Source organism: Oscillospiraceae bacterium, assembly GCA_022483045.1.
In the GTDB taxonomy this organism is placed as follows: Bacteria; Bacillota; Clostridia; order Oscillospirales; family Acutalibacteraceae; genus Caproicibacterium.
On the sequence record JAKVOA010000001.1, the window covers coordinates 370,739 to 428,193 of the forward strand.

The window sequence follows — 57,455 nt, forward strand, 5'->3', positions numbered from 1 at the left end:
TTACCGTCAGTCTTTTGAAAAGAGCACTTTGTGCCGTGCCATGGCAAATGCACTGTACCACAACGGCGTAAAAGATCTTGCCTACTGCGGCGATGCCCTGCAGGGTACGCAGTTTCAGTATTCGGTAGAGATCCCTACCATGGAAGTAACCGACCAGATGCGCAGCGGCCGCTGCTGGATTTTTTCCGCACTCAATCTGCTGCGTGAGCAGGTTGCGAAAAAATGCAATCTTGAAAAATTTGAGCTTTCTCAGAATTACATTTCTTTCTGGGACAAATTTGAAAAAATCAATTACTATCTGGAAAGCGTTATTTCTCTTGCGGACCGCTCGGTCGAAGACCGCCTGCTGACCTTTGTGCTGCAGACCGGTGTAGCGGACGGCGGCCAGTGGGACATGCTAGTGAATCTGGTCGAGAAGTACGGCGTTGTGCCAAAGTCGGCCATGGGCGAAACCTACCAGAGCAGCAATACTGCCGATATGAATAAGCTGCTGAATACCAAGCTGCGCCAGTACACCGCAAAACTGCGAGCTGCCGCTGCGGCTGGCAAAGACCCGCATGCCCTGAAGCCCGAAATGCTGGCTGAAATGTATCGTTTCCTGTGCATGTGCTTTGGCGAGCCGCCAAAGACCTTTGATTTTGAGTATGCCGATAAAGACAAACAGTATCACATGGTGCACAGCCTTACACCAAAGCAGTTTTACAGCACCTATGTTGGCCTTGACCTGCGTGGCGATTACGTCAGCATTATCAATTCACCTACAAAAGACAAGCCTTTTTACCGTACCTATACCGTAGATTACCTGGGAAATGTCGCCGACGGCAGCCCAGTGCATTACCTAAATCTTCCCATGGACGAAATGGAAGAGCTGATTGTGCGCCAGCTGAAAGATGGCCAGCTGGTGTGGTTTGGCAGCGATGTTGGCCACCGCGGCGACCGCGAGCGCGGCCTGTGGAACACTGCCTACATAGACCTCAACAACACGTTTGGCATGGACTTCTCTATGAGCAAGGCCGATCGCCTGGATTACCGTGAGAGTGCTATGAACCACGCCATGCTGATTACCGGTGTCAGCCTGGATGAAAACGGCAAAGCATCAAAGTGGAAGATTGAAAACAGCTGGAGCGACAAACACGGCGACAAGGGCTATTACCAGATGAGTGCTGATTGGTTTGATAATTTTGTCTACCAGGCAGTCATTGAGAAAAAGTATCTTTCGGAAAAGCAGCAGCAGGCTTTGACAGCCGAGCCGATTCATCTGCAGCCGTGGGACCCGATGGGTACGTTGGCAGACTGATTGCGAGGTATCAGAATGAATTTACAAGAAGATATGAAAAAATATGCCCACCTCATTGTTTGCGCGGGCTGTAACTTAAAGCCAGGGCAGGAGCTGTTTATTAGTGCGTCCCTGCAGGCGGCGCCGTTGGTGCGGCTGGTCGCAAAAGAGGCCTACCGCGCGGGTGCTAAAGAAGTGACTGTTGAGTGGAGCGACGATCAGCTGACTCGTCTGCGCTATGAAAATTCGCCGATGGAGTGCTTTGAAAACTTTCCAAAGTGGCGTGCGGAGCTGCAAAATGGGATGGCCGAGCGCGGCGCGGCAATTCTCTCTATTTTAAGCTCTGACCCGCAGGCCCTTTCCGGTGTGGATTCTAAAAAATTGCTTGCTTACAGCAAGGCGGCCCATTTGGGCGCAAAGGCATTTTACGACGGAATGGATTTTGGCCGCAATGTTTGGTGCATTGTTGGTTCGGCTTCTCCTGCTTGGGCCAAGCGCGTTTTCCCGGATTGCTCTACAGTTATGGCGATGGATAAACTGTGGAAAGCTATTTTTCATGCGGTGCGGGTTGATACCCCCGACCCGGTCGCTGCATGGCAGGAGCATCGCAGAAGCTTTGAGAAGCGCTGCGCATTTTTGAATGAAAAGCAGTTTGATAAATTAGAGTACCATAATGAAAGTGGTACAAATATTACTCTGGGTCTGCCCAAAAACCATGTTTGGCAGGGCGGCGGATCAGAAACGCTCAGCGGTGTTTTCTATTTTCCCAATATGCCGACAGAAGAAATCTTCTGCAGCCCCGATCGTACCCGTACAAACGGCACTGTGCACAGTGCGCTGCCGCTCAGCTACCAGGGTGTGCTGATTGAAGATTTCAGCCTGACCTATGAAAATGGCCGTGTGGTAAGCTGCTCTGCAGCAAAAGGGGAAGAGACACTCAAAGAAATTGTCGCGGCAGACGACGGCGCAAAGATGCTGGGTGAGTGCGCGCTTATCCCCAAGCAGTCTCCGATTTCCGAAATGGGTATTTTATTTTACAACACTTTGTTTGATGAGAATGCTTCCTGCCACTTTGCCATGGGCATGGGTTTCCCCGAGTGCGTAAAAGACGGCCTCTCTATTTCCAAGGAGGAGCTTTTAAAGCGGGGCATCAATGACTCCAGTGTGCATGTCGATTTCATGCTGGGCACACCAGACCTTTCTATTACCGGTATTACGGCAGATGGCGAAGAAGTGCCGATTTTCCGCGATGGCGGCTGGGCATTTTAATCTTATCCCAATTATAAAATTTATAGTAGTTGTCTCTGCTTTTCGGTTGGCAGAGCAAAAATAAGCGGCAGCAGCAAAGGAGCACTCTGTGGGGATTCCCATGAAGTGCTTCTTTATTATTGTAAAAAAGGTTTGTTTTACTGGATACAAAAGCTCAGCAAAGCGGCAAAAAGCGGTGCGCAAAAATGCGCACCGCTTAAAAAGTCTAGCGATAGGGGCGGTATTTTTTTGGCTTTGCCCGGCGCCTGCCGCGATGTTTTACATTGGCGTAGCGGTTGCGGCGGTTCCATCTGCTTTGACTGTAGCGGCTCGGGCCGCCGCGGTGGCGGCTGCGCAACGTACGGATCAGCAAAAGAATGAGCAGCACGACAATGGCGGCTGCGACGGCAATCAGCACAATTTTAAACCAGAGCTGCCGGTAAAACGGAATGTGCAGCGGAACTTCTTCCGAAGCTACCAGGTCAATGGTTGTCAGCGCGTTGCTGCCGTAATATACGGTTGCAGTGCCGATCTTCTGCCCAGCTTTTACGGGGGCAGTTATACTCTTTGGCAGCGAAAGTTTGGTGGTTACTTTGGCGCTGTCTGTGGGTAGCATTGCACTGTAATCTTTTATCGGGAGTACGGCAAGCTGCTGATTCTTGCTCTTTGCCTGCAGAACTGTAACATTGGCAACAGACTTTGTCTTTGACAGTACACTCTGTTTTTTCAGGCTCGTAAACGCCCAGTTGTAGAGCTGCCGCGAATCATCAAAAGCGCCGTTAGAGATCACTTTCTTGCCGTCTTTTACACAGGGCGCACCCATGGCAATGCACAGGTAATTGGTGCCATCTTTTGATGCAGTCGAGGCAAGACAGTAGCCCGCCTGGTCAGAGGTGCCTGTCTTGCCGCCGGTACAGGCGGCATAGTAGTAGCTGTCGCCCTTTACCAGCAGTTTATTTGAGGGCACCAGCTTGCGCGCTGCGGTATAGTTGGTCGCCGGCACTGTGTACGAGGTACAGGATGTAATTTTACGGAAAAGCGGCAGCGAATAAGCGTACCGATAAATCTTTTCCATATCCTTTACCGTTGTGTAGTGGTCTTTGTCGTAGTTACCAAAAACATTCGTGTAGTTTGTATTTGTACAGCCAAGTGCTTTTGCTTTTTTATTCATCAGCTGTACAAACTGCGTGGTGTTGCCGCTGGCGGTTTCTGCCAGTGCAATAGCCGCATCGTTTCCCGAGGGAATCAGCATACAGTACATCAGATTCAGTGCAGAAATTTTTTCGCCCACTGCCAGCTGCACAGTGACAAACGAGCGGTCGGGAATCTGCTTCTGTACATCTGCAGAAATAACCGTATTGGTATTCTGCGGGTCGCGAATCAATTCTGATGCGACAATGAACGTCATGATCTTTGTGGTAGATGCTTGATAAATTTTTGTATCTGCGTTTTTGGCATATATGGTGTCGCCAGAGTCCAGGCTGACCAGTTCCAGAGCATTGCTCTGCGGAATAAAGCCGGGGTCCAGGGCAGCAGCCTGTCCGGGAACAATGGCAGAGGTTACGACCAGCAGCGCTGCGAAAGCGGCACAAGCCCATCGCTTCAGTTTCTTTTTCATCTCGTTACTCCTTCCAGCATAAACACATAATACTATACCACGGAATGAGAAAAAGGTAAAGTTGCCGGCAGAAAAGAAAATGCTGCCGAAATCTGTGGCAGCACCCTGCGGCGAAGCAAAATCTAAAATACAATGTCCGCCGCTTCACGAATATGAAAAGCAGAAAAGTAGCGCTCTTCCAGCGGAATCCAGCGGGAGGCAAAGACTTTGGCGCTTTCTGCGCCGTTTCGTCTGCAGATACGCTGCAACTGCTTTTGGGGGTCAATATCGGAAAAAGCCCGCAAGTCGGCGTATTTGCCGAAGGCCGGGTGGCAGCTGTAGGCGCCTTCCACAATTTGCCAGTGGCTTTTTGGCACTTGACGCATGCCGGAAAGTGCCATCTTTCCGCAGTCAAAAATTTGGTACGAGAAAGCGCTGTCCTTGCCTAGGTGCGGCAGCACTTCCTGGCAGAAGCGTTCGTAGTGCACGTTTCCACCAGGCTCTGCAAAACGCTTTTCGGTGCGCAGGGAGGGCGGCAGGAAAAAGTCATCCATGTGAATTGCAGCAGCACAAATGACACTTTCCAGCTGAGCCGCGGCGGTTGTTTTGCCAGAGGCAGAGCGCCCGTCCAGCGTAATAACTTGCGCCCCCGTTTTCGGCGGCAGAGCAGCTATCTTTTCGAGCAGCGGGAACAGCCGCACAAAGGGCCTGCCTGCCACGCGGTAGGCAGGATGCTCTGCCTGACGGTAAATCTCACTGTGGTGAATCGGGCGGCAGGGCCCCGCAGCCCGGTACTGTTTTAGGTATTGTTCAAAATCCGCTGGGGAAAAGGGTAGATTTCCCGCGGCGGCAAGTGCTTTGGCAGCGGAAAGATTCTGCTCAAAAAGGGTCTCTGCTTTTGGATGGGATACAGAAGAACAGCGGAAAATTTGAAAAAGCCATTCCGGCGGCAGAGCATGCGCTTTCCACGCGGCAAGATTTATTCGGCAGACATCTGCAGAGAGCGGCTCGAAAAGCACTTCTTTGCTTTTGGGCACCACCGAAAATTCCTGTCTGAAATAGGTCTCTGCTGCGGGTAAGTCTTTTAGCAGATGTTCCCCGCCAAAGGCGGCTTGGTAGCAAAGCTTTACGGTATCCTGCGGCTGCAGAGCGGGGTGCAGCGCTGCTTGCTGCAGCAGGCAGGTCTCAAATTCTGTAATTTTCAATTTCGTGCACCTTCTTTATTTTGCAGTTGTGCCGGAAACAATATAGGTCTTTTCATTGGAAATGACCGTATCCACAGTTATCGCCGGCGCGAAGAGCTTTGCCAGTCCTTGGGCAGGCGGCAGTTCATGGGAAATCAGCTCGGCGTTGATGGCGCGGTGGCGGTGATTGATTGCATCACGGCTTGCGCCGTGGGCTACGGTCAGCCGGCCGCCGGGTTTGAGCTGCAGGCTCAGGTGCTCTATCAAGCGCTTTGGGTCCGGAAAATGCGGCAGAGCATTATAGATGACGCAGCAGTCAAAGGCCCCGGGGAAATGGAGCGTTTCGGCATCTGCCAGCAAAAGGGTGATACGTGGATCGGAAAATTTTGCTTTTGCTGCGGCAACCATAGCCGGTGAAATGTCGACCCCAGTGACGGACTTGACGCCGCGTGCCAGGTAATCGGGAAACAGTACACCGGTGCCGCAGCCGATATCTAGTACGCGCGTACCGGTTATTATGCCGGCGTGGTCCAGAATCTTGCCGATGACGCTGTCGTCGTGTATGGTATGCGTGTCCCATTGCGGAGCCATTTTATTAAAAAATTGTATGACAGTTTGCTTATCCATAAAATTCTCTTTCCTTTTTAAAATAAAACGCAAGAATGCCGCCCCTGCATAAAATGCACGAGCGGCAGAAATACGAATTAGTTAGAAGCCTTTGCCGGCACTGATGCAGCTTTCGGGTAGCGGGCAGGAATCAGCCGCGCTTTTTCCAGGGCAAAAACAATGGTCGGAATCAGCGCAAGCTGAATGACAATGCCGGGCATGGCAGTGGCAAAATAGCCGCTGGCCCACGCTGCTATGGAGTATTTGCCGGCAGCAAAAATTAGCGCTTTGGTAATGCCGGCGATGATACGGCCGCCGAGCATGGCGGTGACAAGGCTGATGTAGAGATCAGCGTAAACCTTTTTCGTATGTACCGTGCGCATCATCAGCCCGGCAATCAGGCCATAGCAGGCAAGCTCAACAATCATGCTGGGCAGGTAGGGGACAGGCGGCATGCCGGTAAGCAGGCTCGAAAGCACAGGCCCCGCAATGCCGCACAGCACACCGAAAGGCGCGCCGCAGATTAGCCCGCACAGCAGCACCGGAATATGCATGGGGCAGAAGATACTGCCGCCGTTTTGGATGGAGTGAAAAGCCATTGGCAGCACGACACACAGTGCAATGCACACCGCCGTAATCATGGAACGCTTGACATTAGACATTTTTACCATTATAAAAATCCTCTCTCTGTTCTGTAATGTAATACTATAACAATTTAATTAAAATATAAATATAAACATAAACGATTGAATTTATCCAAGAATACAGAATTGCAGAAAACAGACGGCTCCGCTTGCTGCCAGTGCAGCAAAGTCTGGGCGGTGCAGCGGGTGGGTTTCCTTTTTCGTGCGGTAGCGCGCACTGCGGTAGCCGCGCGCCTCCATGGCGAGGGAAAGCTCATCTGCCCGGCGAAACGCTGAAAGGAAAATCGGAATCACCAGTGGCAGTATACTGGCAGCTTTTTCTGTCAGCTTTTTGCTTTCAAAGCGGGCACCGCGCGCAGTCTGTGCTTTGCGAATCTGCTCGGTTTCTTCTGCAAGGGTGGGGATAAACTGGATTGCCGCACTGATAATCATGGCAATTTCCTCTACTGGAACGCGCAGAAGCTGTAAGGGCTTCATCAGGCTTTCCAGTGCGCTGGTAATATCCATTGGCGCCGTGGTGCAGGTGAGCGCATTGCTTAGAAGCAGCACCAGAGCTACCCGCAGGGCAACACTGGCGCCCTGCACCATTCCCTCAGCAGACGGCCGAAAAATCCACCACGACCACAGCGGATGCGCCGCGTCAAAAAACAGGGCATTCATGCAGAAGATGACAATAAAGAAAGCCCACAGCTGTCGCACGGAAGTGAGGGAAATAGACACCGGCAGCCACGCCAGCAGCAAAATAGCTGCAATGACGCAGAAAATACACACATATCCCCATACCTGTGAAGTAGCTACAACAGCGGCCAATAGGGCGAAAAAGCACAGCAGCTTTGCCCGGGCGTCCAGCCGGTGAATGATGGAGCTGCCGGGTATAAATTGTCCGGCAGGCATACACTTCATGATTCAGCGCCTCCCTTTAACTGCGCTGTCAGCGCAGAAATCAGTTCATCATACTTTACAATATCCTGTGAGAGCGGCATGTCCTTTGCGGCGAGCATTCCTGCCAGCAGGCGAGGCGTGCTGACCTCTAAGCGCATTTTCTGCAGCCGCGGAATATCGGAAAAAACTTCTTTGGTGCTGCCGTCTAAAACGACTCTGCCGCTGTCCAGTACCAGCATGCGCCGGGCATATTCGCCAAAGTCATCAGCCGTGTGCGAAATCATTAGAATCGTTATGCCTTTTTGGTTCAGCTTTTGGGTCAGGCGCAAAAACGCTGCGCGGCCAAGTGGGTCCAGCCCAGCGGTTGGTTCGTCAAAAATAAGAATCTTCGGCTGCATTGCCAGCACGCCGGCGATAGCAACCCGCCGCTTTTCGCCGCCCGAAAGAGCCAGCGGAGACTGTGAACGGATGGCCTCGAAAGAGAACCCCATGGTTTCCAGTGCATTCTGTACGCGCTGTTGTCGTTCTGTGCGGCTCAAACCAGCGTGTTTTAGACCGAAAGCGACGTCTTTTTCCACAGTGGTTTCAAACAGCTGATATTCGGGGTACTGAAACACCACCCCGACGCTGCGCCGCAAAATCTTGCGGTCGTAGTGCTTTGAGTTGATATCTTTTCCGTCCAGAAAGATCTGACCGCCCGTTGGGACCAGCAGCCCCGCTGCCAGCTGAATCAGAGTGGTCTTACCGCAGCCGGTGCGTCCCATAATGCCGATATATTCGCCGTCTGCAATGTTTAGGCTGATATCCTGCAGCGCCGCCACATGCTGCGGCGTACCGGGCAGATATTCATAGGAAACGTGGTTTAGCGCAATCGGCATATTTCTTTCACCAGCTCTTCATTTGTCAGCGGGCAGTGCGAAAGGCGAATGCCGCGTTTGTGCAAATCGTAATACAGCCGTACCGGAACTGGTGGAACCAGTCCGGCGGCAGCCATCTGCTTTTGGTCGGTTAAAATTTCTCGCGGTGTGCCGCTTGCCAAGATATGCCCGTGCTTCATCAAAAACACCCGGTCTGCAAATATGGCTTCTTCAATATAATGGGAAATCATCAAAATGGTTTTGTGTGCTTTTTCATGCAGGCGCTGCACGGTTTCCAGTACCTCACGGCGGCCCTGCGGGTCAAGCATGGCGGTCGCCTCGTCTAAAATCAAGATATCCGGGTCCAGCGCCAGCACACCCGCCAGCGCAATGCGCTGTTTTTGTCCGCCCGAAAGTGCATGCGGCGCGCGCTCTTCAAACCCCTCCATGCCGACCATCTGCAGGGCTGTGCGCACTTTTTCGGGAATCTCCCTGCGCGGGACCTCGTAATTTTCCAGCCCAAAGGCAATATCTTCTTTTACTACGGAAGAAACGAACTGGTTGTCGGGGTTTTGAAAGACCATGCCGCACCGCCGCCGCAGCTGCCAAATTCTGCTTTCCTCGCGCACATCAATGCCCGCCACGGTCAGTGTACCCTGCTGCAGCGGCAGCAGGGCGTTGAGCAGCTTAACCAGCGTGGATTTTCCGCTGCCGTTTGCGCCGAGAATGGCTGCCAGCTCGCCCTGCTGTATGGCAAGGGAAACTTCGCTTAAGGCCTGCTGTACGGTGCTTTCGCTTTCATAAGTGAAGCTGATGTCTTTTCCACTGACTGCTGCCATGTTTTCTGATACGCCCCGTCAAAAAAATGCCATGAAGATGCGGTCCCTTTCAGGGGACCAATCACCTGCATGGCAATTTCATTTTCTTTAATTTATTATTTATTATTTTCTTAATTTATTTTCAAAAAAGATGTAATGATTTGTGTACATCGGGCAGTCCTGTGTCTGCGGTGTCTGCAGCGTTCGGCTTTCTGCAGAAAGCCCGGGCTTCTTCCTGAAGCACCGCACATATTGTACGATAATGAGACAAAAAAGTCAAGATAACTTATGCAAGTTTTTCAATTTCATGTACAGCTTCTTGTACAAGGCGGGTGATGGAAAGATCGCCAATGCCGGCAATCAGGTTGTCACAGTGATTTACCGGAATCAGCACACGCACCGCCGTGCTTTGGCCGACTGCCTTTGCCATTTTCGGTGTAATTTCGCCGCAGAGCGCGTCCGCAATCACAATACCGATGGGGCCGGCAATCACGTCGGCTTTTCGGCAGGCGACCCGCACCGCATTTTCGCCGGTCGCGGTGCTGTCAGCGCCGGCTTTGCGCATGGCAGCGGTTGCGGCGCTGTTGGTGCCTACTGCACGCACAGCAGCCTGTGGCAGCGCATTTTTTAGAGCAGTGACCAGCTGACGGCCAATGCCGCCGCCCTGGCCGTCGATAATCAAAATATTCATGTCGTTTCATAGCCCTTTCCTACAGCTCATACTTGCTGAATATTATAGCATACAGCAAGATGTGCGGCAACTGCAGCGCGGCGCGAAAGTTGCAATTTTCAGTGCTGCAGCGTAAAATAGGAATAGAATGCAAGCGGGGCCGTTTGTGGCAGAAAACTGCGGCTGCGGGCGCCCGCACAGGAGGGAAATTTGTGGATACACCATTTTCATTAAAGGGGGTCCTGCTCGGCTGCTCTACTTCGGCAACACAAATCGAGGGCAGCCCTACCAGAAACAGCTGGTACGACTGGGCAGATATGCCCGGCCGCATGAAAGACCACTCCAGCCCGAAAAACGCGAATCAGCACTGGCAGCGCTGGCGCGAAGACAACCAGCTGATTCAAAAGCTGGGTCTGCAGGTCTACCGCATGGGGCTGGAGTGGAGCCGCATAGAGCCAGCCCCGGGCTATTTCTGCCATAAGGCTATGCAGCATTACCGCGACGAAATTTTAGACCTGCGGAAAAAGGGCGTCAAGGTACTGGTTACACTGCACCATTTTTCAAACCCAAGCTGGTTTGAAAAAGAGGGCGGCTTTGTGCGCAAAGACAGTCCCCAAATCTTTCTGCGGTATGTCACCTATGTTGTGGAGTCAATCGGTGACTTAGTCAGCGACTATGTTACTTTAAATGAACCAAATGTCTATGTGACGCTCAGTTACTTTTTGGCACTGTGGCCACCGGCGAAGCACAACCCGGCCACTTCTATTCGTGTAATGCGCAACCTGGTCTACTGCCACTTGGCCGCATACCGCCGGATTCACCGCATTCGTGAAGAACGCCATTTTCCGGGGCGCACAATGGTCAGCTTTACCGAGCATCTGCGGGTCTTTACGCCGGCCCACCCGCAGGACCATCCGCTGGCAAACGGTATGGAGTACCTTTTCCAGGGCCTGACTATGGCTATGTACACCGGCCGGCTGCTTTCCCCGCTGGGTGGGGGCGCGCCCTTTGGTGACAGCCGCTTTTATGATTATATCGGCATCAACTACTATACGCGCCTGTGGATAGACGGCAAACACATCGGCGTCTGCCCAGGCAAGCCGGTCAATGACCTTGGGTGGGAAATCTACCCAGAGGGGCTTGGCTTTTTAATGCGTAAGCGGTACCGCCGGCTGTGTGCGCCGATTTGGATTACCGAAAACGGAATTGCCGACCGCGAAGACAAACAGCGCTGCCGCTTCCTGTATGATCATCTGCGGCAGGTGGCCGACAGCGGCCTGCCGGTAGAGCGCTATTACTACTGGTCGCTGATGGATAACTTTGAGTGGGCAGAGGGCGAAACCGCTGCCTTTGGCCTGATTGACTGCGACTTTAAAACACAAAAGCGCACTGTGCGGCGCAGCGCCTATTTTTACCGTGATATTATCCGAAACGGCGGCGTGACACAGCAGATGATAGATACCTATCTAAAAGAGTAAAAATTCTTTTCGTATGAATTTTATACAAAAATGTATGCAAACCCTGCTCGCTGTGCTTTTACAGAGTCTGCAGCAGAAATTACAAAATAAAGAGAAAAAAATAAGCCGAAAAACAGAAGATGCTGCGGAATTTTGCCGCCGGGGGTTTATCTTTTCCTTTAGGTCTGATATAATAGGTATATATAGAAGAAATGTAATAATTTTCAATAGAAATATCTATATTACCTGTTCAAACGCGGTCCACGCGGCCTAAAGAAGAGAAAAAACACCCGGCGCATTCTGTTCCTGTGAAAAGAGCAGCAGCCGTGCCACGCTTGGTTTGACATGGCAAACTGCATTTGTACAAGCCTTGGAATGCAACAGATGCTTTTAATACACATTAAACAAGGTGAAAAAATTGAAAGGAATTTTTAAAAAGTGGAACAGCATTAATCTGATTGCAAGGATTCTTGGGGGGCTCGCCGTCGGTTTCGTTTTGGCGCTGGCATTTCCAAAAGCCGGCTGGATTACGACTTTTGGCACAGTCTTTGTTGATGCGCTCAAGGCCATTGCGCCTATTTTGGTTTTTGTGCTGGTGACAGGCTCCATTGCACAGGCGCAGGGAAAGTTTGGCCATAAATTTGCAATGGTCATCTTTTTGTATCTGCTGAGCACACTGGTGTCTGCGACCGTGGCAGTTCTCGCAAGTTTTTCGTTTCCCATTACCCTGACGTTTACAAAGGCAAAAGCCGCAAGCGCGGCGCCCAGCGGCATAGGGGAGGTCTTCTCCACGCTGCTGCAGAACATTTTCGCCAACCCTGTCGGTTCTTTGGCAAAGGGTAACTATATTGGCATTCTCATGTGGGCGCTGCTCTTTGGTTTGGCGCTGCGCGGTGCTTCACAGGGAACAAAGGCCGCTTTGGCAGATCTTTCAGATGCGGTTTCCAAAGTTGTGCAGTGGATTATCAGCTTTGCGCCATTTGGAATTATGGGTCTTATCTATCATTCGGTTTCAACAAGCGGGCTCAGTATCTTTGTTACATACGGAAAACTGATTGCGGTTTTGGTGGGCTGCATGGTTGTAGTAGCGCTCGGCACCAATCCGTTGATTGTCACCATCTGCCTGAAGCGTAATCCATATCCGCTGGTTTTTCAGTGCCTAAAAGAGAGCGGCATTCCCGCTTTCTTTACGCGTAGCTCTGCGGCAAATATTCCAATCAATATGGCGCTGTGTGAAAAACTAGGGCTTGACAAAGATATGTATTCCGTTTCCATTCCGCTGGGCGCCACCATCAATATGAATGGTGCGGCAGTTACAATTACGGTTATGTCACTGGCAGCGGTGCATACCCTGGGCATTCCCGTCAATATCCCTATGGCGCTGGTGCTGTGTGCGCTGTCTACCTTAGCGGCCTGCGGGGCCTCTGGGGTTGCCGGCGGGTCTTTGATGATGATTCCGCTGGCGTGCTCGATCTTTGGCATTTCCAACGATATTGCCATGCAGGTAGTCGGTGTTGGGTTTATTGTCGGTGTCATTCAAGATGCCTGCGAGACAGCACTTAATTCTTCCAGTGACGTTCTTTTTGCGGCGGTTGCGGAGTACCGCGAGCGCATGCTGCAGGAAAAAGAGGGAAAGAACCACTGCCGCCTTGAGGCCGGCAAGTCCTGAGTCATGCCATACTGGTATCTTAAAAATATAAATGCTGCTTAGTCTGCAGGACGCTCTGCCCAATGAAAAAAAAGGCATGAGCGCCTTTTTGCTTTTCTTTATTAAGCGAAACACCATTCTGACAGCTGTATCTGCACATACAGCTTCTTTTTTACAAGTTTAAGAAAAATTAGGTATGCTAAAAAAAGTGAGTGGGCCGAAAAACAAAATCTATTTCGGAATACGCCAGCAGGGGTTTACCTTCCTTTAAGGGTCTGTTATGATAGGCACATACAAAAAAGAAATGGAAGAATTTTGAAGGAGGTACCCGCGATGTTTGTAACCAGACCAGACCGCCCAGACCGGCTTAAAGTAGGAGAAAATAAGGATACACAGCGCATTCATATTGTGCCCAGTGAAACACGACAGCCGCGCCACAAGTTGGTTGGCGGTGCAGACCGTGTCGACCGTGTAGAGCCGGTGCCGGAGGAAGCGCGTTTTTCCTAAAAGCGGCAGTTTGTGTGCTTGTCTGCAAATAAAAAAATAAATAGGCGGGCGCTGTCAGGTAAGCTGGCAGTGCCCGCCTTTTGCTGTTCCGTTTTCCAACAACACAGTGGCGGAAGATTTCTTTTGAACTGTGCGGCCAAAATGAAAATAGGATACAGACCGCAAAAAGGCGCAGGTTTGTATACCTGCGCCTTTTTACTAAGAGAGAGGAGAAATCTTTATGAAAACAAACTGAATGTTCCGGAACACCCTGCGGCTGGCAAGTCCGCAGTTCGGCTTGTGTCCCTTGAACAAATTTAGTATACGGGTAGGTTGTGACTTATGATTGAATGAGTTATGAATGGTTTGTAACACTTTTTTGCATAAATTAAGAACACGTGGCACTTCTTGCATCCAGCAGTGAAATCTTCTATACTGAAACACAGCAGAGGCGGCAGTGCCTGGTCCTGCCGCCGTAAAAACGGACCATACAGGAGGAAAACATGCAGGATAAAATCCGTGCCGCCGCAGCGGCAGTCAGAGCAAAAACAGATATTGTGCCCACGGTGGGTGTTGTTTTGGGTTCCGGCCTGGGCGGCCTTGCCGACAGTGTCGAAAAGCCGTGTGTACTGCCTTATTGTCAGCTGCCGGGCTTTGTGCCTTCCACTGCGCCGGGACATGCCGGCCAGCTGCTTTTGGGCAAGATCGGCGCTGTGCCAGTGGTGTGTATGCAAGGGCGCCTTCACTACTACGAGGGCTACACCATGGAGAACATTGTCTTTCCAGTGCGTGTAATGAAAGCACTGGGAATAAAAACGCTGATTTTGACAAACGCTTCCGGTGGCGTCAATTTAAATTTTCAGGCAGGCGACCTGATGCTGCTGACCGATCACATCAATTTTTTGGGGACCAACCCACTGATTGGACCAAACGATGAAAAAATCGGCCCGCGCTTTCCGGATATGAGCCATATCTATACGCCGGCACTGCAGAAGCTGGCACTGAAAGCTGCCGATGTCTGCGGTATTCCGCTGAAACAGGGCGTTTATCTAGCAACGACCGGCCCAAGCTATGAAACGCCGGCGGAAATTCGCATGTTCCGCACATTGGGCGCAGACGCCGTAGGTATGTCCACTGTGCCGGAAGCGATTGCTGCCGCACACTGCGGGCTGCAGGTACTCGGTTTTTCGATGATTACAAATATGGCTGCAGGCGTTCTGGACCAGCCCCTGAGCAGCGATGAAGTTATTTGCACTGCCAATGCACGCGGCCACGACCTGCAGCGTCTGATTGCTGCTTTGCTGCCAATGCTGCCGTAAAGTATCTTTTGGTTTCTGTAAAATATTTTTTGTCTCCTGCCAAAATCAAGGAAAGCTTTGCTTTCGGGTGACCGTTCTCCGCGGATATTTCTATGTGTCTGCACATAGAAATGAAAAAACAGGAGAAACGGAAGTGTGTACAGTGAAGCGAAAGAGCCAGAGCTTTCTGAAAGGGGCGGCGGTGCTGGTAGGCGCCGTGGCGGTTGTAAAGGTGCTGGGTGCGCTGTTTAAGATTCCGCTGAGCTGGATCTTAACGCCGGTAGGCAGCGCTTATTTTGGCAGTGCGTATTCGCTGTATTTTCCCATATACAGTTTGGCGGCGGCGGGTTTTCCGACCGCTGTGGCACGCATGGTGAGTGCACGCTGCGCGCAGGGCAGGTACCGGGATATTCGCCTGCTGCAAAAAGTTTCGATGCAGCTGTTTGCGGTGATTGGTCTGTGTGCATTTGCCCTGATGATGGCGCTCTCTCTGCCGTATGCGCGCCTTGCTGTGCGCACCGGGCCGCAAACGGTGCTGCCTGCGGTGTGGGCATTGGCGCCCTGCGCCTTTTTCTGCAGCTTGATTTCGGTTTACCGCGGCCTGTACGAGGGCCTGCGCAATATGATACCGACGGCGGTTTCACAGATGATAGAGGCAGCCGGTCGGCTGGTCTTTGGTCTGGGCTTTTGTGCCGGTACAGCAGCTGCTGCAGCACGCGAGTACGCAAAGAATGGAACGGTCTGGGGAACTGTGCAGCCGTCGCAGGAATATGCGCGGCTGGCGGCGCTGCCGGCCTGTGCGGCGGGAGCCGTTTTTGGCGTGACGATTGGCAGCGTGCTGGCGTTTTTCTTCCTGTACTTTTATCATCGAAAAAATGGAGACGGACTGAGTGAAAAAGAGCTCTGCCGGGCACCGCTGCCTCCTCGGGCAGGGGTACTGCGGCGGGAGCTGCTGCGTACAGCGGTGCCCATTGCTCTGGGTTCGCTGGCGGTGAACCTTTCCACCTTGGTCGACGCAATGCTGCTGAACCGCCGCCTGGATGATCTAATGCAGCAGGCACCGGCGGCCCTTTTAGGCATATACGGTTCGCTGCTGCCGCCGGAGGTTATCCGTATGCAGAGCGTGCCGTCTTTTCTGTACGGCTGTTATACCAATGCGAATACGCTGTTTATGCTGGTACCGACAGTTACACAGGCTTTTGCCATGAGCGCCCTGCCAAGTGTGACTGCCGCATGGGCAGGCGGATCACGGGAAAGGCTGCAGAGATGTGTGCATACTGTCCTGCGGCTTTCGGCCGTAGTGACGTTCCCCATGGGCCTCGGCCTTTCGGTACTAGGAGAGCCGCTTTGCAGGCTGCTGTTTGGTGCGCGCAACGCACCCCAGATTACCGGTCATATTCTGTCTGTGCTGGGTATTGCGGCAATCTTTTCTGCACTCTGTACGCCGGTGCAGAGCATGCTGCAGGCGGTTGGCCGAGTGGACTTGCCGGTTAAATTTCTGTTTGCGGGTCTGGCAGTCAAAAGCATTCTCAATTACTTTCTGGTAGGCGACCCGCGCTTTCAGGTAATGGGTGCAGCTTTTGGCACATTGGTGTGCTACTTTTTGATTTTGGCCGCATCCCTGGCTGCGCTGCACCGTGTTGTAAAAATCAAACTGCACGTCTTCTCGTATTTGGGCAGAGCCCTGCTGACAGGCGGGCTCTGCGCTGCTGCGGCAAAGCTCTGCTGGCGGCTGTTGTCGGGGAGGCTGCCGCTTTGGGCGGGTGTTCTGTGTGCAGTGGCAGCGGCGGTTTTTGTGTATATTGCAAGCGCTTTTCCCGCTGGTCTGCTTACGCGGGAAGACCTTTCAGCACTGCGGCAGGAGAAGTTTGCCAAAAGCCTTGAAAAAAAAGCACATATCGTGTAGAATAACAAATGTCCTGACCAAGTCGGACGAAAAGGGGGCCTCAGGGTGGATTTTCAGCCGAAAGAACGGTATACTTTAGAAGACCTGCGCCATATTTTGCAGATTCTGCGTGCACCGGGCGGCTGCCCGTGGGACCGTGCCCAGAACCACCATTCTATCCGCAATAATTTTATTGAGGAAACGTATGAGGCGGTCGAGGCCATCGATACCGAAAACAGTACGCTGCTGTGTGAGGAGCTGGGCGACGTTTTGTTTCAGGTGCTGTTTCATTGTCAGTTAGAGCAAGAGGCCGGGCGCTTTTCGTTTGAAGATATTGTAGACGGTACTGCAAAAAAAATGATAGAGCGCCACCCGCACGTTTTTGGCACTGTGCAGGTGAAAGATATGTCAGAGCTTTTGCAGAACTGGGACGCCATTAAAAAAGAGACCAAACACCAGCAGAGCAAGACCGATGTTTTGCGCAGTGTTTCACCGGCGCTGCCCGCTCTGATGCGCGCGGCAAAGGTGCAGAAAAAGGCACAGCAGGCGGGTTACCCGCCCGAGCAGAATCCACAGCCAGCCGACCCGCAAAAGGGCGGGGAGCTGCTGCTGCAGGCCGTGCGCGCGGTGCGCGCTGCCGGGCTGGAACCAGAACAGGCGCTGCAGCAGGCGACGGAATCCTATATTGAGGAATTTGCAGAATGGGAGTCTTCTCATACGGCCCCAGATGCAGTGCCTGCAGCAAACAAGGAAACCACAAACGGAGGAAAAAACAGCGATGAATAAAACTGAACTCATCAACATGGCTGCCGAAAAGGCTGCCGTATCCAAAAAAGATACTGAAAATGTCGTAAATGCCGTAATTAACGCAATTGTAGAGGCTGTTGCAAGTGAAGAAAAGGTGCAGCTGGTAGGTTTCGGTACTTTTGAGTGCCGCAGCCGCAGTGCCCGCCAGGGCCGCGACCCGCGCACCAACAGCACAATCGAAATTCCTGCTTCCAAGGCGCCGGCTTTTAAAGCAGGCAAGGCCTTTAAGGACGCTGTGAATAAATAAGCAAAACAAAGCGGATGCGGCAGCTTACCGGTAGTAACGGCAAAGCTGCCTTTTTATTTTCGGCGGTGCTGGGCATTCGCATTATGAAAACAGCAGAGAGAAAAACACAGTCCCGGTTGGTAGTCCGGGCGCGGCAGACAGCCGTCAGTAACCTGCCTCCTTGGTTGTCCGCTCTCTGCAGGGTTAGCATTAAGGAGGACTGTTCCATGGAAAAAATCGTTTCGCGTTTGACCGTGTTTTTTGAGGCCCCTTTTTGGGTGGGTGTCTGTGAGCGCAACAGCAGTTCAGGTTATGCTGTCTGCAAGGTCACTTTTGGTACAGAGCCAAAGGACTTTCAGGTATATCAAAAAGTGGTATGCCAAAATAACCGCCTGCAGTACAGCGCAGTTTTACCTGCTGAAAATTTTGCCGAAAAGAGGCAGAATCCAAAACGAATGCAGCGGGAGGCGGCCGGTCAGCTGCAGCAGCACGGTGTCGGCACCAAAGCACAGCAGGCGCTCAAGCTGCAGCAGCAACAGGGGAAAGAAGCCCGAAAAGAGAAAACGCGCGCACAGAAAGAGGCCGAAAAACAGCGCCGTTTTTCTTTGCACAGACAAAAACAGCTGAAAAAACATAAAGGGCACTGAAAATTCCTACAGGAAAGGAAATGCAGATATATGAGACTGGATAAATTTTTAAAGGTTTCCCGTATTATTAAGCGGCGCACTGTAGCAAACGAAGCCTGCGACGCTGGGCGGGTGCTGGCAAACGGCCGCCCGGCACGTGCTTCTTATGATGTCAAAGAGGGCGATATCCTGGAAATTACGCTGGGCAGCCGAACGATGAAAGCCAAAGTAATCAGCGTAAATGAGTATGCCACAAAAGACAGCGCGGCCGATATGTACCGCGTGCTGGAAGAATAGCCGTGCCCCGCTTTGCATATACCTTGCTGTATAAGCGGGAGGTGTATGCACCATGTACGAGGAAAAGCGGGACCCAAAGGCCGCTGCTGCAAAAGCGCCGCATGTTCTTACACTGGACAATCGGCACCAGCTGCGTGCGACGGGTGTTTCAAATGTAGATAGCTTTGATGAGCAGACCGTGGTGGTTTACACATCGCTGGGGCAGCTGGTGGTGCGCGGCGAGGGGCTGCAGATAGAGAAACTGAATGTAGAAACAGGCGAACTGACCCTGGTCGGCGCGGTCGCTTCCATGGCCTATGTGGGCGATGAAAAGCGCGGCGGTGCTCTGTCGCGCCTGTTTCGGTAATGGATGCTTCCAGCGGCCAGAATGCACTTGCGTTTTTTGTCTTTGCTGTGCTGGGTGCTGCACTGGCCGTGGTATGGTGCTTTTTGCGGGCTGTGCGTGCGCAGATGCGTGAAAAAGGCGCCTTCAGCATTGTTTTAGAGGCCGCTTTCGGCATTTTGTGTGCGGTAAGCATCAAACTGGCGGCATTAGGCGTTTACTGGGGTGAAGTGCGCGCTTTTCTGCTGTTTGGCGCGGCCCTTGGCTTTTGGGCCGTTTATGAAACGGCCGGCCGCCTGCTTTCTTTTGTCGCCGGTATCATTCTGCACGCCGTGGTGCGCTGGATCCTGCGGCCGCTGGGACGTTTTGTCTGCCGTTTGGGGCGCCTGGCGCAAAAAGGCCTGCTGGCTGCGGCGAATATTGTTAGAAAAGTAACACTTTGGGTAAAATATGCCTTGAAATCCGCCGGCAGATTCGTGTATAATAAAAAAAATGCAAAAAAAGCCGCAAGGCGCAGAACTTTTGCAGGACACGGGGTGGTGAAGCCGCATGCGCAAAACAAGCACACAAAAAAAGCCGCACAAAAAGCACAGTCTGCTGCTGGGGGTGGCACTGGCAATGTTTTGTGTGTATATGCTCGTGGCCGTTGTCAGTCAGCAGATGCAGATACGCAGCCAGAAAGCCAAGCTGCAGAGCATTCAGTCGGAAATTCAGGTACAGGAAATCAAAAACAGCGACGTTCGCCACGAGTTGGCCGACCAGGGCGCCAGCAGTGAGTATATTGCCCGTGTTGCCCGCGAAAGTCTGAACATGGCCAAAGCAGGAGAGAGGATTTTCATCTGCCCGGGCGGAGATTGACCGCGGGGCAGTCAAATCATTAAGGAGGAACAAAGAGTTTTATGCAGCTTGAGGTAGGTACTGTTGTGGAAGGTAAAGTAACCGGCATCACCAGCTTTGGTGCATTTGTCGAGCTTCCTACCGGCCAAACCGGTATGGTCCATATTTCTGAGGTCGCGCCCACATTTGTGCGCGAGATTAAGGACTTTGTTACGGTGGGTCAGACGGTTAAAGTGAAGATTCTGAATATCGGTGAGAATAATAAGATCAGCCTTTCTATGAAGCAGGTAGAGGGGCAGAATCTAGGTCAGGGCCAGGCAAACGGCCGCCGCCCACAGCAGGGCGGGCGGCCGCAGCAGCACCGCCCACAGCACCGCCGCCCGCCCGAGCCGCAGCAGCACCGCCCCGGAAACTTTGAGTGGCAGCCGCGCCGCAATGACTCTGCGGATTTTGAAGATATGATGTCCCACTTCAAACAGACCAGTGACGAAAAAATGTCTGATTTGAAAAAGACGCTGGAAAGCAAACACGGCGGCTATTCCCGCCGCGGCAACAGCAGCAGCAACCATTAAGTCAACGCAAAGGCCGCATTCGCACAGGCGGGGCTTTTCCCGCTTGCCGCGCGGCCTTTTTTGCTGCATAAATATCAATGTACAAAAGGAGTAACAAAATGCTGTTTGTAAATGCAAACATACATACCATGGAGGGACCGCAGATTTCAAACGGCTGGCTGCTGACCTGCGGCAGCACCATTCAAGCTTTGGGAAATGCGGCTGACACCCCCGCGGCGGAAAAAAAGTATGACTGTCACGGTGCGGATTTGTACCCTGGCTTTGTAGATGCACACACCCACCTGGGCATGATGGAAGATGGCCTGACTTTTGAGGGGGACGATGTAAACGAAGACACCGACCCCACCACGCCGCAGATGCGTGCCATTGATGCACTCAATCCGCTGGACCGCGACTTTTTTGAGGCCGCTGCGGCCGGAGTGACCACGGTGGTTACCGGCCCAGGCAGCGCCAACCCCATTGGTGGGCAAATGGCTGCCATAAAGACCTACTGCCCGAGCGGCTGCATTGACGACAGCATCGTCAAAGCACCGGTCGCCATTAAAATGGCCATGGGCGAAAATCCGAAAAATGTCTATCGCGACAAGGACAGCGGCCCGGTTACACGCATGGCTACAGCGGCCTGTATTCGTGAAGAGCTGCTGAAAGCGCAGCACTATCAAAAAGCTCTGCAGAAAAGTGAAGAGGACGAGGATACTGACCCGCCGGAATTCGATATCAAGTCCGAGGCACTGCTGCCGGCGCTGCGCGGAGAGATTGAGGTCCACTTCCATGCGCACCGCGCCGACGATATCTTTACCGCAATTCGCATTGGCAAAGAATTTCATTTAGATTATGTCATTGTGCATGGTACAGAAGGCCACTTGATTGCGCCGCGCCTTGCCAAAGAACATGTCCGTGTGCTGAGTGGGCCGTTTCTGGCGGACCGCAGCAAACCGGAACTGCGAAACCAAACGCCCGCGTGCCCCGGTATCCTTGCAAAAGCCGGCGTGCAGACCGCAATTATTACCGACCATTCGGTTATTCCCATTCAGTATCTTCCTTTGTGTGCGGGAGTTGCCGTGCGTGAGGGAATGGATAGGGAAGCTGCCCTGCGTGCCATTACCATAGAGCCGGCGTGCATCTGCCACATAGAGGACCGCGTCGGTTCATTGAAGCCCGGCAAAGACGCAGATTTTTCCCTGTTTGACAGCGACCCGCTTTCCAGTTACACAAAACCGCTGCTGGTGGTGGAAAACGGCGAGATTGTCTATCAGCGCACCTGAAAACGGAGGTACAGCATGAGAGAATTGGAAGCGCAGCGCATTACGGATACAGTAGCAGGGCTTTGCATCAAGGCCAATCGCAGCCTGCCGGAAGATTTGGAAACCTGCATTCGCTGTAAAAAAGGCGAGGAGTCCAGCCCGATTGGACAGGCTGTTTTTCAGGACCTGTGCGATAACATGGACGCCGCCCGCCGGCTTTCCATTCCAGTGTGTCAGGATACCGGAATGGCGGTTGTCTTTGCCGAGGTTGGGCAGGAAGTACACATTGCCGGCGATTTTGAGGCGGCAGTGAACTGCGGCGTAGCAAAAGGCTATACCGAGGGCCTGCTGCGCAAGTCGGTTGCGGCGGATCCCATTCGGCGCGGCAACACCGGCGACAACACGCCGGCCATTCTGCACACGCGGCTGGTACCCGGGGACAAAGTGCATTTGACGGTTGCGCCAAAGGGCTTTGGCAGCGAAAACATGAGCCGACTGAAAATGCTGACCCCGGCCGCAGGCGAAGAGGACATCATTGGCTTTGTTGTGGAGACTGCTCGCCTTGCAGGCAGCAATCCCTGCCCGCCCATGGTGCTGGGCGTGGGTATTGGCGGCGACTTTGAAAAATGCGCAGAACTTGCTAAAGAGGCATTGTGCCGCCCGGTTTCTGAAAAGAACCCGGACCCTTATTATGCCGGATTGGAAGAAAAAATGCTGCGGGCGGTCAATGCACTGGGAATTGGGCCGCAGGGTTTTGGCGGCGACGTGACCTGCCTGTCGCTTGCCATCTGCCAGTTTCCGACGCATATTGCCGGTTTGCCGGTGGCGGTCAATGTTGGCTGTCATGTTACGCGCCACGCCAGCGCTGTGCTGTAAAGGGTCCTTTCTGCGCGAAAATGTAGATATTTTGTAAATTTCATTATAATTTTTTGTTGTTCTCTTCCATTCTTTTGGGGAATGTGCTATAGTAAATGCAGAAAAATAGACACAAGTATTTTTCTGTATTCTAGTTCCGCAAAGGAGATGTCTGTATATGAATGTTACAATCACCGGCCGAAAAGTAAATCTGCGCGATAACTTCAAAGAGCTTGCCCGCAAAAAACTTTCCCGTTTTGACCGCATCTTTGATGAAAACGCCACCGCGAAAGTTGTTGTCACTGTTGAGCGCAATCGCCAGACAGTTGAAATTACAATTCGCAGCAACGGCATGTTCTTCCGCGCGGAAGCTACGGACTATGAAATGAATAATGCACTGGACCAGGTTATCAGTGCACTAGGGCGCCAAATTCGCAAAAATAAGGCGAAGCTGGACAAACAAATTCATTCTACCGCACTCGACCAGTATATAGAGAAGTATGTAAATGGAACAGAAGAGCCGGAAGAGAATTACCGTGTCGTACGCACCAAGCATTTTGTGGTGAAACCGATGAGCATTGAAGAAGCTATTCTGCAGATGAATATGCTGGAGCATCAATTCTATATGTTCCGCAATCAAGACACAGAGCAAATCAATGTGGTTTATCGCCGCAAGGCCGGTGACTATGGCCTGCTGGAGCCGGAAAATCCGGCAGATGACGAATAAATCACCGCATTTTAAAGCACAATAAAAAGTGGCGGGGCCGGGTAAACACCGGCCTCTCTTGCTGTTTACAGGAGGATATATGCAAGATTTTCAATTAGTTGCCCCGTGTCTGCTGGGAGTCGAGGGCTTGGTAAGCCGTGAGCTGCGCGACATGGGTGCGCAGAATGTACAGGCACAAAACGGTCGTGTTGTCTTTGCGGGCACGCCGCAGATGCTGGTGCGCGCAAACCTGAATTCTCGTTTTTCAGAGCGCATTCAGGTATTGATGGGTACCTTTCCCGCGCGCACGTTTGACCAGCTGTTTGAGGGGGTGCGCGCTCTGCCGTGGGAGCGCTGGATCGGTAAAGACGACGCTTTTCCGGTAAAGGGGCACTGCCTTTCTTCTGCACTGCACAGTGTGCCGGACTGCCAGAAAATCATTAAAAAAGCTATTGTCGAGCGGCTGAAACAGAAATACCATGTTTCTTGGTTTCAGGAAAACGGCAGTGTGTACCAGGTGCAGTTCCTGCTGATGAAAGACCAGGTCAGCGTGATGCTGGATACTTCCGGAATCGGGTTGCACAAGCGCGGCTACCGTAAAATTGCCGCACAGGCACCGATCAAAGAAACGCTGGCGGCAGCTTTGGTGGCGCTGTCGCGTGTGCGCACCGACGCAAATCTGTATGACCCATGCTGCGGCTCCGGCACTATTCTGATTGAGTCTGCGCTGTATGCTATGCACATTGCGCCCGGGCTGCAGCGGCACTTTACCGCACAGCATTGGCAGCAGGTGCCCGCAGGTCTGTGGCAGCAAGAGCGTGAGCGCGCACTTGACCTTGTTCTGCGCGACGCGGCCTTTACCGCGTATGGCAGTGATATTGATGACGAGGCAGTGCAGCTGACAATGGACAACGCCCGCAAAGCGGGGGTCATTTCACATATTCACGCACAGAAAGCGGAACTTGCCGACTTTGCCCCCACCACCGAGCACGGCTGTGTCATCTGCAACCCACCCTATGGTGAGCGTATGCTGGACCTGAAGCAGGCAGAGGATTTGTACCACACTATGGGACAGGTTTTCCCGGCACGCCGAGGCTGGAATTACACCATCATCTGCGCAGATGAGATCTTTGAGCAGTATTTTGGCCGCAAAGCAGACAAAAGCCGCAAACTTTACAACGGCATGATTCGCTGCCGCGCATATATGTACTATAAGCATCCATAATTGCAAATTAAATACTTTTATTTTGGCACTCCAGTAAAAGGAGTGCCATTATTATTCTATATACGAATTATAAGGCGTTAAAATGTAAATAATTTATGAAATTCAGATTTTTTTTGAAAAAGGACTTGATTTTTCGGAAAAATCAGGTACAATATGTTTAGCACTCAAGGTAAAAGAGTGCTAAACAAACAAGCAAATAGTTTTCAGTTATCTACTATGTTAAGGAGGATGTATTTCTATGACAATCAAACCTTTGTCCGACAGAATCCTGATTAAAATGGAAGCTGCAGAAGAGACCACAAAAAGCGGCATTATCCTGACCGGCTCTGCTAAAGAGAAACCGCAGATCGCCGACGTTATCGCAGTTGGCCCCGGCGGAGTAGTGGACGGCAAGGAAGTTAAAATGACCCTGAAGGCCGGCGACCGCGTGCTGACCAGCAAATACGCTGGCACCGAGGTCAAGGTCGACGGCGAGGACTACACCATTGTGCGGCAGTCCGATGTTCTTGCAGTTGTTGAATAATTGAAACGAGGCGCTTTTGGCGCTCACGAATAAATGGAGGTAGTAGAGAATGTCTAAACAGATTATTTACGGCGAAGACGCACGCAAGTCTCTGATGAATGGCGTCGACAAGCTTTCTGATACTGTAAAAATTACCCTTGGCCCGAAGGGCCGCAACGTTGTGCTTGACAAAAAGTATGGCGCACCGCTTATCACAAACGATGGCGTGACCATCGCTAAGGAAATCGAGCTGGACGATCCCTATGAGAACATGGGCGCACAGCTGGTAAAGGAAGTTGCAACAAAGACAAACGATGTCGCAGGCGACGGCACCACAACTGCAACTGTACTGGCACAGGCTCTTATCCATGAGGGCATGAAGAATGTTACCGCCGGCGCAAATCCGATGGAAATCCGCAGCGGCATGCAGGAAGCTGTCGATACAGCAGTTGAGGCTATTAAAAAGAACAGCCAGGCTGTAAAGGGCAAAGACGATATCGCCCGTGTTGCAACCGTTTCTTCTTCCAGCCCATTTGTTGGCAACCTGATTGCTGACGCAATGGAAAAGGTCACCAACGACGGCGTCATCACCATTGAAGAATCCAAGACTGCTGATACCTACAGCGAAGTCGTGGAAGGCATGATGTTTGACCGCGGCTATGTTTCTCCTTATCTGGTAACAGATACAGACAAAATGATCTGCGAGCTGGATGATCCTTATATCATCATCACCGATAAAAAGGTTTCGGCATTCCAGGAAATCCTGCCTCTGCTCGAAAAGATTGTTAACACCGGCAAGAAGTTCCTGATTATTGCCGACGATGTTGAGGGCGATGCACTGACCAACCTGCTGCTCAACAAACTGCGCGGCACACTTAACTTCTGTGCAGTAAAGGCGCCGGGCTTTGGCGACCGCCGCAAGGAAATGCTACAGGATATCGCTACTCTGACCGGCGGCCAGGTTATCAGCTCTGACTTGGGCGTTGAGTTCAAGGACGTTGAGCTCAACATGCTGGGCCGCGCACGTCAGGTTAAGATCGACAAAGAAAACACTATCATTGTCGACGGCAGCGGCGACAAGCAGGCTATTAAGGACCGCGTTGAGCAGATCCGCGCTCAGATTTCCGAGACAACTTCTGAGTTCGACCGCGAAAAGCTGCAGGAGCGCCTGGCAAAACTGGCCGGCGGCGTAGCAGTTATCAAGGTCGGTGCTGCAACCGAAGTAGAAATGAAAGAAAAGAAGCTGCGCATTGAAGATGCTCTTAACTCCACAAAGGCTGCTGTTGAAGAGGGCATTGTCGCTGGCGGCGGCACTGCACTGGTTAACGCAATCCCGGCAGTTAAGAAGCTGCTTACAGCAAAGACAGGCGACGAGAAGACAGGTGTATCCATTGTGCTGAAAGCACTGGAAGAGCCGGTACGTCAGATTGCTGCAAACGCCGGTGTCGAGGGTTCTGTAATCCTTGAAAACATCAAGAAGGCAAACAAGGTTGGCTATGGCTACAACGCAGCCAATGACCAGTATGGCGATATGCTGGAGTTTGGCGTTGTTGACCCAACCAAGGTTACCCGCTCTGCTCTGCAGAACGCTGCTTCTGTTGCAGAAATCGTTCTGACCACTGAATCTCTGGTAACTGACAAGCCGGAACCGAAGGCCCCTGCTGCGCCGGCTGCTGACCCGAGCATGGGCGGCGGAATGTACTAATTCTGTAAATAAAAATTTTGTAAAATCAAATTTTTTAATCAAAACCGTTGCGATGCACTGCAAAAAGTGCGCCGCAGCGGCTTTTTTTAGCCCCAAAGTCCTAAAAACACGAAAATGAATGTCCCTGCGCGGCCTATGAAAGGAAAAACTAGGTTAACATAATTTCAGAAAAACCGTTGCAATCAAAATACTTTTGTTTTATAATAAAAACAACAGTGGTGAAAGGTGGTGGAAAGTGGTGCGGCTTTTTGCAAAAGTGGCGCACTTTTCACAAGGTGATGCGTTATGCTGATCGGTGAGTATCAACATAATATTGACGCCAAGGGGCGCATAATTGTGCCTTCCAAATTCCGTGAGGATTTGGGAGAGCATTTTTATGTTGCTAAGGGCTTAGACCACTGTCTGTTTGTCTTTTCCCCACAGGAATGGGACAGGCTGCAGCAAAAGGTGAGCGCTATGCCAATCAGCAAGGCGCGCGGCCTGCAGCGTTTCTTCTTTTCCGGTGCGGCGGAAGTAACCCCCGACAAGCAGGGACGTATTTTAATTCCACAGCCGCTGCGCGACCACGCAAACCTGACAAAAGACGTTACCTTTATCGGCGCCTCCAGTCGAGCAGAAATATGGAATACCGATGCGTGGAATGCTTTTAATGAAAATTTGACAGAAGAAAACATTGCACAGGCTATGGACGAGCTGGACTTGTAACAAAGATAGGCGGAGGGCAGTATGGAGTTTACGCATATCCCCGTTTTGTACCGCGAAACGATTGAAAGTCTTGCGGTACAGCCGGACGGGCGCTATATTGACGGAACAGCGGGCGGCGGCGGTCACAGCAGCGCCATCCTTGCCAAGCTGACCGGCACTGGCCGTCTGCTTTCCATTGACCGTGACCCTGACGCGATTGCCGCCTGCAAAGAACGTTTTGCAGGTAACTCGCACAGTGTGCTTCGGCAGGGCAATTTTTCTGAAATGCTGCAGCTTGCAAAAGATGCGGACATGCTTCCTGTAAACGGGGTGTTGCTTGACCTCGGTGTTTCTTCTCACCAGTTAGACGATGCTGAGCGCGGCTTTTCCTATCATCAGGATGCATCGCTGGATATGCGCATGAGTCAGTCCGGCCCAAGTGCCAAGGATTTGGTAAACACCCTTTCATGGCAGGAGCTGGCTGAGATTTTCACCAAATACGGCGAAGAGCGCTTTTCAGCACGCATTGCACAGCACATTGTACATGAGCGCAGCAAAAAGCCGATTGAAACGACCTGCCAGCTTGCGGAAATTGTAAAGGAAAGCATTCCTGCGGCAGCTAGGCGCCACGGTGGACATCATCCGGCACGCAAAACTTTTCAGGCACTGCGCATTGCAGTGAATGGGGAGCTGGACGCTTTGCAGGACGGCCTGACTGCTGCATTTGAGGCACTTGCCCCGGGCGGGCGGCTATGTGTCATCACGTTTCAGTCGCTGGAGGATCGCATTGTCAAGCACCAGATGGCCGAGTGGTGCCGCGGCTGTACCTGCCCGCCGGATTTTCCGGTTTGCGTATGCGGCAAAACACCGCGCGCAGAGCTTGTGTATCACAAAGGGCTGGTGCCAAGCGAAGAGGAACAGACCAAGAATCCACGCAGCCGCAGTGCCCGCCTGCGAGTTTGTACAAAATTGTAATCAAAATGACAAATGAGTTACATTATTAACACGTAGTTCATAAAAACTACACTTTCCGTGGTAAAATGATAAATATAGAGGATTATAAGAGGGTGACCACTATATGCGCAATGTAGAAGCATACGATTTTTCTGTTTTTGAGCGGCGTATGGCTGTTCCAAAAGAAGAGAAAAAAGCAAAGACACCAGACAATCTCATCAGTCTGCCGTCGAAAGGACAAAAGAAGACAGCAACTAAGACCCGCCTGCACCGCAGTCCTCTGCGCACAGCGGCTGCCTGTGCGGCCCTTTTGTTTGCAGTGGGCGTCATGGGTTCTTTTGTTTACGGTCAGGTACAGCTTTCTAATTTAGCGGTACAGATCAGCGCAGCGGACAAATCTTTGAGTGAGCAGCAAAGCCTTTATACGCAGCTGCAAATGAAGAGCGATGCGCAGCAGTCCCTCTCTACAGTGGAAGATACCGCGAAAAATAAACTGGGTATGCTGAAAATTGACTCAAGCCAGATGGAAAGTGTTGAAATGAACGCCAGCGATAAGGCACAGGTCGTCTGCAAGTCTGGCGACGGGCTGTTGGCGCAGCTGTGGGAGCGGCTGTGTGCACTGCTGTCATAAATAGCACAGCAGATCAATAAAATAAAATTATAAGAAGTTTACATAGAGTGGATATTTTTTCATACGAAAATACTTGATATAGAGCAGCTGCCGGTTGCGGTGGCTGCGAACAGGGGGAAGAGTTAGGGAAGCAGCATTCCTTTAACTCTTTTTTCTTGTAAAAAGGCTCTGCGGGTAAGGAGGACAATCGATGGCAAAAGGCACAACGTCAAGAATATGGCGCCGCACAACCATCGTGCTGGTGGTGCTCATTGTGCTTGGCTTTGGCACAGTGCTTTTCAGCCTGGTCAAACTGCAGCTGGTGGATGGCGAAAAGCTGAAGTCACAGGCAGTGGAAAATCAGCTGAAAGACACCACGATCACGGCCCAGCGCGGCACAATTTACGATTGCAACATGAAAAAACTGGCGCAAAGCGCTACAGTATGGAAAGTTGCACTGGCTCCGGCAGAAATTTACGCCAATACAGAAAAGAAAACGGCTGCGCAGCAAAAAACGATTGCCGCGCAGGAAGAGGGCGTTGCCGAGTGCCTAAACCAGGCGCTTGGCCTAGACAAAAATACGGTCTTAAATGCCCTGCGCAATCATAAGAGTTCTTACTGGCAGGTCGTTGCTAGTAAAGTAGAAACTGACCAGAAAAGTAAAATCGTTGCCTATGAAGAAAAATTCTATAACGAAAACAATAAAAAAATCAGCATTTCCGGCATTATCGATTTGGTAGAGGATTATAAACGATATTACCCCTACGGCGATTTTGCCAGCAGTGTACTGGGCTTTACCAACAACGACGGCACCGGTGTTGAGGGGCTTGAGGCTGAGTACAACAGCCAGCTGGCCGGTGTAAATGGCCGCGTGATTGCGGCAAAAAGCGCTACGCAAACCGATATGCCCTTTCAGTATCAGCAGAAAGTAAAGGCACAGAACGGCTCTTCTCTGGTTTTGACGATTGACGAGGTTGTACAGCATTCTCTAGAAAAATACCTGGATGAGGGCGCAAAACTCAATAAGGTGGGCAACCGCGCCTGCGCTATTTTAATGAACGTAAAGACCGGCGAAATTTTAGGCATGTCCACGCGCGGCGGCTTTGATGCCAACAGCGTGCTTGCAGAGAGCGTTGCCGAAGAGGGTACTTTTGACCCCAACAATCCGCGTGTGCTGACTGCCAGCGAAAAAGCGCGTGTTGCAAAGCTGTCGAAAGACAAACAGGCCGCCGCCACTTTGGCTGCCTTACAGCAAAAGTGGCGAAACAAGTGTGTCAGTGATACCTACATGCCTGGTTCCGTTTTCAAGATGTGTACGGCTTCTATGGGCCTGGAAGAGGGCGTTGTTACAGAGAGCACGCCTTTCTATTGCAGCGGTTCTATTGATGTGGAGGGTACGCAGATTCACTGCTGGAAATCCGGCGGGCATGGTTCAGAAACATTTGAGGAAGCAGTGCTGAATTCCTGCAACCCGCAGTTTGCAACACTGGGCCTGGAGCTTGGCAACCACACTTTCTTTAAGTACTTTGAAGGCTTTGGCTTTACGAAAGCGACAGGCATTGACCTGCCCGGTGAACCGACTAGCTACAGCTACTATAAGGCGGAGGAACTCAATAAAGTTTCTCTGGCTGTTGAGGCATTTGGCCAGAACTTTAAAATTACACCGGTACAGATGATTACGGCCTGCGCGGCCGTGGCAAACGGCGGCTATTTGGTACAGCCGCATGTGGTAAAAGAAATTGTCGATGCGGATGGCAATATTGTCAAGACAGCGTCAACAACCACGAAGCGGCAGGTTATTTCAACCAGTACCAGCAAACGTGTGGCGGCTATCCTGCAAAAGGATGCCGTTGCCGGTACCGCGAAAAATGGCTACATACCCGGCTACCGCATTGCCGGCAAGACCGGTACCAGTGAAAAAGTAGATAAAGATAATCAGCTGAAAGCAAAGACCGGTACCAAGGGCAGCTACTATGTTGCTTCTTACTGCGGCTTTGCGCCGGCGGATGACCCACAGTATGCGCTGCTGGTTTTCTGCGATGAACCAAACGGCAGCAGCTATTATGGCAACTCTGTTTCGGGCCCGATTTTCAATAAGATTATGACAGAAGTACTGCCTTACCTCGGGGTAGAGCCGAAATACACCAGTGAAGAGCAGCAGAAACTGGCTGTGAAGACACCGGATACAACCGGCAAAACCGTGGCGCAGGCAAAAACAGCGATTGCCGCCGCAAATGGCGAGCTGAAAGTGCATGTTTACGGCAATGGCAGCACGGTCATACAGCAGCTGCCGACAGCAAATTCCAGCATTCCGCGCGGTGGCACAGTGGCGCTGTTTACCAGTGAAGACAGCTGCAGCCAAACCGTGACTGTGCCGAACTTTATCAACGGCAGCAACAATATCAGCACCGTGGAAAGTTTAGCTTCGGAATCCGGACTGAATATTTCAGTTTCCGGTATTTCCACTACTGACAGCACCACAAGTGCAGTAGCAATTTCGCAAAGTGTGGCCGCTGGGCAGAAAGTACAGCCTGGTACCGTCATTACGGTGACCTTTGCAGAGCAAAGCAACTCGGGTTGATAAAATTCGCGCAGCTTTTGCAGTAAAATAATAAGAGCCGCCCTTTCGGCGGGCAGGCGGCAGAAAGGGAGCATTGCAAGATGGAGAATCGGTTCATTATGGTTTCAGGGCAGCCGATGGCCTCTTTGCTGGGCAGCTTATTGGCTGCTTGCGGCAGAAAGGACCTGCAGGTGGTGCTGCCTGATCAAACGCTGAAAAAAAGTGAGAAAGAGCTGCTGGTGGCAGACAAAGAGCCTGTGCTGCGCTGTGCGGTCGGATTTCCCCGGTGTCTTGCCGCATATCCTTTGCGGGAAGACCCGCGGCTGCGTGGGCTGCAGCAGCTTTCCACCTATTCACTGAAAAGTGACTGTGCCGATTATACGGCCCGCGGGCTGCACCTGACACCAGAAGGCTACACGGCATTTGAAATTGTCGGTGTTGGCTGCATTGGCCGGGTACGGCTCAAAAGTCTGGCCAAAGGAGAAGAAGAACTCATCTTGGCGGCAACTGCGGCTGCGGTCATGTGCGGCATACCACTGGCAAAGGCGCTGGCCTGTCTGCAGGGGTAGCAGAAACAGGGCCCCTTTTCCAGAAAGCGGTTGGCTCATAGGCGGATTTGTGTTATAATACGTAAGTCCTGCTGTGACAATGCGGTAAAAAAGAGAGAAAATGGAAAGCTGTGGCGGCTTTTCATGCTGGAGGGTAAGAAAACTATGGACGTTTTGGCAATCGTTTTGTCGGCGGCAGTCGCGTTTGCGGTAACTGCTCTGCTGGGGAAATGGCTGGTTCCTTTTCTGCACAAAATCAATTTTGGACAGACTATCCGCGATGTGGGGCCTAAGTGGCATCAAAAAAAGAATGGCACCCCCACCATGGGCGGCTTTATGTTTATTATCGGCATCCTGGTGGCGCTGCTGGTCTGTATGCCCCTGGTCCTGACAGGCGGTCGCACGTGGGGCAGCAACATGATTGGCGTGCGGGTCATTGGCGGATATCTGATGGCGCTGGCTTTTGGTGCGGTTGGCTTTATTGATGACTACATCAAAGTGGTAAAAAAGCGCAATCTCGGTTTAACCGTCAAGCAGAAATTCCTTTTACAGTGCCTGGTTGCGGCCGTTTACCTGCTTTCTTTAAAGCTGAGCGGTGCTTCTTCGGCTACCATGGTGCCTTTTGCCGGCAGAGTGGATATTGGCATTTGGTACTGGATTATTGCTTTCTTTGGCATTATCGGCATGGTAAATGCAGTCAACTTTACTGACGGTATCGACGGCCTCAACGGCTCGGTAACATTCTTTGTTTCTATCTTTTTCATGATTATTGCCGGCATGCTGAAATCAACGGGCATGGGTGTCTTTTCGGCTGCCTGTGCAGGTGGCTGCCTGGGCTTTCTGCTGTGGAACTTTAACCCGGCAAAGGTCTTTATGGGAGACACCGGTTCGCTGTTTTTGGGGGGCATGGTGTGCGCCATGGCCTTTGGGCTGGAAATCCCGATCTTGCTGTTGGTAATCGGTATTATTTATATTATCGAAATTCTTTCAGTCATTTTACAGGTCACCTATTTTAAAGCGACACACGGCAAGCGCCTGTTCAAGATGACCCCCATTCATCACAGCTGTGAAATGAGCGGCTGGAGCGAAGTGAAAATCTGTGCAGTCTTTAGCACAATCACCGCTTTGGCGGGGCTTGCAACGCTGTTTTTAGCGATGAACGCGTACGGTATCTGGTAAAATCGCAGGGGCTTTGAAAAGCGGCCGTATTTGGCCGGAAAGGGGAAGCGGAATATATGGCAAAGAACAGAAGCGGCCAGCCGGCGCAGGTGTCTCGTCAGCCGCAGCAAAAGCATCATGCGGCTGTGCGTCGGCCGGTGGTTTCCACAGCAGGAACCACCGGCGCTGTTTCGGCAGCGCATCCGCAGGTGCGCACCTCAAAAGGCAAGTGGAAAAGCAAACTAAAGCTGCTTTCTGTGCGCTCCGGTATGGATATGACTTTCTTTTTCCTGGTGCTGGTATTGGTGTGCTTTGGGCTTGTCATGGTGTTTTCGGCAAGCTACGCGAATTCCAGTTATCGCTTTAATGGCAACCCCTATCACTTTGTTAAAGCACAAGCAATTTATGCAGTGATCGGCATCGCACTGATGATTGCAATTTCTTATTTTGACTATCATCATTTACACAAATTTGCTCTGCCAATTTATATTATTACAGTTTTGCTGCTGGGTATTACCGTTGCCTTCAAAGGCAGTGCGCTGGTACGCCAGACAAACGGTGCCTACCGCTGGATTACAATCGGTTCCCTGCAGTTTCAGCCCTCTGAAATCGCAAAGTTCGCTTTGGTGCTGGTGCTTGCGCATCTGATGGCTACCCGGGAAAATATGGATGGCACAAAGCGCGGCAAACGTTTCCGTTTGTTCATTTACGCTGGAGCTATTCTGCTCATCTGCGGTTTGGTCGCTGCAGAGAAGCATATGTCTGCCACTATCATTCTGCTGCTGCTGGCGACGATTATGCTGTTTATCGGCGGGCTGCCGGCAAAGTGGTTTGCCATAGGAATTAGTTGTGCGGCAGCTGCGCTGCTGATTATTGCAAACCTGCCGTTTTATGCCCATGTTTCCACCCGTATGATGGTCTGGAAAAACCCGTGGGATTCCAGTCTTTCCGGCAATGAGGCATGGCAGACGCAGCAGTCCTTGTATGCCATTGGTTCTGGGCGGCTGCTTGGGCTTGGTTTGGGTAAAAGCCGGCAGAAATACCTGTACCTGCCGGAACCGCAGAACGATTTTATTTTTGCGATTATTTGTGAAGAGCTCGGTTTTGTCGGCGCACTGGTTATCATCATTCTGTTTGCGCTGCTTATTTGGCGCGGCGTGATGATCGCCCTGCGTGCGAAAGACCGCTTTGGTATGCTGCTCGGGGTCGGCCTGATTATGCAGGTCGGGCTGCAGGTGGTGCTGAATATCGCCGTCGTGACCAACACCATTCCAAATACCGGCGTCAGCCTGCCATTCTTCAGCGCCGGCGGCACTTCGCTGGTGATGCTGCTGGCTCAAATGGGGTTGATTCTCTCTATTTCGCGTACCTCAAATATAGAAAAAACTTAAAGAAAATACGGTAGCAGCAAAGGCGGTCTGCGCTTTTGCTGCTGTGCTGTCTGCAGCCGTATTCTGATTTATTCGTATAAAGGAGCAATGCCTGTATGAAAATTCTCTTTGCCGGCGGTGGCACCGCGGGGCATATCAACCCGGCTCTTGCCATAGCGGGCTATGTCCGCGAAAAAGAGCCGGACGCGCAGATTTTGTATATCGGTGCCAAGGGCGGCATGGAAGAGCGCCTGGTGCCGCAGGCCGGATTTGCGTTTCAAAGTATTACAATTTCGGGGTTTCAGCGCAAACTGAGCTTTGAAAATCTGAAGCGCAATGCTGAGACCGTTGTGCGCCTGTTTACCTCTACGGCAGAATCAAAAAAAATCATACAGGAATTTGGTCCAGATGTCTGCGTGGGCACCGGCGGCTATGTTTCCGGCCCGGTGATTCGGGAGGCGATGAAGCTGTACATTCCGGCCGTGATCCACGAACAGAACGCTTTTCCCGGTGTCACCAACAAAGCCCTGAGCAAAGACGCCGACCGCGTGCTGCTGGCCAACGGCGATGCACAAAAATACATGGCAAAAAACGCCCGTTGTGTTTTGACAGGCAACCCAGTGCGCATGGCTGTGGTGCGGGCTGACCGCACTGCTTCCCGCAGGGCACTGGGGCTTGACAGCCGTCCGCTGATTTTGTCCTTTGGCGGCAGTCTTGGTGCACAGAAGGTTAATGAGGCCGTGCTTGACCTGCTGACGGAATCGGCCAAAACAGACCGCTTTCAGCATATTCATGCCTATGGGCAGTACGGAGGCTGGTTCCCGCAGAAACTGCAAGAGCGTGGCGTGCATCTGCAGGACCACCCTAATTTTGATATTCGTCCTTACATTGACAATATGCCGGAATGCCTTGCAGCAGCGGACTTGGTTATCTGCCGCGCAGGTGCTATTACGCTGAGTGAGCTGCAGGCAAAAGGTCGTGCGGCCATTATCATTCCCAGTCCCAATGTTGCGGAAAACCACCAGTATTACAATGCAATGAGTATGGTAAACCGCGGCGCAGGGGAAATCCTAGAAGAAAAGGACTTGACCGGCCCGGCGCTGATTCAAAAAGTACGTTCTCTCTTTGAAAAGCCCGAGACAATTCCTGCTTTGGCGGCCAATGCGCAGAAAATGGCGATTTTAGATACAAATGAGCGCATTTACAACATTCTGCAGGAAGTGCTGCAGGAAAAAAAGGCACACTGAGAAAGGCTTTGCCCGCCTGCCTTTTCGTAACCAAACCGGTACTGCCCTGCATAGTATGGCAAAGACTATGTGGGGGTGTTGCAAATGTCAATGTTACGCATCAGCGGGCCGTGCCGGCTGCGCGGGGAAGTGCAGGTGCACGGTGCTAAAAACAGCGCTCTGCCCCTGCTGGCGGCCTCTCTGCTGTGCACCGAGCCGTGTGTCCTGCAAAACTGCCCGCGCCTTTCTGATGTGGATACGGCGGTTACTATTCTGCGCGGGCTGGGCTGCCGCGTAAAAACCGACGAGGGCAGTGTCTTTATAGATGCTGGACCGGTGTCTTCCTGCACCATTCCGGATACGCTGATGCGGGAAATGCGTTCTTCTATTATTTTTCTGGGTGCGGTGATAGGCCGCTTGGGCGAGGCTTCGCTGAGTTTTCCAGGCGGGTGCGAGCTTGGCCCGCGGCCGATCGACCTGCATCTGCAGGCGCTGCGCCGCCTTGGTGCACAGATTAGCGAGGACCACGGCCGGCTGGTCTGCCGGGCGCCGGGTGGGCTGCACGGTGCAGAGACAACGCTTTCGTTTCCCAGTGTCGGTGCAACAGAAAATGTGATGATTGCCGCTTCAGTGGCGCGGGGAACAACTGTATTGGAAAATGCCGCCCGTGAGCCGGAAATCGAGGACCTTGCGGGTTTCTTAAATGCCTGCGGTGCGCGTGTCTTCGGCGCCGGCACAAGCACTGTGCGGATTGAGGGCGTTCCGCGGCTTTCAGGCTGTACTTACCGCGTGATACCAGACCGTATTGCAGCGGCCACTTACCTGGCCGCTGCAGCCGCTACAGGAAGCAAGCTGACCCTGCGCGGTGTCGTTGCGCGTCATCTGGTTCCGGTGCTGCCTGCTTTTGAGGAAGCCGGCTGCCGTATGACTGCTGTAGGCGATACCCTTACCCTGACACCGCCTGCAGTGCTGCACCGGGTGCACTGCATTCGCACAATGCCGTATCCGGGTTTTCCAACAGACGCGCAGGCTCCCCTGATGGCTATGACAACGCTGGCACAGGGCACCAGTGTTTTTGTGGAGAATATCTTTGAAGAGCGCTACAAGCATGTCGGCGAGCTTTTGCGCATGGGGGCAAATATTCGTGTAAACGGCCGCGTGGCCGTGGTAGAGGGCGTGCCGGCCCTTTCGGGTGCTGCAGTAGAGGCTGCAGACCTGCGCGGCGGCGCGGCGCTGGTGATTGCCGGGCTGGCTGCGCAAGGTGAAACGCTGATTTCCGGCGTGCACCATATCGACCGCGGCTATGAGCATATAGAAAAGACACTGCAGGGCCTTGGCGCCCGTATTGAACGTATTCCGGAAGCGGAGGACTGACAAATGACGCAAAATGATGTGAAAAAGACAGGAAGGACACGACGGCGAGACACGTCCCCAAAGCAGCGCCAGCGTGCCTATCAGCGTATGCGCCACCGCAAGCGGATGCAGGTGCTGTTTTACATTTTGGCCTTTTTGGCTGTGCTTGTCACGGCGGTTGTGCTGTGTGTAATTTTTCTGTTCCAGATTCGTACCATCGAGGTTTCCGGTACTTCCCGCTATACGGTTTCACAAATCACTGCGGCTAGTGGGGTAAAACAGGGAACCAACTGGTTTCAAGTAAATACTGACACAACTGCGAAAAATGTTGAAAAAGCTTGTCCGTATTTAACAGAGGTCGCGGTCAGCCGGCAGCTGCCGTCTAAGGTAATTATACAGGTGAAAGAGGGGAAACCCTCCGGTGCGGTGCTGTGGAACGGCAAGTATATTTTAATGGATAAAAACGGCCGCGTCATGGTAATTTCCGATTCTGTACCGTCAAATGTACCGGTCATAAAAGGCTTGACAGTGCAGTCGGCAGAACTGGGCAGCGTAGTTTCTTTTGCAGATAATCAGCGCAGCAGCATTTACAGGCAGGTGACACAGGCAATCGTTGACACGGGCTTTTCGGGTACCACAGCGATTGATGTTTCAGACATCTACAATATCAGTGTTGCCTGCACGACAAAGAACAGCAGGATTTTGACGATTAAGCTTGGCAACTCTACTTACCTGCAGAAAAAGTTTCGGTTTGCAAAGGCTACCATCGACCAGCACCTTTCCGGTGAGCAGGGCACTTTTGATGTTTCTTCTGTCAGCAAAGAAAAGTCGGTTACGTGGTTTACGCCGTCTTCTGCGGCGGCATCGTCGACCGCTTCCCAAAAATCGGCTTCATCTGCCGCTTCCAGCAGTGCATCTTCTGCTGCAAGCCAAACGCAGCAACAAAGTGGAGTTTCACAGGAAAGCAGCGGCTAGCCCCGTTTTTTCTGTCTGCTTTTGTGAAAAGCGGCGGAAAGCGAAAAAAAGCATTGAAATTATACGCGAAACGTGATAAATTAGTTTTATGATTGTATAACAGAACCGCTATGGGAAAAGGACTTCTGCAGTATTTACTGCGGGATAACAATAAGGAGGAACCGGCAAATGCCTTTTGAGATTGACAACGACTTCGAGAATATCGTTCAAATAAAAGTGGTCGGCGTCGGCGGCGGCGGCGGAAACGCCATTGACCGCATGGTCACCATGGGAGTACAGGGAGTGGAGTTTATTAGTGTAAATACTGATAAGCAGGCACTGTTCCGCTCAAAGGCGACCCAGAAGATTCAGATCGGCGAGAAAGTGACACACGGAAAAGGCGCCGGCAGCAAGCCCGAAATGGGCGGCAAGGCTGCTGACGAAAGCCGTGAAGCCATTACAGAGGCCCTGCGCGGCAGCGACATGGTCTTTATCACTGCAGGCATGGGCGGCGGCACAGGTACCGGCGCTGCGCCGGTTGTGGCCGAGATTGCGCGTGACATGGGCGTTCTTACGGTTGGCATTGTGACAAAGCCCTTTGCTTTTGAGGGCCGCCGCCGCATGCAGCAGGCCGAAGAGGGCATTGCACAGCTGCGTGAGCATGTTGACTCCCTTGTGGTTATCCCCAACGAGCGCTTAAAGCTTGTTTCCGAACAGCGCATTACCCTGCTGAATGCTTTTTCTGTGGCCGATGATGTGCTGCGCCAGGGCGTGCAGAGCATCTCTGACTTGATTAAGCTGCCGGGCCTTGTAAACTTGGACTTTGCCGATGTGACCGCCGTAATGAAAGACGCCGGTTATGCACACATGGGCGTAGGCCGTGCTTCCGGTAAAGACAAGGCAGAGACAGCTGCCAACATGGCGATTTCCAGCCCGCTGCTTGAAACCAGCATCAGCGGCGCAAGGGGCGTTATTATCAATATTACTTCTTCACCGGATATCGGTTTGGATGAAATTGAAACGGCTTCTTCCATGATCAGCGAACAGGCCAGCGATGATGCAAACATCATCTGGGGCGCTGCATTTGATGAAAATATGGATGACGAGATGAGCATTACCGTCATTGCAACAGGTTTTGACACCAGCGCAGATGAAGACGCAGATGCCGACACAGCAGAAACCGGTGCAGATGACGATATCAATATTCTCAACGGTACCTTTAACGGCAATAACCGCCCTGCTGCACGTACAGCAGCACCGCGCCAGCAGCCGCAGCAGACAGCATCTGCTGATCGTGCACCTGCAAAGCAGCAGGCACCGGCTGAGGATGACGACGAAGGCTTTGTCGATATTATGTCGATTTTCAATCGGAATAAGTAATATCTATACAGAAAGCAAAAGGGCTGGTGTCTGTGTGCAAAACGCAGGCACCGGCTTTTTTCTGCCGGCGTGAAACTTTAAAGATTGGTAAAATAAAAGCAGGCGAGCTTGTCAATTTGTCGGTTTCCTGTTATAATCATGCTGGTTGTGCAAACTTTCCTGAGGGTGGCATTGCGTGAGCGGGTGCATTTTCAGAATATGGGAGATGTTAAAAAAGCAATGCTGTCTTACTACAAAACTGCCGGCGATAAAATGGAGGAGCTTCCTTCCTGCGAGCCCGGCTGTTGGATCAGCTGCATCGACCCGCAGGACGAGGAAGTTTCGCAGTTGATCCGTGACTACAAGATTGAGCCGGATTTTTTTCGCGCTGCACTGGATGAAGAAGAGAGTCCACGTATTGACCGCGAAGACAACAGCACGCTGCTGATTGTAGATATTCCTGTTGTTGAAAAGACCGAAAACGACAAGCTCTTTTATTCTACCCGGCCGCTTGGCATTATTATTACGGAAAAGAATGTGCTGACGGTCAGCTTGTACCCAAACTCGGTGCTGGATGAGTTTGCCGACGGCGCTGTGCGAAACGTGCAGACAAACCTGAAAACCCGCTTTGTACTGCAACTGATGCTGCGCGTGGCAACGCGCTTTCTGCTTTACTTAAAGCAAATTGAGCGTACAAGTGACTTGATGGAAAAAGAACTGCGCCGCTCTATGAAAAACGATGAATTGGTACAGCTGCTCGATATTGAAAAATCATTGGTGTATTTTTCTTCTTCTCTCAAACAGAATGAAAGCACACTGGAAAAGATTATGCGCGGACGCGCTTTAAAGCTTTATGATGAGGACCAAGACTTGTTGGAAGATGTGTTGATTGAGGTAAAACAGGGCATTGATATGTCTAATATCTACATGAATATTCTTTCCAGTACCATGGACGCTTTTGCCTCGATTATCAACAATAACCTGAATAACGTAATGAAAATACTGGCGTCCATTACGCTGATTTTTTCGGTGCCAACGGTTATTTCAGGTATCTATGGCATGAACGTCACGGGCCTGCCGCAGCCCAGCTTTGTATTTACCATAGTGCTGATTGTCGTGTGTACAGTCGTTGCGGCAATGATCTTAAAGAAGAAAAAAATGATGTAAACAGCGTGTGCACAGGCCGCGCAGAGAGGTGCCGCTTTGGATAAAATAAAGATAAATGCACAGGAAATGACACAGCAGGCGCCTTTGCTGCACGCAGGGGAACAGGTACTTTTGAGCGGCGTGATTTACACTGCACGCGACCAGGCCCACAAACGTATTCGCGCGCTGATGACAGAGGGAAAGCCGCTGCCGTTTACGCTGGCAGGGGCTACTGTTTATTACGCTGGGCCTACCCCTACGCCGCCCAACTTGCCGATTGGTGCCTGCGGACCGACCACTTCCGGCCGCATGGACCCCTATACACCGGCTCTGCTGGATGCAGGTTTGAAGTGCATGATTGGCAAGGGCGGGCGAAGTGAAGAGGTTTGCCAGGCCATTTGCCGCAATCGTGCGGTATACCTGTGTGCAGTCGGTGGGGCAGGCGCTCTGGCGGCGCAGTGCGTAAAAAAACTAGAAGTTATCGCTTTTGAGGACCTGGGGTGCGAGTCAGTTAAGCGGCTTACAGTGCAGAATTTTCCGCTTCTAGTGGCGATTGACTGCCACGGCGGCAGCCTTTTTGCAAATAAATAGGAAATTCTTGCTATTTAATAATCGTAGTGGTATACTTCCTATTACCCAGAAATGATTGCCTCTCCGGGCGGAGAGGCTTTTTTTTACATAACGCGCGGGACAAAATTTTGCCGATGCGCGCTGGTCAGGAGGACTTTTTATGACTGAATGGTTAATTCGTCATTTTGTGCCAAACAATGAGAATACAGAAAATCAGCAGGTGCATGCGGCATATGGTCGTTTTGCAGGCACTGTCGGTGTGGCGAGCAACCTTTTTTTGGCAGTAATCAAATTTATTGCGGGCACCTTGTTCCACAGCCTTGCTATCACAGCAGATGCTGTCAACAACCTTTCCGACTGCGCAAGCAGTGTCGTCACGCTGATGGGCTTTAAGCTGGCTGAGAAGCCTGCAGATGAAGAGCATCCGTTTGGGCACGAGCGCATTGAGTATATCAGTGGGCTGATTGTCTCCATAGCAGTCTTGTTTGTCGGTATTCAGCTGGCACAAGAGGGCGTTTCAAAGATTCTTTCGCCGCAGGCGGCACAGACGGGCGTCTTGTCGATTGTGATTTTAGCGGTTTCTATCTGCATTAAACTTTGGCAGTCTTCTTTTTATCAGAAAGTTGCAAAGCGCATTGACTCTGCCACACTGGCTGCTACCGCTGCAGACAGCCGCAACGATGTGTTTTCAACTACAGCCATTCTGGTTGGCATTTTCATCACAAAACTAACCGGCTTCAACTTAGACGGCTACATGGGTCTTGCAGTGGCAGTATTGATTATTATTACAGGCATACAGCTGATTAAAGAAACCAGTGACCCGCTGCTGGGGCAGGCACCAGACAAAAAACTGGTTAATCAGATTTATAAAAGCATTATGACTTATGATGGTATTCTTGGTGTACATGACTTGACAGTACACAATTACGGCCCAAACCGCTGGTTTGCTTCTGTACACTGTGAAGTGGATGCCCACCAGGATGTTTTAGTCAGCCATGACCTGATTGACAATATCGAGCGCACGGTCGGCGCAGAGCTGGGGATTCAGCTGGTTATCCATATGGATCCCATTATTGCCGATGACCCACGTACCAACGAACTGTGCCACCAAGTGACAGAGATGGTAAAGGCCGTGGAGCCACAGGCTACCATTCATGATTTTCGCGTAGTGTGGGGGCCGACACACTCTAACTTAATTTTCGACGTGTGCGCGCCGTATTCCTGCAAACTCTCTAATGAAGAGCTGCGCCGGCGTGTGCATGTGGGCATTAAAGCACTCAGTGAAAACTACTATCCGGTGATTACAATAGACCGCGACTATGTGCCGCACAGTGCCAACAACCAGGAAGATAATAAGTAAGGCCTTGTGTAGAGGCGAAAACCGTTTGCTGACTTTTCCTTTCCAGTAAAAGACTTTTGTACAAGAATGCAGTGCCCCTGTCTTTGGGGGCACTTTTTTGTTACATTATTCACAATTTGTTTATTGAAATTCCAGTATAAAAGGACTACAATACTTTTAGCACTTGAGATAATAGAGTGCTAAAACTTCAAAAATCAGAGGCGGCGTAAAATATGAAACAGTTTAAAGCAGAATCAAAACGTCTTTTGGACCTAATGATCAATTCTATTTATACGCATAAAGAGATTTTTATGCGTGAGCTAATCAGCAACGCAAGCGATGCTATCGATAAGTTGTACTACCGCTCGCTGCAGGAAAATGACACGGGTCTTTCCCGCGATGATTTTCAGATTCACATTGCGTTGGACAAAAAGAACCGCGAACTCGTTATCGAAGATAACGGATGCGGCATGAGTAAAGAGGATCTCGAAAAAGATTTGGGCACCATTGCAAAGTCGGGTTCCCTTGCCTTTAAAAAGGAAAACCAGAAAGATGAGCATGTTGATATTATCGGGCAGTTTGGTGTAGGCTTCTATGCGGCCTTTATGGTGGCAAAGCATGTCATTGTAGAGAGCAAAGCCTATGGCAGCGATGAGGCCTGGCGCTGGCAGAGCAGCGGCACGGAGGGCTATACCGTAGATCCCTGCGAAAAAGCAGAGCGCGGCACAAAGGTTACGCTGCAGATGAAAGATAATACTGATGATGACAATTACGATACTTACCTTGATCAGTACACTATAAAGAATTTGGTGAAAAAATACAGCGACTATATCCGTTACCCCATTCGTATGGAAGTACAGAAGAGCCGTCAGAAGCCAAAGCCGGAAAATGCCCCCAAAGACTATAAACCGGAATATGAGGACTACACCGAGGTTGAAACACTCAACTCTATGGTGCCGCTATGGCGGAAAAACAAGAATGAAATTAAGCCGGAGGAATACAACAGCTTTTATAAGAGCAAATTCGGCGATTACGAGGACCCGCTGCGCGTGATTCACAGCTATAATGAGGGTGTCGCTACGTATACCGCCCTGCTTTTTATCCCGTCACACGCCAGCTACGACTACTATACGCGCGACTATGAAAAAGGACTGCAGCTGTACAGCAACGGCGTATTGATTATGGACAAGTGTGCCGATTTGCTGCCGGATTGTTTCAGCTTTGTGCGCGGCCTAGTCGACAGCCAGGACCTGAGCCTGAACATTTCCCGCGAAATGCTGCAGCATGACCGCCAGCTGCACATCATTGAGGGCCGCCTGGAAAAGAAGATTCAGTCAGAACTGAAGAATATGCTGAAAAATGACCGCACAAAATACGAACAGTTCTTTAAGGCCTTTGGCCTGCAGCTGAAGTATGGTGTTTACAGTGACTTTGGCCAGCACAAAGATCTGCTGCAGGATTTGCTGCTTTTCTATTCCAGCAAAGAGAAAAAGATGGTTACCCTGCAGGAATATGTTGACCGCATGCAGCCCGACCAGAAGTATATTTATTATGCCAGCGGCGAGTCTGTGGCTAAAGTGGATATGCTGCCGCAGACCGAGTCGGTAAAGGATAAGGGGTGCGAAATTCTGTACCTGACCCAGCCGGTCGATGAATTCGCCCTGCGCGCGATGATGAAGTACGCCGACAAGGAATTCAAGTCTGTTTCGGACGATGATTTAGACCTGCAGACTGAGGAAGAAAAGGCAGAAGCAAAGAAAAAAGTGGAAGAAAATAAGGATATGCTCAACTTCATGAAAGATGCCCTGGGCGGAGAAGTGAAACAGGTTATCCTTTCCACCAAGCTAAAGAGCCACCCGGTCTGCCTGTCTACTGACGGCGCGCTGTCACTGGAAATGGAAAAAGTGCTGAATGATATGCCAAACGGCGGTGGTGAAAAGGTAAAGGCGCAGCGTGTGCTGGAAATCAACGCAAACCATCCGATCTTCAAGAAACTGACCGCGCTGTATAAACTGGAGCCAGATAAATTGAAGAAGTACACGAAGCTGCTGTATACGCAGGCTTTGCTGATTGAAGGGGTACCGATTGACGACCCGGTTTCTTTCAGCAATGATATCTGTGATTTAATGGTCAACAGTTAAATCGGGAAGAAACATAAAATCTAAAAAACGTCCGCTGCATCACCAACAATGCAGCGGACGTTTTTGCTTTTCTTTATGAAAATTTAGTAATCAATTTTTTCCTGCAGCCATGGGGTCAGTTCTTCAATCTTTACACGCTGCTGCTCCATGGTGTCGCGGTCACGAATGGTGACGCAGCCGTCTTCTGGGCTGTCGAAATCATAGGTGATGCAGTAGGGGGTTCCGATTTCGTCCTGCCGGCGATAGCGCTTGCCGATTGAGCCGGTTTCGTCGTAGTCAACCATAAAGTCCTTTGCCAATTCTGCATATACTTTCTGTGCGGGCTCTTTCAGCTTCTTAGAGAGCGGCAGCACAGCGGCCTTGTAAGGTGCCAGGGCCGGGTGCAGATGCAGTACCACACGGGTGTCGTGCTTTTCTTCATTGACAACTTCTTCATCATATGCGTCGCACAGGAATGCAAGTGCCACACGGTCTGCACCGAGGGAAGGCTCGATGACATAGGGAATGTAGTGCTGGTTGGTTTCGGCGTCAAAGTAAGTCAGGTCTTTGCCGCTGTGTTCCTGGTGGCGCTTCAGGTCATAATCGGTGCGGTCGGCAATGCCCCACAGTTCACCCCAGCCAAACGGAAACAGGTACTCGATATCTGTTGTCGCTTTGGAGTAGAAAGAAAGCTCTTCGGCGCGGTGGTCGCGCAGACGCAGGTTTTCCTTTGTCAGCCCAAGGGAGTAGAGCCAGTTTTCGCAGTAGTCTTTCCAGTATTTGAACCATTCAAGGTCTGTATCCGGCTTGCAGAAGAACTCGCACTCCATCTGCTCAAATTCACGTGTACGGAAAGTGAAGTTGCCAGGGGTGATTTCATTGCGGAAGCTTTTGCCGATTTGGCAGACGCCAAAAGGAAGCTTTTTGCGCGTGGTACGCTGGATATTTGCGAAGTTTACAAAGATACCCTGTGCGGTTTCGGGACGCAGGTAAACGGTGTTTTTCGCGTCTTCTGTAACACCCTGAAAAGTTTTAAACATCAGGTTGAACTGGCGGATATCTGTAAAGTTTTCACTGCCGCAGTTGGGGCATTTGATGTGGTTTTCTTTGATGAAAGCCGTCATCTTTTCGTTGCTCCAGCCGTCTGCCGGTTCGCCGGTAAAGTCTTCAATCAGCTTGTCGGCGCGGTGGCGGGTCTTGCAGTCTTTGCAGTCCATCAGCGGGTCAGAAAAGCCGCCCACGTGGCCGGTAGCTACCCAGACTTCCGGATTCATCAGAATTGCGGAATCCAGCGCGACATTATAAGGGCTTTCCTGTACAAATTTTTTGAGCCAGGCGCGCTTGACATTGTTTTTAAAAGCGGCACCCAGCGGGCCGTAATCCCAGGTATTGGAAAGGCCGCCGTAAATTTCGCTGCCCGGGTAAATAAAGCCGCGGTTTTTACACAGCGAAACGATCGTGTCCATCGTTTTTTCAGTTGCTTTCATTCTGTTCTATTCCTCCAAGCCGGACAAATTCAGTCCGTTTTTTTCCGAAAAGTGATGAGCTTGCTGACAAGCCAGTTGCCCACAATCTCGATGACGTTGGTGATTAACTTCCAAATCAAATTAGACTGCCCCAGCTGTTTGACAAAGACTGTGATTAAAACCTCACCGACTGCAAAGGTAAGCAGGCGCCCGCCGGTAAAGGTAGCAAATTCATACAGAAGTGCTTTTGCTTTTTTTGCTTTGCTTTCAAAGACATACTTTTTGTTGGTAACGAATGCGAACAGCATTGCTACCAGCCAGGCAATAAAGTATGCCAGCGACGGGTCCATCTTTACGATATTTGTGAGGATAAAATAAATGGCAAGATTTAGTGCAGTTGTCAATACCCCGAAAACAATGTACAGAATCATTTCTTTCGAGGTCAGGTATTTCCACGCAGCTTTCAGCTTTTCTTTGGTCGTCATAGTGTCTGTCCTTCCCGTACGCCGCACAAGCGTACTTTATAAGTTTACCATTTCATGTAACACCTTTCAAGCGGTGTTTCTATGTTTTTCAAGTGAATTCTATTTGAAGGTGCTTTGAAGGGAAAAACGCCTGCTGCCTGCAGAAGAATCGCAGCAGCGCTATGCCGAAAAAATGCAGAGGCAGTTTTCAAAAGCTTTCCTGCAGGTAGGGAATGACTGGTGCAGAGAAAACACAGAAAAAATTTGGCAAAGAGGTAGAAACAGCTTCCGCCTTTTGATAAAATAGAAATAGGAATTTCCATAAAGGGCCGCTTTCAATAGACGGCAGAAGCAAAGTATTTGTGCTTATAAGGGTTTGTGCGGACTTTTTTGCGAGGTGAATCCATTTATGATTTTCTACTTTTCAGCTACAGGCAACAGCAAATATGTGGCCGAACGGCTCTTAAAAGTGACAGGCGGGGAGATGATTTCCATTTCCACGTGCATGAAAACCGGGCACTCTGCCTTTATGGCGGTGCAGGGGGAAAGCGTCGGCGTCGTTTTGCCGGTGTATTTTTGGGGACTGCCCGATATTGCAGAGAAATTTCTAAAGAAACTGAAACTGACAGTACCACAAGGGACTTATCTTTATTTTGTGGCTACCTATGGCACAACACCGGGAGCCAGCGGTGCATTTGCAGCACGGCTTTTGGGTGCGAAAGGCCTTTCCTTTTCCGCATGTTTTTCTGTAAAAATGCCAGATACTTGGACACCGCTTTTTGATTTGAGTAATCCGGACAAAGTGGCAGCGCAAAACGCAGCGGCCGAGGAACAGGTCAGCTTTGCAATCGAAAAAGTATCAAAACGAATGACCGGCGATTTTATGCAGAAAAAAGCGCCCTATTTGATTGCAAAGGTGTTTGCCCGTCCTGCTTATGAGTTTGCACGCCAAACTTTCCACTTTACAGTCACCGCCGACTGTGTTAGCTGTGGCCTGTGTGCTGAGAAATGTCCGGTGCAGGCGATAGAGCTGCGGGACAGAAAACCAGTTTGGGTAAAGAAAAAATGTACGCTGTGTCTGGGCTGTCTGCACCGCTGTCCCAAGTTTGCCATTCAGTACGGCAGTCATACAGAAAAGCATGGACAATACCAAAATCCGTATACGAAAGTATAACTTTGTCATGCAAACCGTCGTTTTACAGCTTATCGGCTGCGGCCAGAGGGCATAGTTTTCGCTGCAGCTGATACGCTGCTCCTCATTTTGCGTGTCTATATGGCAGATATGTTGACTTTGTCTTGACTTTTTTACAAAAATTTTTTATAATAGATAATGTTGTTTTACGAGGTGTAGCGCAGTTGGTAGCGCGCATGGTTTGGGACCATGATGTCGCAGGTTCGAGTCCTGTCACCTCGACCAAAAAAGCCCCAGGGGCCGCAAGGCTTCCTGGGGCTTTTTTATGTTTAAATATGCTTTATCTCTGCTTTAACATACGGGTGCGGTATTCACTGGGGTATTCGCCGGTATTGGATTTGAATACACGGCTGAAATAAAATGAATCTGGATAGCCAACATATTCGCCTATTTTTTTAATTTCCATTCCCGGCTCGTTTAGCAACAACTGTTTGGCAGACGCAATACGCAGCTTCCCAATATATTTAAGCGGCGTATCTTGATTGTATTTTTTAAATGTTTTTGTCAAGTACTCCTGAGAAAATCCAAATTGTTCAGCAAGCCGCCCAAGAGAGATATCTGTTCGATAATTTGCACGCAGATAATCGACCAGCAGAGTATTCAATTCTTCAGCAGATTCACCTTGAATTTGTAATTCGTCCTGACTCTGGTGTTCTGCATCTAATTGAAGCAATACACGATGTAATGCTTTTTTTAATTCTTCTGGTTTTACAGGCTTCAGTAAAAAATCGTTTACATTATATTTTATGGCTTCCTGTGCATATTTAAAGTCATCGTAGCCGCTGAGAATAATGCAATGAACCTGTGGATGGTTTTCATATAGATGATGCGCTAGAGTTAGCCCATCCATAACTGGCATACGTATATCCGTTATTACGATGTGAGGCAGGTGCTCTTCTACTAATTTCAATGCGGTTGCTCCGTCACCGGCATCTCCTGCTGCTGCAAATGGAAGGTTTAATGCTCCGATTTTTTTCAGTACATTGCGGCGGATAAGCGGTTCATCTTCTGCAACGATATACTTATAAATGCGCATGGGTAGGACTCTCCTTTTTTAGGTTCACTGGACCGCCGATGAGAAAAGTAGTCTTTCCAGGGATATGGTTGTCAATATCAAAAAAGGCCTGGTCACCATAGAGTAGTATTAACCGCAGCCAGACATTTTTAAGGCCCATGCCCCCAATCTTCATATTTTGAAGCTCATCAGCTTTGTGCATATGGTGCAGTTCAGAAAGAATTGTGCTGCGCTTTTCGTCTGAAAGACAGCCGCCGCTGTCCTCTACACAAATACGCCAGACATTGCCGTCAGAAGTGGCAGATACATGTAGAAACCAAGGTGGCGGGCCATTAAAAGCATATTTAAATGCATTTTCGACCAAAGGCTGTACAATCAATTTAGGAATTAGCACAGCACCTATTTCTGGTGAGACATCGTTTGTATAAGAAAGCGCATCGCCAAAGCGAATCTGCATGCAGGAAATATATTTTTCAGTACAGTCCAATTCTTCTTGTAGAGGAACCATACTTTGGCTGCTGTCAGAGATATAGCGAAAGTAATCGCAGAGTGCATTGCAAAGATGTGTGATGACCGCATCTTCACCGTCTTCGGCAAGAATGCTGATACTAGTTAAGCTGTTATAAAGGAAATGCGGGTTGATAAGGCTTTGTGTTGCCTGTAGGTCAGCCCGTATTTCTTCTGAACGGGCTAGCAGTAAATCATGGGAAGAGGTGCATAGCTGGCTATACATGTTTTGATAAGAAGTGCATAGATCAGCAATTTCTGCGATATTGCTGTCAGGGAGAGCCGGCGCTTTTTGGTTTGAATCCAGTACGCGGTCGATTGTCAGTTTCTTTATCGTGTGTGTTAGTTTGCGCAGAGGAAGAGACATTTGTTTTGCAAGAAGAAAGCAAATGGCCAACGTTGCCAAAAGAGCGGCTGCGGCAAAACATAAGAAAGATGCGCGAAAGGGAATCAGGGAAGCATAAACAGTTGCTTGCGGTTCAGCAGCGACGACTGTCCAGCCGTATTTTGACAAAGAACTGCAGGAGATAAGCTGAGAAGATTTTGCGGATACAGAGAGCATGCAACCTTCTCCATCTTTTAAATGAGCATTTTTTGTCAGTGCTAAGTAATCAGTGTGGGCTTCGCTGCCGGCATAAGGGTAAACCAACTCATTTCGATCGTTATATATATATAAATGCAAGCCGTTGTTGGAAGACTGCATTTCATCAGCTAAAGCAAAGATTTGTCCACAATCCTGTACAACTTCAAAAATGCCTTCTGCTTTATCTTTTTCGTTAAAAAACATACGGTTAAGTGACATAAAGCAATGGGAGCTTTGGTTAGCATTCTTTGCAGGAAGGCTTAGGTTCGTTTCCGGTGCGGAAATATATTTTAAACCCTTTTGTGCAGTTACCTTTTGGTACCAAGGGAGAGTGTTTAATTTTACAGTGGAGATACGCTGCTGAAATCCAGAGCCGACACAGGAGCCATCCATGGTGTAAAGATTGACCTGTGTAACAGTTTGGTAAGAACCGATCATTGCAGTAATGACATCATAAATTGCCGAAGCATCGCTGCGCGAATGCAAAGTGTCGGTTGCGCTGGGGGCAGGCATTGCTGCATAAGAAGCAAAGCTGCTGAAATTTTTGCGAATAGCGCTGGAATATACTAGATTTAAAGAAATTGTAGACATATTGTCTAGCTCAGTTGTAACTGAATCACGTACAGAGGCACAAATGTTGGTTTGCTTTATTGTGGCATCATGTAGTACATTTTGGCGGTTAAAATGATAGATGTATATGAAAAGTGAGAGCAAAACCAAAAGAATAAAAATGCCATACACAGAAAAAAGACGAGTCCTTTGGGAAAAGCGGTGCCGCGTGTGTTTAGGCACAGGTAAATCACTTCCTTTTAAAACAGTTTATAATATAGTTCAAAAAAATGCAAGCAACTGTTTGATTTTATCTATTTTAAACATAGATAATTCAGTGTATTATTTATTTACGATAAAACAAGCGCTTGAAATCAACAAAATATAGGCAATATTTACGGGAGGAAACTACTGTGAAAAAGAGTGGAAAACGAATTTTGTCATTCACAATGGCGGCGGTTATGGCTGTGGGGTGTTTAGCTGGCTGTTCATCAGAAGACAGCAGTACAGCATCTGGCGGCACAAGCGGCAAATCAACCGGAATAACCCTTACCTTTGGTTCCCATCAGTCTGGTTTGCCAACTTCAGGTATAGTACAGAAATTGGCCGCTGAGTTTGAAAAGGAGAGCGGCATAAAAATTGATTTTCAGATTTCACCTGACGCTCAATGGCGTGATCTGCTGAAAGTAAAGGAACAATCAGGCGAGGTCCCCGACATTTTCTGTGCCGATACGACCAACTCTCTAGAAAGTGCAATCAATCCTGAAAAATACTGTGCTGATCTTTCCGACCAATCATGGGTAAGCAGAATAGATAAGGATGTGTTGCCATCCGTTTCTTTAAAAAACAAAGTATACGGAATTACTTTCCCGGGAAAGAAAATGTATTTTTACATTTACAATAAAGAAATATTTAAAAAATGCGGAATTGCAAATGTACCGACAACATATCAGGAACTTAAGGACGCGTGCGCAAAAATAAAAACAAAAATGCCGGATGTTACACCTATTTATGAGGCTACGACAGATGGCTGGCATCAGGTCTTGCCAGTAGCAGAAAATTCGGGCGTTTATCTGAAAGAGGATGCAAATCTGTTTACGGAATTGAATGCAAATAAAAAGAAGCTGACAGATATTCCACAGATGAAGACAATCCTAAACCAGATGAAAGAATGCGCCAGTTTAGGGTATTTTGGTAAGGACTATATGAGCAATGCAACGGCTGATGCAAAAGAAGCGATGGCAAAAGGCAAAGCAGCTATGTATATTGCCGAGGCGGCTTTCCGCGATGAAATTAAAGCGGACTACCCGAACTGTAAGACGAATTTCGGCATTTTTGTACAGCCTTGGGGTGATAATCAGGTTATTGGTGTAAACCCTGCCAGTAATGCGTACTTTATCAGTAAAGACAGTAAAAATGCCGATGCAGCTAAAAAGTTCTTTGACTTTTTGGCACGTCCGGAAAACTTGAAAAAACGTTTGGCAGGGCAGCCTGGTATTTCAGAGGTCTGTTGGCCTGAGATTAAGGGAAAGTACACTGACGAAGACCAAAAATACATCAAGAGCCATAAAACCGCAAAGGTTTTACAGATTGGTGCCAACTATGTTGACGTTCAGTTTATGGATATTGGCAAAGATATTGAGTCTATGTATACAGGTGCTATGACACCTGATGATGTGATAAAGAGCGCAGAAAAGCGCCGTCAGCAGCAGGCACAGCTACAGAAAGACCCCGCATTTACATCCTGACAGAAAAGGGAGCTTTCTAAAAGGAAGCTCCCTTTTTGAATACAGGCAAATTCACATATTTAGTGTAAACGGAGGAATTAGTATGGACCGAAAAAAAATATATCCGTGGTGGTTCGCTGTACCTGCTGCAGCCATTTTCTTTCTGCTGTGCCTGCTGCCGGGGCTGTTAGGCATTGGCTACTCTTTTACAGATTGGAACAGCTTTACAGAGAAAATTAATTTTGTGGGACTGCAAAATTACCAAAAAATCTTTTCCGGACACTCGGAGTATCTGAGCTATATCAGCAATACCATTTTATTTACCGTTGCGACAACAATTACAAAAACAATTTTAGGCCTGCTTATGGCATTGCTTTTGACCAGACCTTTTATCCGCTTGCGCAATGTGCACCGTATGATTATCTTTTCGCCGCAGGTTATGTCTTTTTTGGTTGTTGGCTTGGTGTTTCAAAGCATGCTGCACCCGACTACCGGTTTCGTAAATAATTTTTTGCGGTCAATCGGTCTTGGCTCGTTGGCACAGAACTGGCTGACAGATTTGCACTTTGTTTGGCCTTCAGTAATTGCTGTGGATACCTGGAAAGGTATGGGCTATATTATGATGGTTATTATTGCGGGCCTTACCTCAATTGCGCCCGAGTATTATGAAGCAGCCAGTATGGACGGCGCAAATTTTTGGCAGCAGTTTCAGCATGTTACGTTACCACTGCTGCGCCCGGTTATTGTAAATGTGACAGTACTGAATATTACATACGGTTTGCGTGTCTTTGATATGATTTATGCTTTAACGAACGGCGGCCCCGGCAACGCAACAGGAGTTATCAATACCGCTGTTTACAAATTGTTTTCAACGGGCGATTATGCAATGGGTACCACCTTGTCTAGTGTGCTGTTCTTTTTCATGCTGGCTTTGCTGTATTTTATTTTGCGCTCTATGGAGAATAAGGAGGTAGAAGCTTAATGTCTGCTGAAGAAATCACAAAAAAGAAATCCGGCAAAGGGACACATGTCTTGGGAAGCGTGTGGAAAGTAATTGCAAATATTGTCACGGTGTTTCTTTCTTTGGTTGTTATTTTACCGCTGGTTGTATTGTTCTTGAATTCTTTTAAAACGAAGGGCGATTCAAACACAATGTCGCTCACTTTGCCTAAAACCTGGCAGCCGCAGAACTATGTAGTCGTGATGAAGCAAGGCAAACTGGTTTCTTCTTTTTGTAACAGTTTGCTATACTCTTTGTGCAGTGTTGTTATCATTATCATTTTGGTGGCTGCTGCAGCATATGTCATTTCCCGCAATCGAAAAGGGACAAACAAATTCTTGTATTACTTCATTGTCTCGGGTATTGCAATGCCAATTAACAATGTCGCACTGATGAAAGTGATGCAGGTAACGCATTTAGTCAATACACGTCCAGGCATTATCCTCCTTTATGTGGCGGTCAATATTCCTCTCAGCCTATTTTTAGCGTATGGCTTTATTGGGACGATTCCACGTGATATTGACGAAGCGGCAATCATCGACGGCTGCTCGCCGTGGCGGTTGTTTATCAGTGTTATTCTCCCGCTGTTGGTGCCAATGATGGCAACCCTTTTTGTATTGAATTTCATGGCAATTTGGAATGACTTTACGATGCCGCTGTACTATTTGAATAAATCCACAAAATGGCCAATGACGCTTGCCGTCTACAATTTCTTTGGCGCATTTGAAAATTCATGGAATCTGGTCAGTGCGGATATTATTCTGACGATCGTACCGGTTCTGTTGGTATTCATTGTAGGACAGAAATACATTGTTGGCGGTATGTCCAGTGGAGCAGTGAAAGGATAATAAGAAGGCAGCTTGCTGCTTTTTACAAAAGCAAAAGTTTCTGTGATGATTCGTAACTTTGGATTATCATGGAAATTTTTGCTGTCACTAAAGAGTCGTTTCATGTAAAAAGTAGGCAGCAAACGGATAACGGGTGATAAAATCCACAAAGACTTTGCTATAGGTAATGCGGCGCAGCATGCTAGACTTGCCCACGTCGGCTTTGATTGGAGAAGACAGACTTCAAGTATCAGATATGCCGTATCTGCAAATGGCAGTTTTGTGGCCATTATGTTTTCTAATGGAACTTGTGTTACATGGCTTGCAGATGAAATGAAAAAGAAGGATGAATCAATATAGACATTTCATACGGGTGCAGAAACACACAAAATAAAAGCCGCACAGCTTTGCTTTTGCAAAAAGCTGTGCGGCTTTTTCTAAACCATGTCATTCCAGAAAGATTGTGAAGGTGTATTTCATAGGACCAGACAGATTGCAGGTCGTGTCAGTACATCAAATGCTGTCAGACCAATGCAACAACCTGAGTCCACGGAATCACGGAGTAAAGCAGAACTGCAACCAAACCGCCAACGATTGGCCCAAAGATTGGCACAATCAGGCCATACTTAAAGTTGCTGGTGCCTTTGCCTTTGATCGGCAGAACTGCATGCGCAAGACGAGGCCCAAGGTCACGAGCAGGGTTAATTGCATATCCGGTCAGGCCGCCAAGGCTCATGCCTACAGAAACGATGATACCATTGACCAGCAGTTTTGCAACGCCGGCGTTCAGTTCAGGAACCTGTGCAAGACCAAGAATTGTGAAGACCAGCACAAATGTGCCAATCAATTCGCTGAAGAAGTTGCGTCCCATATTCGGGATTGCAGGGCCGGTGCTGAAGACACCAAGCTTTGTGCCGGGGTCGTCAGTTGCATCAAACTGATCTTTGAACAGCAGGTAAACAATGCAGGCACCAACAAAACCGCCTGCTACCTGAGCAATAATGTAGCCGGGAACCATTGACCATTTGAACTGACCGGCAGCGGCCAGTGCAATCGTCAGTGCAGGGTTAAAGCTAGCGCCGGAAGCTTTGCCAAAGACAAATGCCGGCAGCATGACTGCAAGGCCCCAAGCAAGCGTAATCTGTATGGAACCAGCGCCTTTCATGCCGGATTTGTTCAGCGTAACGTTTGCTACCACGCCGTCGCCGAGGATAATCAGGATCATCGTACCAACAAATTCAGATATGTACGGTAGCATAATAGTTTCCTCCCAACTCTTATTCGTTTTTTATATACCGTATGTAAGCTGTGTGAACAAAAAGCTTATTCGTCTTTTGCCCAGCCGTAAGAGCATTTCACAGCTTTGTTCCAGCCTTTGATGCGGGCAGCACGCTCTTCTTCCGAAATTTCCGGTTTGAAGGTGCGGTCGATTGCCCAGTTCTTAATAACATCTTCTTTGCTGTTCCAGTAGCCGACAGCAAGACCGGCCAGATAAGCAGCACCCATTGCGGTGGTTTCGACACAGGTCGGGCGCAGTACCGGCGCATTGATGATATCAGCCTGGGTCTGCATCAGGTAGTTATTGGCGCAGGCGCCGCCGTCTACTTTTAGGGCAGCTAAGTCAATGCCAGAGTCTGCTTTCATTGCGTTCAAAACATCGTTGACCTGATAGGTCAGGCTGTCCAGTGTAGCGCGGATGATGTGATACTTATTGCAGCCGCGGGTCAAGCCAACAATGGTGCCGCGTGCATACTGATCCCAGTGCGGAGCACCAAGGCCGGTAAATGCAGGGACAACATAGCAGCCGTCGGTATCCTTTACTTTGTTTGCCATGTACTCAGAATCCGGGGAAGAATCAATGACTCTCAGCTGATCACGCAGCCACTGAATTGCCGCGCCGGCTACAAAGATGGAACCTTCCAGTGCGTAGTTTACCTTGCCGTCAAGGCCCCAGGCGATGGTTGTAACCAAGCCGTTCTTAGAGAAGACAGGCTGTTCGCCAGTGTTCATCAGCATAAAGCAACCGGTGCCATAGGTGTTCTTTGCCTCGCCAGGTTTAAAGCAGGTCTGTCCGAACAATGCAGCCTGCTGGTCGCCGGCAGCGCCGGCAATCGGAATCGGGCCGCCCAGGAACTGCGGATCTGCGGTGCCGTACACACAGCTAGACGGCATCGGTGTCGGCAGCATGCATTCCGGAATATCCAGTTCTTTAAGAATATCTTTATCCCACTGCAGGGTGTTGATGTTAAACAGCATGGTACGGGAAGCGTTGGAGTAATCCGTTACATGAATCTTGCCACCGGAAAGCTTCCACATTAGCCAGCAGTCAACGGTGCCAAAGAGTAGGTCGCCGCGCTCTGCACGCTCACGTACGCCGGGGACATTTTCAAGAATCCAGTGAAGCTTTGTGCCGGAGAAGTAAGCATCTATGACTAGGCCGGTCTTTTGGCGGAAAGTATCGGTCAAGCCCTTTGCTTTCAGGCTGTCGGCATACTCTGCGGTGCGGCGGCACTGCCAGACAATGGCGTGATATACAGGCTCACCGGTATGTTTATCCCACACAATGGTCGTTTCACGCTGGTTTGTAATGCCAATTGCTGCAATTTCCTCTGCGGTTGCGCCAATTTTCTGCATTGCTTCCACGGCTACGCTTAACTGAGTTGCCCAGATTTCATTAGCATCATGCTCGACCCAGCCTGGCTTTGGGAAAAACTGTGTGAATTCTTTCTGCGCAACGCTGCAGATTTCACCTTTCTGATTAAAAAGGATGCAGCGGTTGGAAGTCGTTCCTGCGTCAAATGCCATTACATACTTTTTTGCCATGATCTTTTTTCCTCCTTCAGGTAGAAATTCTTGGTTTGGGCTTTTCAGAGGCCCTAGGTTACAGTTTATTGTTGGAATAGGAAAGGTGCTTTTTCACTTCCGGGGATTTTGGGGATAAGGCCAGCCGCCGCTGCCGGTTTCCCCAATCCGGCAGCAACAGCCAACCCACTTGTAAGCAAATAAAAAAGAGCATAGAAACCACTGCCTCTAAAAGGCTGCGATTTCCCATACTCTATACTCCGGGTTACAAGATTCAGTTGAAAAAGTTCCTTTAACTTTGGCTTATACTATAGCACATCTTTTTACAAAATACAAGTCGATTTTTACAAAATTCTAAAAAAAATTTATAAAAAACTGTGTTTTTTGAGAAACAATATACAAAACAAGGGGGAATTTGCGGGAGAAAAGGTCATTGTTCATGACAGAATTGAATCTGACAGAATGCGGTTCTTCTGCGTCAAAAAGCACCCGCTGCTTTTGCCGGAAACTTTGTGGTCGTTTACATTATAAGATCCATTAAGCCCTGGGCAGCTTTATTCGCGCTGCAAAAGCTGTTTTTGCAAAGAAAAACGGCAGCGCGTTTTTTGCGTGCTGCCAAGGGGGTGTATCCGTTTCATTTTACTTTGTCTGCGGCAGGCGGCAGCGCGCAGACACCATGGATTTTTGTACCGGAAAGCTGCTCGTCTGCCAGCAGCACCGCAGGGTGGATACAAAATTTACCGTACCGCTTTTTCAGCTGGTCTGTCGCGGAGTCCAGACTTTCAGCCCGCATTCTGGCTTTTTCATCGCAGAAAAGGCTGGTTTGCTCGCCTTGGCTTGCACAGACAAAGTCCGAAACGGTAATGCCGACGCTGCGCACCGGACGCTCCCA

57 protein-coding genes and 1 tRNA gene (2 of these 58 running past the window's edge) are annotated in these 57,455 nt (G+C 50.1%); 40 read left to right on the top strand and 18 right to left on the bottom strand.

Annotation, left to right across the window (positions count from 1 at the left end):
- Nucleotides 1-1,297, top strand: the 3' portion of a protein-coding gene (locus LKE53_01815; protein MCH3971500.1) for a C1 family peptidase. 38 nt of this gene lie to the left of the window's left edge; the window shows 1,297 of its 1,335 coding nt (coding positions 39-1,335); its start codon lies off the left edge, out of view; it ends in the stop codon at nt 1,295-1,297.
- A gap of 15 nt (nt 1,298-1,312) precedes the next feature.
- The gene (locus LKE53_01820) at nt 1,313-2,545 is read left to right on the top strand and encodes an aminopeptidase (GenBank protein MCH3971501.1); all 1,233 of its coding nucleotides are present in this window, start codon (nt 1,313-1,315) and stop codon (nt 2,543-2,545) included.
- 205 nt (nt 2,546-2,750) lie between these two features.
- Here the strand turns inward: LKE53_01820 and LKE53_01825 are convergent, their stop codons facing one another.
- From LKE53_01825 to LKE53_01860, 8 genes are all read right to left on the bottom strand, one after another.
- The gene (locus LKE53_01825; GenBank protein MCH3971502.1) at nt 2,751-4,142 is read right to left on the bottom strand and encodes a D-alanyl-D-alanine carboxypeptidase; all 1,392 of its coding nucleotides are present in this window, start codon (nt 4,140-4,142) and stop codon (nt 2,751-2,753) included.
- 122 nt (nt 4,143-4,264) lie between these two features.
- Nucleotides 4,265-5,326, bottom strand: a complete 1,062-nt coding sequence (locus LKE53_01830; protein ID MCH3971503.1) for a hypothetical protein — start codon at nt 5,324-5,326, stop codon at nt 4,265-4,267.
- Nucleotides 5,327-5,341: 15 nt separating this feature from the next.
- Nucleotides 5,342-5,896, bottom strand: a complete 555-nt coding sequence (locus tag LKE53_01835; GenBank protein ID MCH3971504.1) for a class I SAM-dependent methyltransferase — start codon at nt 5,894-5,896, stop codon at nt 5,342-5,344.
- Between the two features lie 113 nt (nt 5,897-6,009).
- Nucleotides 6,010-6,582: an ECF transporter S component gene (locus tag LKE53_01840; protein MCH3971505.1), complete on the bottom strand. Its 573-nt coding sequence runs from the start codon at nt 6,580-6,582 to the stop codon at nt 6,010-6,012.
- Nucleotides 6,583-6,663: 81 nt separating this feature from the next.
- Nucleotides 6,664-7,458: an energy-coupling factor transporter transmembrane protein EcfT gene (locus tag LKE53_01845; GenBank protein ID MCH3971506.1), complete on the bottom strand. Its 795-nt coding sequence runs from the start codon at nt 7,456-7,458 to the stop codon at nt 6,664-6,666.
- The gene (locus LKE53_01850) at nt 7,455-8,315 is read right to left on the bottom strand and encodes an ATP-binding cassette domain-containing protein (GenBank protein MCH3971507.1); all 861 of its coding nucleotides are present in this window, start codon (nt 8,313-8,315) and stop codon (nt 7,455-7,457) included. The genes LKE53_01845 and LKE53_01850 overlap by 4 nt, the downstream gene beginning before the upstream one ends.
- The gene (locus tag LKE53_01855; GenBank protein ID MCH3971508.1) at nt 8,300-9,133 is read right to left on the bottom strand and encodes an energy-coupling factor transporter ATPase; all 834 of its coding nucleotides are present in this window, start codon (nt 9,131-9,133) and stop codon (nt 8,300-8,302) included. Before LKE53_01855 ends, LKE53_01850 begins: the two co-directional genes overlap by 16 nt.
- 265 nt (nt 9,134-9,398) lie before the next feature.
- Complete coding sequence (locus tag LKE53_01860) at nt 9,399-9,803, bottom strand: DUF3842 family protein (GenBank protein ID MCH3971509.1); 405 nt, start codon at nt 9,801-9,803, stop codon at nt 9,399-9,401.
- Between the two features lie 191 nt (nt 9,804-9,994).
- Here LKE53_01860 and LKE53_01865 point away from each other — a divergent pair, with 191 nt between their 5' ends.
- From LKE53_01865 to yabP, 10 genes are all read left to right on the top strand, one after another.
- Nucleotides 9,995-11,260, top strand: coding sequence for a family 1 glycosylhydrolase (locus LKE53_01865; protein MCH3971510.1), 1,266 nt, complete (start codon nt 9,995-9,997; stop codon nt 11,258-11,260).
- 397 nt (nt 11,261-11,657) lie between these two features.
- Nucleotides 11,658-12,908 (top strand): serine/threonine transporter SstT, encoded by a 1,251-nt coding sequence (sstT, locus tag LKE53_01870; GenBank protein ID MCH3971511.1) that lies wholly within the window; start codon nt 11,658-11,660, stop codon nt 12,906-12,908.
- A 312-nt stretch (nt 12,909-13,220) separates the two neighbouring features.
- Nucleotides 13,221-13,394, top strand: a complete 174-nt coding sequence (locus tag LKE53_01875; GenBank protein ID MCH3971512.1) for a hypothetical protein — start codon at nt 13,221-13,223, stop codon at nt 13,392-13,394.
- Between the two features lie 482 nt (nt 13,395-13,876).
- Complete coding sequence (locus LKE53_01880; protein ID MCH3971513.1) at nt 13,877-14,692, top strand: purine-nucleoside phosphorylase; 816 nt, start codon at nt 13,877-13,879, stop codon at nt 14,690-14,692.
- 133 nt (nt 14,693-14,825) lie between these two features.
- Nucleotides 14,826-16,577, top strand: a complete 1,752-nt coding sequence (locus LKE53_01885) for a polysaccharide biosynthesis C-terminal domain-containing protein (GenBank protein MCH3971514.1) — start codon at nt 14,826-14,828, stop codon at nt 16,575-16,577.
- A 45-nt stretch (nt 16,578-16,622) separates the two neighbouring features.
- A complete protein-coding gene (locus tag LKE53_01890) occupies nt 16,623-17,342 on the top strand; it encodes a MazG family protein (GenBank protein MCH3971515.1) in 720 nt (239 codons plus the stop codon).
- Nucleotides 17,335-17,610, top strand: coding sequence for an HU family DNA-binding protein (locus LKE53_01895; GenBank protein MCH3971516.1), 276 nt, complete (start codon nt 17,335-17,337; stop codon nt 17,608-17,610). Before LKE53_01890 ends, LKE53_01895 begins: the two co-directional genes overlap by 8 nt.
- A 206-nt stretch (nt 17,611-17,816) precedes the next feature.
- Nucleotides 17,817-18,236, top strand: a complete 420-nt coding sequence (locus tag LKE53_01900; GenBank protein MCH3971517.1) for a YjdF family protein — start codon at nt 17,817-17,819, stop codon at nt 18,234-18,236.
- 30 nt (nt 18,237-18,266) lie between these two features.
- Nucleotides 18,267-18,512: an RNA-binding S4 domain-containing protein gene (locus LKE53_01905; protein ID MCH3971518.1), complete on the top strand. Its 246-nt coding sequence runs from the start codon at nt 18,267-18,269 to the stop codon at nt 18,510-18,512.
- Between the two features lie 52 nt (nt 18,513-18,564).
- On the top strand, nt 18,565-18,858 hold the full coding sequence (gene yabP, locus LKE53_01910; GenBank protein ID MCH3971519.1) for a sporulation protein YabP: 294 nt from the start codon (nt 18,565-18,567) through the stop codon (nt 18,856-18,858).
- 185 nt (nt 18,859-19,043) lie between these two features.
- Here the strand turns inward: yabP and LKE53_01915 are convergent, their stop codons facing one another.
- The gene (locus LKE53_01915) at nt 19,044-19,229 is read right to left on the bottom strand and encodes a hypothetical protein (GenBank protein ID MCH3971520.1); all 186 of its coding nucleotides are present in this window, start codon (nt 19,227-19,229) and stop codon (nt 19,044-19,046) included.
- A 154-nt stretch (nt 19,230-19,383) separates the two neighbouring features.
- Here LKE53_01915 and LKE53_01920 point away from each other — a divergent pair, with 154 nt between their 5' ends.
- The 23 genes from LKE53_01920 (at nt 19,384) to htpG (ending at nt 44,452) form a co-directional block, all read left to right on the top strand.
- On the top strand, nt 19,384-19,692 hold the full coding sequence (locus LKE53_01920) for a septum formation initiator family protein (protein MCH3971521.1): 309 nt from the start codon (nt 19,384-19,386) through the stop codon (nt 19,690-19,692).
- 41 nt (nt 19,693-19,733) lie between these two features.
- Nucleotides 19,734-20,243: a S1 RNA-binding domain-containing protein gene (locus tag LKE53_01925; protein MCH3971522.1), complete on the top strand. Its 510-nt coding sequence runs from the start codon at nt 19,734-19,736 to the stop codon at nt 20,241-20,243.
- 98 nt (nt 20,244-20,341) lie between these two features.
- The gene (locus LKE53_01930) at nt 20,342-21,508 is read left to right on the top strand and encodes an amidohydrolase (GenBank protein MCH3971523.1); all 1,167 of its coding nucleotides are present in this window, start codon (nt 20,342-20,344) and stop codon (nt 21,506-21,508) included.
- Between the two features lie 15 nt (nt 21,509-21,523).
- On the top strand, nt 21,524-22,363 hold the full coding sequence (locus tag LKE53_01935; GenBank protein ID MCH3971524.1) for a fumarate hydratase: 840 nt from the start codon (nt 21,524-21,526) through the stop codon (nt 22,361-22,363).
- Between the two features lie 157 nt (nt 22,364-22,520).
- Nucleotides 22,521-23,069: a ribosome-associated translation inhibitor RaiA gene (gene raiA, locus LKE53_01940; GenBank protein ID MCH3971525.1), complete on the top strand. Its 549-nt coding sequence runs from the start codon at nt 22,521-22,523 to the stop codon at nt 23,067-23,069.
- 79 nt (nt 23,070-23,148) lie between these two features.
- Entirely contained in the window at nt 23,149-24,273 is a 1,125-nt protein-coding gene (locus LKE53_01945) for a class I SAM-dependent RNA methyltransferase (GenBank protein ID MCH3971526.1), read from the top strand.
- Between the two features lie 238 nt (nt 24,274-24,511).
- The gene (locus LKE53_01950; GenBank protein MCH3971527.1) at nt 24,512-24,796 is read left to right on the top strand and encodes a co-chaperone GroES; all 285 of its coding nucleotides are present in this window, start codon (nt 24,512-24,514) and stop codon (nt 24,794-24,796) included.
- A 49-nt stretch (nt 24,797-24,845) separates the two neighbouring features.
- Nucleotides 24,846-26,480 (top strand): chaperonin GroEL, encoded by a 1,635-nt coding sequence (groL, locus tag LKE53_01955; protein ID MCH3971528.1) that lies wholly within the window; start codon nt 24,846-24,848, stop codon nt 26,478-26,480.
- Between the two features lie 285 nt (nt 26,481-26,765).
- Nucleotides 26,766-27,185 (top strand): division/cell wall cluster transcriptional repressor MraZ, encoded by a 420-nt coding sequence (gene mraZ / locus LKE53_01960; GenBank protein MCH3971529.1) that lies wholly within the window; start codon nt 26,766-26,768, stop codon nt 27,183-27,185.
- A gap of 21 nt (nt 27,186-27,206) precedes the next feature.
- Nucleotides 27,207-28,139: a 16S rRNA (cytosine(1402)-N(4))-methyltransferase RsmH gene (gene rsmH, locus LKE53_01965; GenBank protein ID MCH3971530.1), complete on the top strand. Its 933-nt coding sequence runs from the start codon at nt 27,207-27,209 to the stop codon at nt 28,137-28,139.
- Between the two features lie 103 nt (nt 28,140-28,242).
- A complete protein-coding gene (locus LKE53_01970; GenBank protein MCH3971531.1) occupies nt 28,243-28,749 on the top strand; it encodes a hypothetical protein in 507 nt (168 codons plus the stop codon).
- A gap of 190 nt (nt 28,750-28,939) precedes the next feature.
- On the top strand, nt 28,940-31,309 hold the full coding sequence (locus LKE53_01975) for a PASTA domain-containing protein (protein ID MCH3971532.1): 2,370 nt from the start codon (nt 28,940-28,942) through the stop codon (nt 31,307-31,309).
- An 80-nt stretch (nt 31,310-31,389) separates the two neighbouring features.
- The gene (locus LKE53_01980; protein MCH3971533.1) at nt 31,390-31,857 is read left to right on the top strand and encodes a hypothetical protein; all 468 of its coding nucleotides are present in this window, start codon (nt 31,390-31,392) and stop codon (nt 31,855-31,857) included.
- 123 nt (nt 31,858-31,980) lie between these two features.
- Nucleotides 31,981-33,015: a phospho-N-acetylmuramoyl-pentapeptide-transferase gene (gene mraY / locus LKE53_01985; GenBank protein ID MCH3971534.1), complete on the top strand. Its 1,035-nt coding sequence runs from the start codon at nt 31,981-31,983 to the stop codon at nt 33,013-33,015.
- 56 nt (nt 33,016-33,071) lie between these two features.
- On the top strand, nt 33,072-34,385 hold the full coding sequence (locus tag LKE53_01990) for a putative lipid II flippase FtsW (GenBank protein MCH3971535.1): 1,314 nt from the start codon (nt 33,072-33,074) through the stop codon (nt 34,383-34,385).
- Between the two features lie 95 nt (nt 34,386-34,480).
- A complete protein-coding gene (murG, locus tag LKE53_01995; protein MCH3971536.1) occupies nt 34,481-35,611 on the top strand; it encodes an undecaprenyldiphospho-muramoylpentapeptide beta-N-acetylglucosaminyltransferase in 1,131 nt (376 codons plus the stop codon).
- Between the two features lie 84 nt (nt 35,612-35,695).
- On the top strand, nt 35,696-36,964 hold the full coding sequence (murA, locus tag LKE53_02000) for a UDP-N-acetylglucosamine 1-carboxyvinyltransferase (GenBank protein ID MCH3971537.1): 1,269 nt from the start codon (nt 35,696-35,698) through the stop codon (nt 36,962-36,964).
- A 3-nt stretch (nt 36,965-36,967) separates the two neighbouring features.
- Nucleotides 36,968-37,918, top strand: a complete 951-nt coding sequence (locus LKE53_02005; protein MCH3971538.1) for an FtsQ-type POTRA domain-containing protein — start codon at nt 36,968-36,970, stop codon at nt 37,916-37,918.
- Nucleotides 37,919-38,086: 168 nt separating this feature from the next.
- On the top strand, nt 38,087-39,277 hold the full coding sequence (gene ftsZ / locus LKE53_02010; protein ID MCH3971539.1) for a cell division protein FtsZ: 1,191 nt from the start codon (nt 38,087-38,089) through the stop codon (nt 39,275-39,277).
- Nucleotides 39,278-39,496: 219 nt separating this feature from the next.
- Complete coding sequence (locus LKE53_02015) at nt 39,497-40,423, top strand: magnesium transporter CorA family protein (GenBank protein MCH3971540.1); 927 nt, start codon at nt 39,497-39,499, stop codon at nt 40,421-40,423.
- Between the two features lie 36 nt (nt 40,424-40,459).
- Nucleotides 40,460-40,993, top strand: coding sequence for a FumA C-terminus/TtdB family hydratase beta subunit (locus LKE53_02020; protein MCH3971541.1), 534 nt, complete (start codon nt 40,460-40,462; stop codon nt 40,991-40,993).
- A 139-nt stretch (nt 40,994-41,132) separates the two neighbouring features.
- A complete protein-coding gene (locus tag LKE53_02025; protein MCH3971542.1) occupies nt 41,133-42,332 on the top strand; it encodes a cation diffusion facilitator family transporter in 1,200 nt (399 codons plus the stop codon).
- A 212-nt stretch (nt 42,333-42,544) separates the two neighbouring features.
- The gene (gene htpG / locus LKE53_02030; GenBank protein MCH3971543.1) at nt 42,545-44,452 is read left to right on the top strand and encodes a molecular chaperone HtpG; all 1,908 of its coding nucleotides are present in this window, start codon (nt 42,545-42,547) and stop codon (nt 44,450-44,452) included.
- An 83-nt stretch (nt 44,453-44,535) separates the two neighbouring features.
- Here the strand turns inward: htpG and LKE53_02035 are convergent, their stop codons facing one another.
- Genes LKE53_02035 through LKE53_02045 form a run of 3 tightly spaced genes read right to left on the bottom strand, consistent with a single transcriptional unit; the run spans nt 44,536 to nt 46,684 of the window.
- Complete coding sequence (locus tag LKE53_02035) at nt 44,536-45,918, bottom strand: glycine--tRNA ligase (GenBank protein ID MCH3971544.1); 1,383 nt, start codon at nt 45,916-45,918, stop codon at nt 44,536-44,538.
- Between the two features lie 29 nt (nt 45,919-45,947).
- Nucleotides 45,948-46,382, bottom strand: a complete 435-nt coding sequence (locus LKE53_02040; protein ID MCH3971545.1) for a GtrA family protein — start codon at nt 46,380-46,382, stop codon at nt 45,948-45,950.
- 44 nt (nt 46,383-46,426) lie between these two features.
- Nucleotides 46,427-46,684 carry a hypothetical protein gene (locus LKE53_02045; GenBank protein ID MCH3971546.1) on the bottom strand — a complete coding sequence of 86 codons (258 nt, stop codon included), beginning with the start codon at nt 46,682-46,684 and terminating at the stop codon, nt 46,427-46,429.
- 86 nt (nt 46,685-46,770) lie between these two features.
- On the opposite strand from LKE53_02045, the gene LKE53_02050 reads away from it, so the two are divergent.
- Nucleotides 46,771-47,535: an EFR1 family ferrodoxin gene (locus LKE53_02050; protein MCH3971547.1), complete on the top strand. Its 765-nt coding sequence runs from the start codon at nt 46,771-46,773 to the stop codon at nt 47,533-47,535.
- Nucleotides 47,536-47,702: 167 nt separating this feature from the next.
- Nucleotides 47,703-47,778, top strand: a tRNA-Pro gene (locus LKE53_02055).
- A gap of 55 nt (nt 47,779-47,833) precedes the next feature.
- Here LKE53_02055 and LKE53_02060 read toward each other — a convergent pair.
- Nucleotides 47,834-48,589 carry a response regulator gene (locus tag LKE53_02060; GenBank protein MCH3971548.1) on the bottom strand — a complete coding sequence of 252 codons (756 nt, stop codon included), beginning with the start codon at nt 48,587-48,589 and terminating at the stop codon, nt 47,834-47,836.
- On the bottom strand, nt 48,576-50,450 hold the full coding sequence (locus LKE53_02065; protein MCH3971549.1) for a histidine kinase: 1,875 nt from the start codon (nt 50,448-50,450) through the stop codon (nt 48,576-48,578). Before LKE53_02065 ends, LKE53_02060 begins: the two co-directional genes overlap by 14 nt.
- Nucleotides 50,451-50,620: 170 nt before the next feature.
- Between LKE53_02065 and LKE53_02070 the strand changes: the two genes are divergently transcribed.
- The 3 genes from LKE53_02070 to LKE53_02080 all read left to right on the top strand — a co-directional run bounded on the left by LKE53_02070 (nt 50,621) and on the right by LKE53_02080 (nt 53,782).
- Nucleotides 50,621-51,955, top strand: coding sequence for an ABC transporter substrate-binding protein (locus LKE53_02070; protein MCH3971550.1), 1,335 nt, complete (start codon nt 50,621-50,623; stop codon nt 51,953-51,955).
- 82 nt (nt 51,956-52,037) lie between these two features.
- Complete coding sequence (locus LKE53_02075; protein ID MCH3971551.1) at nt 52,038-52,916, top strand: sugar ABC transporter permease; 879 nt, start codon at nt 52,038-52,040, stop codon at nt 52,914-52,916.
- A complete protein-coding gene (locus tag LKE53_02080; protein MCH3971552.1) occupies nt 52,916-53,782 on the top strand; it encodes a carbohydrate ABC transporter permease in 867 nt (288 codons plus the stop codon). Before LKE53_02075 ends, LKE53_02080 begins: the two co-directional genes overlap by 1 nt.
- Before the next feature lie 502 nt (nt 53,783-54,284).
- On the opposite strand, the gene LKE53_02085 is transcribed toward LKE53_02080, so the two are convergent.
- The 4 genes from LKE53_02085 to dinB all read right to left on the bottom strand — a co-directional run.
- A complete protein-coding gene (locus LKE53_02085) occupies nt 54,285-55,019 on the bottom strand; it encodes an aquaporin family protein (GenBank protein ID MCH3971553.1) in 735 nt (244 codons plus the stop codon).
- Between the two features lie 65 nt (nt 55,020-55,084).
- Nucleotides 55,085-56,584 (bottom strand): glycerol kinase GlpK, encoded by a 1,500-nt coding sequence (gene glpK / locus LKE53_02090; GenBank protein ID MCH3971554.1) that lies wholly within the window; start codon nt 56,582-56,584, stop codon nt 55,085-55,087.
- Nucleotides 56,585-56,642: 58 nt separating this feature from the next.
- Nucleotides 56,643-56,813, bottom strand: coding sequence for a hypothetical protein (locus LKE53_02095; GenBank protein ID MCH3971555.1), 171 nt, complete (start codon nt 56,811-56,813; stop codon nt 56,643-56,645).
- A 384-nt stretch (nt 56,814-57,197) separates the two neighbouring features.
- On the bottom strand, nt 57,198-57,455 hold the final stretch of the coding sequence (gene dinB, locus LKE53_02100; protein MCH3971556.1) for a DNA polymerase IV. Its footprint extends 990 nt past the window's final position; only the last 258 of its 1,248 coding nucleotides appear in the window; its start codon lies beyond the right edge, outside the window; it ends in the stop codon at nt 57,198-57,200.

What these genes read in the sequence shown, in the direction of transcription:
- LKE53_01820 (MCH3971501.1), top strand. Translation starts at nt 1,313, where the DNA reads ATGAATTTACAAGAAGATATGAAAAAATATGCCCACCTCATTGTTTGC.
- LKE53_01825 (MCH3971502.1), bottom strand. Translation starts at nt 4,142, where the DNA reads ATGAAAAAGAAACTGAAGCGATGGGCTTGTGCCGCTTTCGCAGCGCTG.
- LKE53_01835 (MCH3971504.1), bottom strand. Translation starts at nt 5,896, where the DNA reads ATGGCTCCGCAATGGGACACGCATACCATACACGACGACAGCGTCATC.
- LKE53_01840 (MCH3971505.1), bottom strand. Translation starts at nt 6,582, where the DNA reads ATGGTAAAAATGTCTAATGTCAAGCGTTCCATGATTACGGCGGTGTGC.
- LKE53_01845 (MCH3971506.1), bottom strand. Translation starts at nt 7,458, where the DNA reads ATGAAGTGTATGCCTGCCGGACAATTTATACCCGGCAGCTCCATCATT.
- LKE53_01850 (MCH3971507.1), bottom strand. Translation starts at nt 8,315, where the DNA reads ATGCCGATTGCGCTAAACCACGTTTCCTATGAATATCTGCCCGGTACG.
- LKE53_01855 (MCH3971508.1), bottom strand. Translation starts at nt 9,133, where the DNA reads ATGGCAGCAGTCAGTGGAAAAGACATCAGCTTCACTTATGAAAGCGAA.
- LKE53_01860 (MCH3971509.1), bottom strand. Translation starts at nt 9,803, where the DNA reads ATGAATATTTTGATTATCGACGGCCAGGGCGGCGGCATTGGCCGTCAG.
- LKE53_01875 (MCH3971512.1), top strand. Translation starts at nt 13,221, where the DNA reads ATGTTTGTAACCAGACCAGACCGCCCAGACCGGCTTAAAGTAGGAGAA.
- LKE53_01880 (MCH3971513.1), top strand. Translation starts at nt 13,877, where the DNA reads ATGCAGGATAAAATCCGTGCCGCCGCAGCGGCAGTCAGAGCAAAAACA.
- LKE53_01895 (MCH3971516.1), top strand. Translation starts at nt 17,335, where the DNA reads ATGAATAAAACTGAACTCATCAACATGGCTGCCGAAAAGGCTGCCGTA.
- LKE53_01900 (MCH3971517.1), top strand. Translation starts at nt 17,817, where the DNA reads ATGGAAAAAATCGTTTCGCGTTTGACCGTGTTTTTTGAGGCCCCTTTT.
- LKE53_01905 (MCH3971518.1), top strand. Translation starts at nt 18,267, where the DNA reads ATGAGACTGGATAAATTTTTAAAGGTTTCCCGTATTATTAAGCGGCGC.
- yabP (MCH3971519.1), top strand. Translation starts at nt 18,565, where the DNA reads ATGTACGAGGAAAAGCGGGACCCAAAGGCCGCTGCTGCAAAAGCGCCG.
- LKE53_01920 (MCH3971521.1), top strand. Translation starts at nt 19,384, where the DNA reads ATGCGCAAAACAAGCACACAAAAAAAGCCGCACAAAAAGCACAGTCTG.
- LKE53_01925 (MCH3971522.1), top strand. Translation starts at nt 19,734, where the DNA reads ATGCAGCTTGAGGTAGGTACTGTTGTGGAAGGTAAAGTAACCGGCATC.
- LKE53_01930 (MCH3971523.1), top strand. Translation starts at nt 20,342, where the DNA reads ATGCTGTTTGTAAATGCAAACATACATACCATGGAGGGACCGCAGATT.
- LKE53_01935 (MCH3971524.1), top strand. Translation starts at nt 21,524, where the DNA reads ATGAGAGAATTGGAAGCGCAGCGCATTACGGATACAGTAGCAGGGCTT.
- raiA (MCH3971525.1), top strand. Translation starts at nt 22,521, where the DNA reads ATGAATGTTACAATCACCGGCCGAAAAGTAAATCTGCGCGATAACTTC.
- LKE53_01945 (MCH3971526.1), top strand. Translation starts at nt 23,149, where the DNA reads ATGCAAGATTTTCAATTAGTTGCCCCGTGTCTGCTGGGAGTCGAGGGC.
- LKE53_01950 (MCH3971527.1), top strand. Translation starts at nt 24,512, where the DNA reads ATGACAATCAAACCTTTGTCCGACAGAATCCTGATTAAAATGGAAGCT.
- groL (MCH3971528.1), top strand. Translation starts at nt 24,846, where the DNA reads ATGTCTAAACAGATTATTTACGGCGAAGACGCACGCAAGTCTCTGATG.
- mraZ (MCH3971529.1), top strand. Translation starts at nt 26,766, where the DNA reads ATGCTGATCGGTGAGTATCAACATAATATTGACGCCAAGGGGCGCATA.
- rsmH (MCH3971530.1), top strand. Translation starts at nt 27,207, where the DNA reads ATGGAGTTTACGCATATCCCCGTTTTGTACCGCGAAACGATTGAAAGT.
- LKE53_01970 (MCH3971531.1), top strand. Translation starts at nt 28,243, where the DNA reads ATGCGCAATGTAGAAGCATACGATTTTTCTGTTTTTGAGCGGCGTATG.
- LKE53_01975 (MCH3971532.1), top strand. Translation starts at nt 28,940, where the DNA reads ATGGCAAAAGGCACAACGTCAAGAATATGGCGCCGCACAACCATCGTG.
- LKE53_01980 (MCH3971533.1), top strand. Translation starts at nt 31,390, where the DNA reads ATGGAGAATCGGTTCATTATGGTTTCAGGGCAGCCGATGGCCTCTTTG.
- mraY (MCH3971534.1), top strand. Translation starts at nt 31,981, where the DNA reads ATGCTGGAGGGTAAGAAAACTATGGACGTTTTGGCAATCGTTTTGTCG.
- LKE53_01990 (MCH3971535.1), top strand. Translation starts at nt 33,072, where the DNA reads ATGGCAAAGAACAGAAGCGGCCAGCCGGCGCAGGTGTCTCGTCAGCCG.
- murG (MCH3971536.1), top strand. Translation starts at nt 34,481, where the DNA reads ATGAAAATTCTCTTTGCCGGCGGTGGCACCGCGGGGCATATCAACCCG.
- murA (MCH3971537.1), top strand. Translation starts at nt 35,696, where the DNA reads ATGTCAATGTTACGCATCAGCGGGCCGTGCCGGCTGCGCGGGGAAGTG.
- LKE53_02005 (MCH3971538.1), top strand. Translation starts at nt 36,968, where the DNA reads ATGACGCAAAATGATGTGAAAAAGACAGGAAGGACACGACGGCGAGAC.
- ftsZ (MCH3971539.1), top strand. Translation starts at nt 38,087, where the DNA reads ATGCCTTTTGAGATTGACAACGACTTCGAGAATATCGTTCAAATAAAA.
- LKE53_02015 (MCH3971540.1), top strand. Translation starts at nt 39,497, where the DNA reads ATGCTGTCTTACTACAAAACTGCCGGCGATAAAATGGAGGAGCTTCCT.
- LKE53_02025 (MCH3971542.1), top strand. Translation starts at nt 41,133, where the DNA reads ATGACTGAATGGTTAATTCGTCATTTTGTGCCAAACAATGAGAATACA.
- htpG (MCH3971543.1), top strand. Translation starts at nt 42,545, where the DNA reads ATGAAACAGTTTAAAGCAGAATCAAAACGTCTTTTGGACCTAATGATC.
- LKE53_02035 (MCH3971544.1), bottom strand. Translation starts at nt 45,918, where the DNA reads ATGAAAGCAACTGAAAAAACGATGGACACGATCGTTTCGCTGTGTAAA.
- LKE53_02040 (MCH3971545.1), bottom strand. Translation starts at nt 46,382, where the DNA reads ATGACGACCAAAGAAAAGCTGAAAGCTGCGTGGAAATACCTGACCTCG.
- LKE53_02045 (MCH3971546.1), bottom strand. Translation starts at nt 46,684, where the DNA reads ATGGAAATTCCTATTTCTATTTTATCAAAAGGCGGAAGCTGTTTCTAC.
- LKE53_02050 (MCH3971547.1), top strand. Translation starts at nt 46,771, where the DNA reads ATGATTTTCTACTTTTCAGCTACAGGCAACAGCAAATATGTGGCCGAA.
- LKE53_02060 (MCH3971548.1), bottom strand. Translation starts at nt 48,589, where the DNA reads ATGCGCATTTATAAGTATATCGTTGCAGAAGATGAACCGCTTATCCGC.
- LKE53_02075 (MCH3971551.1), top strand. Translation starts at nt 52,038, where the DNA reads ATGGACCGAAAAAAAATATATCCGTGGTGGTTCGCTGTACCTGCTGCA.
- LKE53_02080 (MCH3971552.1), top strand. Translation starts at nt 52,916, where the DNA reads ATGTCTGCTGAAGAAATCACAAAAAAGAAATCCGGCAAAGGGACACAT.
- LKE53_02085 (MCH3971553.1), bottom strand. Translation starts at nt 55,019, where the DNA reads ATGCTACCGTACATATCTGAATTTGTTGGTACGATGATCCTGATTATC.
- glpK (MCH3971554.1), bottom strand. Translation starts at nt 56,584, where the DNA reads ATGGCAAAAAAGTATGTAATGGCATTTGACGCAGGAACGACTTCCAAC.
- LKE53_02095 (MCH3971555.1), bottom strand. Translation starts at nt 56,813, where the DNA reads ATGGGAAATCGCAGCCTTTTAGAGGCAGTGGTTTCTATGCTCTTTTTT.